Below are 49,275 nucleotides of genomic sequence, written 5' to 3' on the forward strand. Positions count from 1 at the left end.
TTGGTTCAGCATAGGTATTAAACAACTGGATGTTATCGACATAGATGGTTCCGTTGAACTGCAGTCCGCTTCCGACGATTGACAACGCGAGGCTGCTGGCAGCTGCTGCTTTTTGTGGATCATTCAAATCAACAGAGACCGGATACCTGGCAAATCGTTTGTTTTTAATGTTTACGATTTCGAGTTCAGAGAACTTCTTCTCAGTGGTACTCATACCATATTTCGTATCCCAATCAGGCAGCAGCATTGCAAGCCCCCGAACCGTTGCATCGGGATTGGATTCTCCCGCATAAGCGGGAATCAGCACATCAAACTTCACGCGCCTGACATTTTTTAAATCCGTTTGCTGAGCCACATCCGGCAGTTGAATTTTCAGCTCCTGCCACGTGTCACTTCTCTTCATTCCTTTTACATCAATAGCCAATTTTCCCTCCCCGCGCAAAACGCCGTGCTTGAATGACGTTTGAATGGAATCAGGATATGCTCCAATGTTTTCTACTGAGTGAATGGATCTGGTGAAATTGTACTCCTTCATTAACAGCTCAGGAATTTTGACAAACACCTTTATTGTTTGCTGATCAGCGACTTTGTTCCCTCTGTAGCTGGTTACAATCAATTCAGCCGATTTGCCATTTAATGAAGCATCCGGAGACCAGCGGACAGAATAATAGCCATCACGGTCCAGCTTCATTGGCACTTCCTTAGTGGAACCCGCCACTTTAAATGTAACGCTTGAAGGCTTCATGTTCAGCACCCGGCTGCGTACTTTAGTCACAGGCGTAGTAATGGCAGCGCTGTCTGTCGGACTCGCAATATGCATGAACGGCCTTTCTTTCGCTGCTTTTACTATATAATCATAGACGCCCTTCACCTCATTCAAAAAGAGGGTATACGGATCTTTGTAAAAATTAACAAAGTCTGGCAGAAGTTCGTGGCTGCCAAGGCTATTTGGCGCGTCACGGTAAGGTACAAACAGGTTGCCATTTAAACCAAAGTTGGCCCATGTCTGCATATACGCAATCCTTCTTGCGTCCGGATCTGCTTTAATCGAATTTGTGATTTTGGTAAACCAGTGAAGATCACCGTTTCCTGAAACCTTCATGCCCTGGGGGCTGTAGCCAAATTCCGAAAAGGTAGCCACTTTCCCTTTTTTATCAGCCATTTTTGAGATCATCGCCAAATCGCCAACCAAATTAGTTAAAAATTGCTGCGATCCTGGATTGCCCTGGCTGTCATACTGATCCATGCCCAGCACGTCCACATAGTCATCACCAGGGTAGGTCGTTAAATACGAGTTTTCACTTCCGCCAAATGTCCCGTTTGGAGAGTATACATAAAGGAAGTTATGTACACCTTTTTTATCGCGTAAATATTCTACCGTATAACGATAGATTTCCTTATATTGAGCGGTTGTCGTCGTTTTCGCTCCCCACCAGAACCAGCCTCCGTTCTGTTCATGAAACGGCCGGAACAGCACAGGAATAAGCTGTCCATGATCATCCTTCAATCCATTCGCAAACTTCGCAATGTTATCCAGAAACGTATTGAATTCTTTATTTTTATCACCGCCCGGCAAAATATGTTCAACCACCGAGCCGGCTGTATCATTAAAGCTGCCGCTTGTTACAAAGTTTGGCATATGGGAGCTTAAGGCAAGAATTCCTCCTTTTTTGTGAACGAGCTGCATGGACGTAATCAAATTCTTTCTGCTTTTCTTTTCATCTCCAAATACCCCTGGTTTTTCTTTTCCTTCAAGACTTAGCGTGTCCCACCCAAATACTGCTGGAAAATCACCAACGGCATTTTTAACATCGGATTCCATCTTGCCTGTTCCCGTGAGGGTCAGACCTTCATCAATGGAATGCTGATGGCCAAAAAGGACACGCTTACCTCTCGTATTTTCAAGGTACTCAAACAAAGATTTAGTATGATTTGTAGCATGCTGATCCACAAAGTTCTCAACAATCGGTTTGTGGTGCCCCGATTTTTTCATTCCTTGAACATCTTCCATATTTCCGGCCGCTGCTGAAGAAGCCGGAAATCCTGAAAACATGACAGTGGAAGCCAGAACGGTGGTTGCCAGCTTAATTGATACTTTCACTTCATCCCTCTCCTTTGATTACTTTATAGGTTAAGCGCTTTCATACTTATGATAATTATATCCCCCTTACTTTAAATCAGCATGGTTACAAAGTACTAAAATTACTTAATCGATAAGCTAACAAACCAAAATAAAAACCCCCTCTTAAAAGGGGGTCAGCTGATTAGGAACGAACTGAGCTGTTCACCATCAGGATATCATCAATTCGCTGTAATTCTTCGTCACTGAAATCAAGGTTATCCAGGGCTTTCACATTGTCTTCGATTTGGCTTACTTTGCTGGCGCCGATTAGCGCAGAAGTCACTTTGCCGCCTCGCAGCACCCAGGCGAGTGCCAGCTGCGGAAGGCTTTGTCCACGGTTCGCGGCAATATCGTTCAGCATCTTCACTTTTTCAATAACCTCTGGCGTTACGCTGTTTTCATCAAGCGCTCCAGTTGATTTAGCTGCCCTTGAATCTGCCGGCACTCCGTTCAAGTACTTTGGTGTCAGCAATCCTTGAGCCAATGGGCAGAAGGCAATGGAGCCAACACCGTTTTCCTCCAGAACATCCTGCAGGCCATCCTCGATCCAGCGGTTAAGCATGGAATAGCTCGGCTGATGGATTAATAGAGGAGTTCCAAGATCATTGAGGATTCTGATCGCTTCTTCCGTTTGTTCCGGGCTGTAGCTGGAGATTCCCACGTACAGTGCTTTCCCCTGGCGGACAACCGAATCAAGTGCTGCCATTGTTTCTTCAAGAGGGGTGTTTGGATCCGGACGGTGGGAATAGAAGATGTCCACATAATCCAGCCCCATCCGTTTCAGACTTTGATCAAGACTTGCGGTCAAATATTTCTTGGAGCCCCACTCGCCATATGGTCCTGGCCACATATAGTATCCTGCTTTGGTTGAAATAATCATTTCATCTCGGTAAGGGGCAAAGTCTGTTTTCAGGATATTGCCAAACATCTCTTCTGCCGAACCTGCTGGAGGGCCGTAGTTGTTCGCCAGATCAAAATGGGTAATACCAAGGTCAAATGCCCTTCTCAGCATGGCACGGCCGTTTTCATACGAATCGACTCCGCCAAAGTTATGCCACAGGCCCAGTGAAATGGCCGGAAGCTGAAGGCCTGAACGGCCGCTTCGGTTATATTTCATGTTTTGATAGCGATTGTTGTCTGCACTGTATACCATAAAAAAGCCTCCTATGAGTGTTAAATCTCTTCTCCGTTAGTATGGATTACATTTTTATACCAGTAATAACTCTTCTTTTTGATACGGCTGAGGTCATGTTCCCCTTCTTCATGCTGGTTCACATAAACAAGTCCATAGCGTTTTTGAAACCCGTTCAGCCAACTTAGCAGGTCTGTGAAGCTCCAGATGCAATAACCCAAAATTTTGACTCCATCCGTGACCGCCTCTTGTATGGCTTTAACATGTGACCGGATATAATCTATCCGGTAATCATCCTCGATGATACCACCTTCTTTCTCTTCATCAAACTCGCCTAAACCGTTTTCACTGATTAAGACAGGCAGCTTGTAGCGGCTTTCTATTCTGCGAAGAGCAATTCTCAAACCGTCCGGATCAATGTTCCAGTCCCAGTTGGTACGCTCCAAATAAGAATTCGCCACCGTTTTAAACATTCCTTGAATACCTGCATCTTTTGATGAACCTTTTTTTCCGGTCGTATTCATTTCAGCCTGTCCCACTCCCCCTTCCAAAGGGTTTTTCTCATAAGTGGAAGACTGGTAATAATTGAGTCCCATAAAATCCGGCCGTCCCGCTTCAAGCAGTTGGGCATCACCTTCCTCGATAATGGGGACCACTCTCTTTCGCTCCAAAGCCTTCCATGCAACCTTCGGATATTTCCCCCACGCATAGACATCCATCCACCAGTGACTGTTAAGCTCTTCAGCAATTTCGGCAGCGAGGATATCTTCCGGATTGGCTGTTAATGGATAAGCAGGTGAATAGGCAAAGCTCGGTCCGATTTTGCCATCGGGCACATGAGTGCGAAACGCCCCAATGACACTGGCATTGGCAAGACTGGCGTGATGGTTTGCCTGGTAAAAGCGCTTTTCATCCTTCACACCCGGAGGATGGGCTGCTGCCCGGTAGCCAAGCATGGTAAAAATATTTTGTTCGTTCAGGCTGACCCAGTACTTAACCCTGCTTCCGAATTGTTTAAAAAGCTCGATGCTGTAGTTCGTGAAATCCTCAATGATCTGTCTGGATTCCCAGCCGCCATATTCATCCTGCAGAGCCTGTGGCAAATCCCAGTGATAGAGCGTCAGAATCGGCTCAATTCCCGCTTTCCTCAATTCATCAATCAGGTTGCTGTAGAATTCAATACCCTTTGGATTGACCTTGCCCCTGCCATCAGGAAAAATACGGGTCCACGCCACAGAAAAGCGGTATGCCTTCAAGCCCAGCTCTGCCATTAATTGAACATCTTCCCGATAGCGGTGATAATGGTCTACAGCAATATCCCCGGTAGTTCCTTTAAATGTTTTTCCCGGAATGCGGACGAATTTGTCCCAGTTGGAAACGCCTTTACCGTCCTCATTCCATGCCCCTTCCACTTGATAAGCCGCAGAGGCAGCTCCCCATAGAAACCCCTTTGGAAGCGGAGCCAGTGTTGGATGAATCATGCCTTCCTCCTCCCCTCATTCTCTTTATGTAAAACCGCCTTAGTTCGGCAGTGACACACTTTCCACAGAGTCCAGCTCTTCCCCGTTTGTTTCTATCACTCTTTTAAACCAATGGAAACTCTTTTTCTTGTAACGCTTTAAATCCCTGAGATCGGTCTCTCCCCGGTTTACATAAATAAATCCGTAGCGTTTCTCAAACTGTCCCCCTGAACTGATCAGATCGGTGGATCCCCAGGTGAGATAGCCGAAAACATCTACTCCTTCTTCCATGGCAATCTTCATTTGCTTGATATGTTCGGAGAGATACTCAATTCGGTAATCATCTTCAACCGTATCGTTTTCATTCAATTCTTCCCGGACACCAATTCCGTTTTCGGTAATAAAAATAGGCAGGCGGTAACGCGCATACATGTCTTTAAGACAGACACGCAGCCCGATTGGATCAATGGCCCATCCCCATTCATTGGTTTTCAATCCAGGGTTCGGTGTAATGCCCGAAATCAGTGCGCTTTCATCCGTCAGATCAGCGCTTGCCGTCTGGCTTTGATAATAGCTGATGCTCAAATAATCCACTGTATTCTCTTTCAGAAGTGCCGCATCCCCCTCTTCAAAATGGGGCACAATGCCTTTTTGCTGAAGGCGGCTGGTCACATATGTTGGATACTCGCCGTGGGCAAATACGTCAAAATAGAAATCTACGAGAAGCTCCTTCGCTTTCATGTTGGCGATGGTATCTTCGGGTGCGCACGTGTGCGGGTAGGTGGCCATATAGGTTACCATTCCTGCCATCTGCCCTCCCGGCACGATCTCATGCAGAGACTTGACCGCTTTGGCATGTGCGATGAACGCATGATGTGTCACCTGGTAGCGCAGCGCCTCTTCATTTTCCGCTCCTTCAAGTGAGACTCCCCAGAACTCGGGATTGGTAAGCACCAGATTTTGTTCATTGAAAGTGAGCCAGTATTTCACTTTACTGCCATACCGCTTAAAAACCGTACGTGCATACCTGTCGAATAGTTCAATTACTTCTCTTGAAGCAAAGCCGTTGTATTTTTTCTGAAGGGCAAGCGGCAAATCGAAATGATACAGAGTGACCACGGGCTGAATGCCATTTGCGAGCATTTCATCAAACAAGTCATCATAGAACTGCAATCCTTCCTCGTTGGGTTCACCTTCTCCATCAGGAAAAATACGCGACCAGGAAATGCTTGTCCGATAGGCATTAAAGCCCATTTCCTTAAACAATGCGATATCTTCCTTGTAGCGGTGATAAAAATCAACCGCTGTTTTCCAATCCGACTGCCCTTCCTTGACCGGCCGGGCATCTACGATAGATGGTCCTTTTCCCCCCTCATTCCAGGCTCCTTCTGTTTGAAAAGAAGTAACCGCCCCTCCCCATAGAAATCCTTTTGGAATAATGTTGGTTTTACGTTTTGTCATTTTACATGTCCTCCTCGATTTGATTGTATATTTTTAGTAAAAGGTATATACATTTGTTTGATTGTTAAGAAAAGAGGGGATATCCCGAAAGTCAAAAATCGACCTTTAAGCCCCCCTTATACGTAAAATGCTTCTATGAAAAGTTGATTGTAGTGGAAGACGCGAGACTCCCACAGACGCTTGCGTCAAGAGGCTCACCGCACGCCCCGCGGAAAGCGAGCGGCCTGGAACGAAAATCAACAGCTTCCAGACTTCTTGGGCAGGCCCTTATCCTGCCTCTGAAGGAAGGCGCTGAGCGTTGCATAGCTTCCAATACCATCCCTTTTTTTCGATCAGCTCCTCATGTGTGCCTTCTTCCACAATCCGCCCGTCATCGATATAAAGGATGCGGTCCGCGTTTTGGATAGTAGAAAGACGGTGGGCGATGACAAAGGAAGTTCTTCCTGCCAGCAGCCGCTCCAATCCTTTTTGTAAGGCAAGCTCTGTTTCGGTATCAATGGATGAAGTCGCTTCATCCAAAATAAGAATTTTCGGATCCGCAAGCAGTGCTCTCGCAAATGAAATAAGCTGCCGCTGGCCGGTGGAAAGCCGTGTTCCTCTTTCATTTACTTCCGTATAATACCCGTGCTGCAACCCGCTTATGAACTCATGTGCCTGAACTGCCCTGGCTGCTTCTATTACTTCTTCATCCGTGGCATCCAGCCTTCCATACCGGATGTTTTCCATAATCGTTCCAGAAAAGATGAACGGATCCTGAAGCATTACACCCATTTGCTTGCGGAGTGACGGAAGGGTTACACCCTGAATGTCCGTTCCATCGATTTTGATTTTTCCTTGTGTGCAGTCGTAAAAACGGCTGATCAGGCTGACAATCGTCGTTTTTCCAGAACCGGTTGCGCCGACAAGCGCAATGGTTTCACCAGGTTCGGCCTTAAGCTGTATGTTTTTCAGCACCTGCTCTTTTTCTCCATAGCCAAAATCAACACTCTCAAACTCTACTTTTCCTTTGATCGTTTTCAGTACCTTTCCATCGGGATTATCCTTAACCGCCGGCTGTTCATCCATCATTTCGAATATCCGTTCCAAATACGCCATGGCGTTAATAATGGCATTGTAAAAGTTCCCGATATTCGCAAGCGGCGTCCAAAACATCCAGATGTAGCCAATAAACGCGATTAAAGCTCCTACCGTTACACCGTGGCCGATCCAGGCGATGCCAAACACATAAATAACGGATACGGTCAGCACCGATATGTTTTCAATTGAGGGCCAGAGCAGGAACTGAACATACATCGCCTTCAGCCATGATTGTTTATAACCGGTGGAAACCCGGTGGAAAATCCGTTTGTTTTCTTGTTCCCTCGTAAACGCCTGAGTTACCTTCATACCGCTTATGCTTTCATGAATATAGGCGTTCATGTTCGACTGTTTGTTGCTCAGTGTCTGCCATGCTTTTCGCTGAGCCGTTTTAATAAAGAAGATAACCGTTGCCAGAACCGGAAATCCACCCATGGTGAGAAGGGTCAGCTTTACATCAATCGCGAGCATAAAGCCGAATATGACAGCCAGGCTGAACAGATCAGTAATCAGCTGAATTAACCCATTCGATAACAGGTCACTCAATGAATTGACGTAATTGACAACACGGACAAGAATTTTCCCGTGCGGCCTGCTGTCATAAAAGGAAAACGACAGGGACTGCAGGTGCGAAAAAAGATCCTTGCGGATATTTTGGATAATACTCTGGCCGATTTCGGCCATCATCCTTATCCTCCACTTCATGCAAATGCCCGAAAGCACCAATGCGGCGAGAAAGATGCCTGAAAGCAGCATCAGACCCGAAATGCTCTTGTCCGGAATTTCTTGATCAATCGCATGCTTGATGATAAAGGGGCCGATCAGATTGGCCCCGCTGGCGATCAGCATAATCAATACCGTCAACATCATTTTCTTTTTGTACGGCCGGACATATACGGTCAAGCGCTTTAAATGTTTGAGATTGAACGGTGTTTCCAATTCTTCATCCACATCAAACGTATTGCGTGCCATCTATATCACTTCCTCGCCAAGCGGTGTCCGTTCAAAATTGCCCAACTGGTTGTTGTACACATGCCAGTAATAACCCTTTCTCTCCATCAAATCGGCGTGTTTCCCTCTTTCAATAATGCATCCTTCGTGCATAACGAGAATCAAGTCAGCATCTTTTACCGATGAAATCCTGTGAGCAATGATAAAGCATGTTTTGTCCTTCAGTATGGATCTTAGTGTTTCTTGGATCTTGAACTCTGTTTCCATATCCACACTTGACGTGGTGTCATCCAAAATCAAAAGAGAAGGATCCCTCAGCAGAGCCCGCGCGAGGGCAATTCTCTGTTTTTGGCCGCCGGATAGCCCCACGCCTCTTTCACCCACCACGGTGTCATAACCATCGGGCAGAGATTCTATGAATCTGCTGGCCTCAGCTTGTTTTGCTGCCGCATATACCGCTTCCATTGGTGCATCCGGATTCCCGTAAGCGATATTCCCCTCGATGGTATCCGAAAAAAGAAAGATATCCTGCATGACCATCGCCATTTTTTCCCGCAGCTGATGGATGTTCCAATCTTTAATGTTGATCCCGTCCACCCTGATCTCACCGTCATCCACCTCATAAAAACGGCCAAGAAGATTAACCAGAGTCGATTTGCCGGCCCCGGTAGGACCAATAATGCCGATGGTTTGACCTGCATGTGCTTCAAAGGTGATGTCACAAAGAACCGGTCCGTCTTCATAGCTGAAATCAACATGATCAAATTCAAGAATGGTTGTTGACGTCTGTACCTCCCTTTCATCTATGATCGATTTAATCTGCGGCTCTGTGACCAGCAGCTCTTCCACTTTTTCGGCCGAGGCGATAAACCGCTGTATATCATTAATCAGCCAGCCGGCGAGCCTCATCGGATTGTTCAGTGCCCAAATGAGAGAGTTAAAGGTTACAAGTTCCCCTATGGAAAGCGAGCCCCGGATGACCATGATTCCGCCGGCAAAGGTCATAATGACCGTCAATACACCTGCCAGCGAATCCAGTATGGGCAAATACTTTCCCCATACACGGGACGACATCAGGTTCTTCTCTTTAAATGCCTTATTTTCTGCAGAGAACTTTTCAATCTCATACTCTTCCTTGGCAAAAGCTTTTACCACCCGGTTGCCTGAAATATTTTCCTGGACGACGGAATTCAGACGGGCAAACTGGTTTCGGATCGCGGAAAAGGTTGGCCGTACATCTTTTGTCAGCCTGTAGGCGAAAAAACCAATGATCGGTGTAACCGCCAGCATCGCCATAGCCAGGGGCGGATGAATGTAGAACATGAAACAGAGAGCAAACAGAAGGATCGACAGATTTTCAACAACCATATAAATGGTCCATGCTGTGAAATGCCGGACGGCCTCCAGGTCACTCGTCATCCGGGCCATAATATCTCCTGTTTTCGTCCGGTCATAAAAACCTGGTTCCAACTGATTAAGATGGTCATACAGCTTTTCTCTCATCGAAAAAATAACGTTCTGGGACAGGTTTTCAAACAGCATCTGATAACCGTAGCGGACACCTGTACGAATAAGCGTAGAACCGATCATGATAACCAGCAGCTGCCAGAGCAGCCCATTTTGATGGCCATAGATGACGCGGTCCACAATTTTGCCCGCCACATAAGGATTGATCAGGTTCATACCCGCAACCGCGAGCACAAGCAGCAGCCCGAGAGCCAACCGTTTTCGGTAAGGCCGCATGTTTCCCCAAATCCAGCGCAAGCTATGCAATTTTCTCCTACCTCCTTGCTACTATAGACGGTTGTTTTTTTAACCGACCGTAACATTCTATAGAAGCAAAAAAACAAATATTACTTTTTTAAATAAATAACAATAGAATCAGACAGTCATTCTTCCAAGGATGTTTTTAGCCAGCCAGGCATAAATACCCGGCGCAAAAAACAGAAGGAAAATAAAATTAGCGTCAGAGACATAGCAGACAGCAACCAAACTTAGCAGTATCAGCAGACTCCTGAAGAACTTCTTAATCAGCAGATAAAAACCCAGGAACAGCGAAGCCTTTACTCCCCTATCACCTTTTTTAACGATATTCCAGCACATGTACGTATAAACAACCAAACCCAGCAGCAGCGCATAGATGCAGGCAAATTTGATCACCGAGGAATAAAAAGGACTTACGGCATCGGGAAAAGGCAGAACAATGAAAGCCGTAAAGTAAATAACAAATCCAATAAAGACCGCCGATGAGACTTTACTGTACCCCTTGTATTTTGGGAAAATTTCCCGAAACAGCATTTTTACCGGCTTTCCATTTCCCGAAGACACTTCTCCCACAACTTCAATCAGCGTACAAAATGAGGAGGTGAAGCCGAAAATAAAAAAGTTTTTCAAAACATACCACCAAAACAGCAAACTGGATTTGATTAAGCTAAAGCTTACGTCCATCAATGAAAAGAAGCGGCTTTCTATGAAACTGCTTTTGTTCATGCTCACGCCTCCCCTGGAAAAAAGGGTCCTGTGAATTCACAAGTCCCCTCTTCTTCCTATTTCAAGTTGTATTCACTGCGAACCTGGTCCGCTATTTTTTTCAATTCTTTATCCGCATCTTTGCCTTTCAAATTAATATTATCGATCACCGGCTGAACCTTGTTGACGATTTCGGCATACTCAGGAATGTATGGTGCATTCATAATGGTTTTTCCTTCTTTCAACGTGTTTGCCAAAGACTTGGCGTTAGAAGGCGCATTGCTCATTTCCTCAATTTGATCGGCATTTCGTTTAACAACAGGCACTGCAGATAGCGTTTTGGCCTGCATGTCCTGCCCTTTTCCTGATGATAGGAAGGTCAGCAGCTTAAAGGCTTCATCCGGATGCTCCGTCCCTTTTCCGATCCCGATCGGAAGGTAGGCCGATGCGGATACATTTCCTGCTTTTCCAGCAGGTAGAGGAACCACATCCCATTTGAATTTGGCGTTTTTCGCCGTATCCGCCCAGTCCCATGGCCCCATCATTTTCATGGCTGCCTGCCCGGCAAGGAACATGTTGGAAAGGCCTTGTGACTGTGCAGAAGTCGGCTGAACATGGTACTTATTGATTAAATCAGAACCAAATTGGACCGCTTCAATGGATTCAGGTGAATCAATAATGACTTTTTTGCCATCCTTGCTGACAATTCCTCCACCATTCTCGACGAGCAGTTCACTCGTATAGAAGTTCTCCATCCCGAATTGAACCGTTTTTCCATTCTTTACTTTGGTCAGTTTTTTCGCGGCATCCAAAAAGTCATCCCATGTCCAATTGTCTTTCGGATAAGGTACCTTTGCTGCATCAAACAGGTCTTTGTTGTAACCAAGCTGGAACGTGGACGCGTCACGGATCAAGGCGTATTGTTTGCCGTCTACCTGCCCAAGTTTCATAACGTTTGGCATGTAAGCCCCTTTATCAATCTTTTTATCGGAAAGATCCATCAACACTCCCTTGCTGACGAACTGGCCGAAAGCAGAAGGCTGGATCCATACAAGGTCCGGCTGGTCGCCGCCGGCAGACATGGTGAGAAACTTGTCATTGAACTTATCATATGGCGCAAATACTTGTTTCACTTTAATGCCTGGATTTTCTTTTTCAAAAGCTCTAAAGATTTTGCCTTCCAGCTTTGTCCCCTCCGGGTTATTGTTCCAGACCAAAATTCGAAGCGTCACATCCTTGGATCCACCGCTCGCCGATTCTGATTTCGAACCGGAACAGCCTGACAGGAAAACAGACAGCGCGAGTACAAGCGTTAAAACAATGGTTATTGCTCCTTTTTTCTTTCTCATTACGTTTGCCCCCTTATAGTATTGGAATCGGATGGCCGCACTTGCCTTCCAGTACGCCAGTCCAAATTGAAACCAAGAAGATTATCCTTTGCCTCCGGTTGTCGCAATTCCCTGGATAAAATACTTCTGTCCAAGGAAAAACAGGAGGATCAAAGGCAGGATGACCAGTACACTTGCTGCCATCATAGGTCCCCATTGAACGAGCAGGGCTCCTTTAAACTGGAGGATTCCCAGGGCAAGTGTGTACTTCGCGTCATCATTCAGGTAAATCAGCGGGTAGAGAAAATCATTCCATGTCCACATAAAACTCAGCAGGGCTACAGTGATGACTGCCGGAACCGAAAGCGGAAGAATGATTCTCCAAAAAATCCCGAAGGTACTGCAGCCGTCCAGAAAAGCCGACTCTTCCAGTTCCTTGGGTATGGTCTTAAAGAACTGCCGCAATAAAAAGATAAAGTAAGCGCTGCCAAAGAATTGTGGAACAATCAGCGGCAGGAACGTATTGGTCCATCCGAGCTTCGAAAAGATCATGTAGACCGGTATCATCGTCACCTGCGGCGGAAGCATCATCGTACCCAAAAGGATCATAAACCAGAAGTTCCGTCCTTTGCCCTTAATGCGTGCAAATCCATAGGCCACAAGGGTGGACGACAACACCGTGCCAAGAACGGCAAATATGGAAACAATAATCGAATTTACATAATATTGTCCAAAATCAACAATCGTAAAGACATCCTTATAGTTGGCAAAATCCCACTCCTTCGGCAACAAGGCCGGCGGAAACGTCATAGCTTCATTTTCAGGCTTCAAGGATGTGCCGATCAGCCATAAAAACGGGAAAATAAAAAGAGCAGATAATGTAATAAGCAAAACATACGTGATGATTCGTTCGATCCGCTTGCCTGCTTTTATCCCGCGGGCTTTCCTTGCCTTTACTGCGGGTTTGACTTTCGCTTCTGCGAGCTCCATGCTCATCCTCTTCCTCCTCCTTACTCGTCATGCTCGTAGTACACTTTGCTGCCAAACACTTTAAACTGGATCGCTGTAAAGATAAGAATGATGATAAATAAGATCCATGCCAGGGCAGAAGCATAGCCCATTTTAAAGAACTTAAATGCATCCTGGTACAAATAGAAAACATAGAACAGTGATTTGTAGTTGGGACCGCCATTTCCGCTGCTCACCACATAGGCTTGGGTGAAAATCTGAAAGGATCCAATCAATCCCATAATTAAATTGAAGAAAATAACATTGGAGGTCATCGGCACGGTTACGTTCCAAAACTTCCTGAACTTCCCTGCCCCATCAAGCTCAGCAGCTTCATAAAGCGAAGCAGGCACGCTCTGGAGTCCTGCCAAATAGATGACCATGCCTCCGCCCGCTCCCCAAAGGCTCATAATAATCAACGCTGGCTTTACCATCTGCTCACTCAGGAGCCAGTTGGATGTCGGAAGGTGGAAGAATGAAAGAACAGCATTCGCAATGCCGAAATCCGGCTGAAAGATAATAATCCATAAAAGCGAGCTGGCTACAGTCGGAACCAGGGATGGCAAGTAGAAGATCGTCCGGAAAACACCCATAAATCTCACATTCGCATTAAGCAGCACAGCGAGCAGGTACCCGACAATCAAGCCTAAAGGAACTCCGAAAACCGTGTAAAAGATGGTATTCCACAAGGACTGCCAGAACAAAGGATCACTCGAAAAAATCTTTTGATAGTTTTCAAATCCTACCCAATTTGGCACCCCGAGCCCCGAGTAATCCGTAAAGGACATATACAGGGAGTAAAGCATCGGCCCGGCAGTTAATGCTAAAAACCCAATCAGCCAAGGAAGTATAAACATGTAAAACTGAAACGTCCTGGACTTATTCATTTCCTTCCTCCTTTGACCCAATATTCTGAAATTTAAATCTACACTATGTAATCTCTTTCAGTAATAAGCTGTAGACTGCATCCCTCCCCTATCATCCATTAGGTAACTAGAAACAAAATAAAAGTTATTTATTACTTAAATTTATAAAATGTAACTTAATAAAAACATTATATACTTAGGTGCAGTTAAATGTCTATACTTTTTTTACAGGTTTTAACTTCTATAAATATCCTCAATAACACCCTTATTCCGCTATATTCGTTCTTTTTTTTATTCATTTTTTATTAAATTATGATGTTTTAATTAATCGATAAACTTAAAATTACCTAATTAATGTGTTACAATTTAACATAGCTATAAGAAGGGATTTGAGGGAGGATGAATAAATGACTAATTACCTGGTATTTGATGTGGGAGGAAGCACCGTGAAATATGCCGTGATCAACAGCAAAGGAGACTTTCTCCTAAAAGGAAGCCTGCCTTCTGTCCTGGATGATTTTCAGCGCTTTTCCGAAGAGATAATGTCCCTCATTGCTATCCATAAAGTACAGCACGAGGTTGCAGGGATCGCCTTCAGTACACCCGGAGGAGTCGACAGTGATTCAGGGATCATTGGCGGGGCAAGTTCCCTTCCTTGTATTCACGGCCCCAATTTCAAGGAAGTCTTTGGAGAATTATCCGGTTTACCTGTTGAGATCGAGAATGACGCGAACTGTGCCGCATTGGGAGAAGTATGGAAAGGTGCCGCACAATATAACCAGAACGTTTTGTTTACGGTGATTGGTTCAGGAATTGGAGGAGCTGTCATCAAAGACCGGAGGGTTCATAAGGGAGTGAACCTGCATGGCGGTGAAGTGGGCTATATGGTCATGGATATCACCAAACAAAAGGATAAGGTCGCCTTTAGAACGTGGAGTGAAATGGCAGCTACCGTCTCGCTCGTCAACCGGGTGGCGGCGATCAAACAAGTACATGCTGCGGATTTAAAGGGCGAGGATATTTTTGATGACGCTGAAAAAGGAGATCCGGTTTGCCGGGATGCAATTGATGATTTCTACCTGTCCCTTGCACAGGGCATCTACAATCTTCAATATGTGTATGACCCTGAGAAAATTATCCTTGGCGGGGCCATCAGTGTCCGGACGGATTTGATTGAACAAATTAACCGTAAGATTGATTTAATTGTAGATGCGGTAGGAATCGCAAAAATCAGGCCGGTAATTGAGACCTGCCATTTTAAAAATGATGCCAATCTTCTTGGTGCTCTGTACCATTTTCTGCAATGCCAGCAAGAACAAGCAGTGAAAAGAATTTCTTGAACAAAAGAAAAAAGCAGCAGTGAACACGTTCCCCTGTCATCCATCATTCAATGACAGGGGCGGTTCAACTTTAGCTGCCTTTTTTATGTCCTTTATACGGCTGAACAGACTCTCTGTGTATAATGTCCCCTTTTATAAAGGTGCGTCCGTATTTTTTATCAGGGTTATTTAGTTTTTCGAGAATAAATTTAACGGCCACTCTCGACATCTCTTCGGTATCTACCTCCACTGTCGTCAAAGGCGGATTGGTTAACGTGGCAAAAATGGAATTATCAAAGCCCGCCACCGAACAATCCTCTGGTACCTTGTAGCCGTTATTTTGAAGCACAGTCATCAAATTATACGCAATTTCATCGTTGTTGCAGACAAACGCTGTTGGCATTTCATCAGGAAGAACAATGTCAATGTATCTCCCGGCTTCATCTCTGTCCTTGATCACATAATCTTGATTCAGTTCAATTTTATGCTCCAGCAGCGATTTATAATAGCCAAGAAACCGGTCCTGAATGCTGCTGGTGGCGTGAACATTGCCCACAAATGCTATTTTTTGGTGACCGTTTCGGATCAGATAATTTGTCATTTCATAAACACCGAAGAAGTTATCGGTTAAAACGGAATCGATCTCGTTCTGATCGGTATAAAAATCCAAAAAAACGATAGGACAATCGATCGTTTGTAAATGCTCAACATAGCTTTTACTGATTTGCCCAAGAATGATAAAGCCATCCACTTTCCGTTCCGTATAAATTCTTGGCAGTACCAGACGTTCCTCATCTTCCTCACTTAACATATGTAAAATCCCCGAGTAATGGTAGCCATCCATCACTTTGGAAAGAAGCTGGTAGAATTGAAGATAAAAGGAATGAACCGTTCCGGCAAACCGCTCGGGTATAACGATGCCAAGATTATAGGACAATCCTTCTTTCATTGATTTGGCATGCGTGTTAAACCGATAGCCCATTTCTGCAGCAACCAGCTTGATCTTTTCTTTCAGTTCGCTGCTGACGCCTTCTTTGTCATTCAGCGCTTTCGATATGGTCACGCTGCTGACACCCAGACGGTCTGCGATGTCGCGCATTGTAACATGGCTCTTCACATTAACTCCTCCGATTTCATACGTTCCTCAGGTTATTATCTCCAACCTTCACGTTTTTTGCAATGTGCCCCCCACGGGAGGATTCTGTTTTTTCCAGCAGCGAAGCAAGAAATGAAAATGACCGGTCTCCAAAGGTTCGCAAATGTTCATGCCCATATTCGTAAAAAATCAGCATTTCCTTTTGGGACGTCAGTTTGTTATATGCCGCAAATTGAGTGGACGGCGGACAAATCTGGTCCTCCATTCCCACTGCCCATAATACATCTGCCTGGACACGGTCGGCCAAATGCTGGATATCAATGAATCCTAGGCTTTCAAACAGCTCATTCTCTTTCTCATGGACAGGGTCGATAAACCGAAAATAATAATGAATTTCCTCATAGGCGGATTGGCTGATATCCAGCTCCCATGCACGCTTGTAATCCGACAGGAATGGATAAGCCACTGCCGCTTTTTTGATCCGGGGCTCAAGTGCTGCACAAGCAATCGAAAGCGCACCGCCTTGAGAAGCACCCTGGACCCCGACTCTGTCAGCATCCACATTTTCCATGGAAAACAAAATGCGCGCGGCCTGGACTGTATCAAGAAAAACATTTCGATAATACAGTTCCTCCGGCCCTTCCTTAATCCCGCGAATGATATGCCCTTTAAGCGTGGATCCTTTCGCCTGCAGATTGTCTTCTGATTGGCCGCTCTGCCCTCTGCAGTCCATCGCTAACACAGTGAAACCTTCTGCTGCGTAGCCAATTTTTTCAACCCAATCTCCGCTGTTCCCATGATAGCCATGAAACAAAACCAGCCCCGGGCCTTTTTCGCTTTGATTCTTCGGCCGCACGAGCTGACAGTGGATTTTCGCTCCGCCTGTTCCCGTGAAAAATAAATGAAAGCACTCCGCCGACCGGGTTTGAAATTCAGCAGGAATCAGTTCGTACGCCAGTGACTGTTCCTCAAGCTCAGCAAGCCCCCGGGACCAAAATTCATCAAAATGATCCGGCTTCGGCAGGCGGCCATTGTACGTTTTCAGTTCATCCAAAGACATATCAAACTTCAAAGCTTACTCACCCTTCCTTTTGTTACTTAATAATAAACTTATCGATAACTCATTATAATCTTTCCCTTATTTTCAGTCAATTCATGCAATGATTAAAGAAAAAAGAACACAGCGTGAACCCGCTTGTTCTTTTTTCCTAAATACTACTTATTTAAATGCACGGACGTAACTTCAAATTTATCGTAACGGTGACGGGAAAAAGAGTACTCAAAAGGTACTCCATTGTTTAAATAGCCTACCTGCTCCACTTCCAATATAGGATCATCATCTTTACAAAACAAATGCTTTTGATCCAGTTCCTCTGATTTGCATGCTCTGATTTTCCGGTGCGAGCCCGCGATGGTTAATCCTAATTCGTGTGTTATGTATTTGTATACGGATCCTTGAAGGACTTCATCATTCAACCCCGGGATGAGACTGGCCGGCATGAATGTTTTTTCAATAACATATGGTTCTCCGTCAACGAGCCGGAGCCGCACCAAGTCATAAACAGGTGTGGAAATGTCGATGGCCAAGCGTGCTGCCACCTCAGGGTTTGGAAACTTCACTTCAAAGGTTATCACATTGCTGGTAATCACTTTATCCTTCAAAAGGTTGGTCAGCCCCAATGATTCGTTGCTGGCCACATTGACCCGGCTGTTTTGAAACGCTGATTTCACAATAAATGTGCCATGTCCCCTCTTACGGTAAAGCAGTCCTTCCGTAACCAAAATATCCAGTCCTCGCTTCATCGTCATACGGCTGCACTGAAACTCCTTGGCCAGCGTAATTTCATCCGGAATTGGCTGGTCCGCCGGGTACTGCCTCTCTTTTATCCTCTGTCTCATTTCTGAAGAAATGACTTCATACTTTTTCATAAAATCAAATCACCCAAGTCTATGTATATACAATCCTTTAATTTTATTCTAACCCTATTTAGTTAATTGTCTAGTCATCGTACGGAAAGACGATATTTCCAGGTTTTTTTGTTAAAAATGATCGGGTTTTCAGGTATAATTGGTCAGAACAAAAAGGTTCAGTTTATTTAACGATGGAATAAACATGCCGTCGTTGAAATTGGGATAGATGAGGGGTTGCGATGACAAACGCTATTATTCAATTTAAACAAGTTACCAAACAATATGATAATGATCCGGCAGTGCTGGACAATGTAAGCTTTGAAATTGAACGGGGAAAGTTTTACACCCTGCTGGGTCCGTCAGGCTGCGGAAAAACAACCATTCTTCGCCTGATTGCGGGATTTACAGAGGCCACTAAGGGAGATATCTTTTTTAATGGCAAAAAAATCAATGATGTTCCGGCCAATAAGCGGCAGGTTAACACGGTATTTCAGGACTATGCACTTTTTCCTCATTTAAATGTGTTTGAAAATGTGGCTTTTGGGCTGCGCATAAAAAAAATGAAAAGTGCGGATATTCAACGAAAGGTCAAGGAAGCATTGAGCTTCGTCAACCTGGACGGCTATGAAACCCGCGAGATCCGTGAAATGTCCGGAGGCCAGCGGCAGCGTGTGGCGATTGCGCGGGCCATCGTCAATGAGCCCGAAGTGATTTTGCTGGACGAGCCGCTCTCTGCCCTTGATTTAAAGCTCCGGACAGAGATGCAGTATGAGCTTCGTGAACTGCAGCGCCGGCTGGGCATCACCTTTATTTTTGTTACGCATGACCAGGAAGAAGCGCTTGCTATGTCTGACGAAATTTTTGTTTTAAATAAAGGAACCATCCAGCAAAGCGGCACGCCGATCGATATTTATGACGAACCCATCAACCGCTTTGTTGCCGATTTTATTGGTGAATCCAATATTGTTGAAGGGAAAATGATCAAGGATTACCTTGTGGAATTCGTCGGAGGACAATTTGAGTGTGTGGACCGGGGGCTCAATCCGAATGAAGCTGTGGACATCGTCATCCGTCCGGAAGACTTGGAAATCACTACGCTTGAACGCGGAAAACTTCAAGTAAAGGTAGATTCCCAGTTGTTCCGCGGCGTTCACTACGAAATCAGCTGCTATGACAAAGACGGCAACGAATGGCTTGTCCACTCCACCAGAAAAGCGGCAGTCGGCGATGAAATTGGTTTGTACTTTGATCCGGAAGCGATTCATGTCATGAGGTTCGGGGAAACAGAAGCTGATTTTGACCGGCGGTTGGAAGCCTACTCTGCAGGAGACCCTCATGAACAATAAAGTCACCCGCAATTTGTATCTGTTTCCGTACGCCCTTTGGATTGTACTGTTTGTAGTAGCTCCGCTGCTGCTTGTACTTTACTATTCGTTTTTTGATATCGAAGGGCATTTTTCACTGGTAAACTACAAAACATTCTTCACCCCGGTCTATTTAAAAATGACTCTGAGTTCTTTCTGGTATGCATTTTTGATTACCGTTATAGCGTTGATCGTATCGTACCCGACGGCCTACTTGCTGACAAAAACCAAGCATAAGCAGCTGTGGTTATTGCTGATAATTGTGCCATCCTGGATTAATCTTCTTCTGAAGGCCTATGCGTTTCTAGGCATTTTTGGCACAAAAGGCATTGCGAACAGCTTTTTGGAAGCCGTCGGCATTGGTGCGAAGCAAATTTTGTTCACCGATTTCAGCTTTGTTTTTGTATCGGTCTATATTTTTATTCCGTTTATGATTCTGCCGATTTTCAATTCGTTGAACGAGCTGAATCCGACTCTGCTGGATGCTGCCAATGACCTTGGAGCATCCAGATGGATCACGTTCCGCCGGGTCATTTTTCCGCTGACGATTGACGGTGTCAAGGCAGGCTGCCAGGTCGTCTTTATTCCGGCCTTGTCGCTGTTCATGCTGACACGCCTGATCGCGGGAAACCGTGTGATTACGCTCGGTACAGCGATTGAACAGCAGTTTCTCGTCACACGGGACTGGGGCATGGGCTCGACCATTGCTGTGTTCCTGATTCTTATTATGTTCCTGATCATCAGCCTGACCGGGAACCGAAAGCGTGGTGTATAAATTGGATCAAAGAATCACACCTTTATCACGAATATTTCTTGTGCTCATCTTTTTCATCCTTTATGCACCGATTTTCTTTCTCGTGTTTTATTCGTTTAACAGCGGCGGCACCATGTACCACTTTAAAAGCTTTACACTGGACTGGTACAAAGAGCTGTTTCAGGATTCCAGGCTGCTGATCATTGTGCTGAATACACTGGTCATCGCGCTTGTTTCTTCCCTGTTTGCGACCATTATCGGTACACTGGGGGCACTCGGCATCCACAGCATCCGCAAGCAGCAGACGAAGAATACGCTTCTCTCGCTGAACAACGTGCTGATTGTGAGCCCGGATGTTATCATTGGCGCATCCTTTCTGATTTTGTTTACGATGGCAGGCATTAAACTGGGGATGTATTCAGTACTTCTTTCCCACATCGCATTCAGCATTCCGATTGTAGTGCTTATGGTATTGCCGAAGCTGTCAGAAATGAGCCCGACCTTGATTGATGCAGCCAGAGATCTCGGCGCCAGCCAATGGAACGTGCTGACTAAGGTTGTTCTGCCTTTCATTACACCAGGAATCTTTGCCGGATTTTTCATGGCACTGACCTATTCACTCGATGATTTTGCCGTTACGTTCTTCGTCACCGGAAACGGCTTTACTACCCTTTCTGTGGAAATCTATTCTTTGGCACGCCGGGGGATTTCGCTTAATGTTAACGCCTTGTCCGCCCTTCTGTTTTTATTTACACTTGTGCTTGTTGTTGTGTATTACTTTATTTCTCAGCGCAACCGGCCAGGAAGATGGGGGGTTAAAAAATGAGCAAGCTTCTCCGCTTTTTTCTCGGGATCATTCTTGTTTCTGCCGTACTCTTCTATGCACTTGCAGAGCTTAATTCATCACAGGGCTATTCCGGCAAAAATACCCTCACAATCTATAACTGGGGAGATTATATTGATACCGATTTGATTAAACGGTTTGAAAAAGAGACCGGTATTAAAGTAATTTATGAAACGTTCGACTCCAATGAAGCGATGCTTACCAAGATTGAGCAAGGCGGTACAACCTACGATATCGCTGTTCCATCTGAATATATGATCGATAAGATGCGGAAGGAGAATCTTTTGATTCCCCTGGACCACTCCAAGCTTCCAAATCTGAAAAACATTGATCCGCGCTTTATGGATCTTCCGTTTGATGAAGACAACAAATATTCTGTTCCTTATTTCTGGGGAACTGTAGGAATTGTTTATAATCCGAAAATGCTGAACGGCAAAAAAATCACCAGCTGGAATGACTTGTGGGATCCTGATTTAAGAAATAAGATTCTCCTCGTTGATGGAGCACGTGAAATCATGGGAATGGGGCTGAACAGTCTTGGTTATTCCCTGAATGATACGAACCATGCCCATCTTCAGGAAGCCAAACGAAAGCTGGATACCTTAACGCCGAACATTAAAGCGATTGTCGGTGACGAAATCCGCCTGCTGCTTCAAAATGAGGAAGCGTCCATCGGTATCGTATGGTCAGGTGTTGCCTCGGAAATTATGAGTGAGAACGAGGATCTCGAATACGTGGTACCAAAAGAAGGTTCCAATCTCTGGTTTGACAACATGGTCATTCCAAAGACCGCAAAGAACAAAGAAGCCGCACTAAAATTCATGAACTTTATGCTTGATCCGAAAGTCGCGGCACAAAATGCGGAATACGTGAACTATTCCTCGCCAAATAAAAAAGCCCTCGCTTACATGCCGAAAAAAACGGTGAACGATGAGCGCTTTTACCCGTCGCCCAAGCTGACGGACAAGCTCGAAGTCTATGAAAATCTCGGCAAAAAGAATTTGGCCTACTACAATGAACTGTTTTTGGAATTTAAGATGCATAGGAAATAACGAAGAGAGGGAGCTGCAGCCAGGCAGCTCCCTCTTTTTATTTTGTTTTGTTAAATGATAATTTAACCTGGGCAATAATTGTAATGTAACTAGCTAAATGTATCAGCCACTATGTTACTGAATTCTCTTAGATAATGAAGATAATTATCTCCACCATAGTTATATCGCTTATTATACATTTTTGCGACTACTAGATTATGTTTAGGTATTACTAACAATGTTGGACCGGTTATTCCTAGGATTTGATACGAACCTTTAGGTACCTTTTCTCCGATTTCACTTTTAGGAGACGGTGTATCTTGTACATACCAAAACAAGCCGTTAAGTGGTGTCTCTTTGTCGCGGTAATTCGGGCTTTGTACTTTGGTAGCTAATCGTATAACTTCTTTTTGCACTATTTGTTTACCATTCAGAAATCCTTCGTTCAAATGAAGATTACCCCATAATGCAAATTCCCGGGCTGTCGTATGAAGATTTGAGCCACTTCCATCATTGGTGCTTTCTATTTTGAAGCTCGCTGCTTCGTTTGGTTTATCAATTACTTTTACCAGTTCATCATTAGGTTTTGTATACCAGGCAGTGTCAGATAAGCCTAAGGATAAAAATACTCTTTCTTTCAGTAATTCCGGAAAACTCTTTCCATATAGGCTGTTTATTAATTTCATCATCATTAATACATTAATTCCTCTGTAAGCCCATCCTGTACCTGCATCAAACTCTCTAAAAAGAGTCCCATCATCTTTTTGATGTAATCCATGAGAATGTGTTACCAGGTGCCTTATAGTTGTGTTTGTGACGAATTTTTCATCATATTCATCAAAGTAATCGACTGCATAATCGTCTAAACTTTTGATCTTTTTTTCGTACAAAGCAAAAGCAACCGCTAGTCCCAGATAGCTTTTTCTGGCAGATGCTACGTTAAACTTAGAGACTTCCGTAATTGGCTTTGATCTGATTGCATTAGAATGGTAGCCGTGATAGTGTTCTAATATGATTTTGTTATCTTTGATTACAACTAATGCAGCAGCACTGCTGTGATTACGTTCCATTATTTCTTCTACATAAGAAATTAATTTTTGTTCGTTTACTGCCATTTTCTCCAATCACCCTCAATTATTACTCAAAATCTCATCCAATTTGATGAGAATCCCTTTGGATGCGTGCTGCTTCCTGCATGATTGCCGGGGAAATCAACTACAGGTGTTCTGAGCTTGCCGACAAGCCTTTTTGCATACTGGCAGGGTATTTAGACGATTTGTTCAGGATACCGAATTGCCAAATCAAGTCCAACGACTGCCCACGACAGAACCGATAATATGAATTTTACACTGATTTATCAGATTAATATTTTTACTCATGACGGTTCCTATCCCTTATCATTTTGTTCCAACAAAGATAAGTATTTCGATTCAAAAAAGTATATTCCTTCAAAAAAATATAGCAAGCCTCTTTGTCAGAAGCTTGCTTATTCATTACTTGCTGTAAACAGCGTTGGAAAGCAGGCGGAACAGATAATCCGTATGGCTGCGGAAACCAGCTTCAATTCCCATCAGCGTCACATCTTTGGACTTGTCTTTAATAATGACCGGTTGTCCCTGTGCAGCCTGGCGATTTTTCCAATGGCCGGCCACAAAGAAATCGGTATTGTTTTTAAAGGTAGCTACGGTTTCATAGCCATCGGTGTTGGAGTACCATACCGGGCCATAGACGAAGCCGTAGTCACTGGATTTATAGCCTTGTGTCAACAGATTGTTCTTGTAGTCCACACGGACAATACCGTTTGAATCGCCGTTGCCTTTATTGATGGTTACGTTTGTCAGGCCAAGCGTTTTTGCTGCACTTGCTGCTCCGGCTCCGACTGCGACATATTTTCCGCCGCCATTCACAAAGTCGGAAATCTTCTTTTTGAAGGACTCGAATTGTGCTTCGTTTTCCAAGCCAAACTCGGCATTGGCTTTGCTATTTTTATAGGAAACCAGATTGGCTGTTCCGCTGTAGAAAAAGACATCTGCATTTCCCAATCCCTTATTGGCAAGATCACTTGGTGTTATTTCTTTTACGTTAAAGCCCAGTCGCTCAAGCGCCAGCTTTGTTCCTGAATGAGATTGTGCTTTGTTCATTCCGCCATCTTTTAATATCGTTACATTAACGGATTGCACTTTTTTTGCGCCTGCCGGAATCTTGTCACTCTTGATGGTCAGTCCGGAATAACGGACAAGTCTTACAGCATCAAGGCTGACTTTGCCATTAAGATAGAAATCACCGTTTGAATCACGCTTGACCGCATATCCATTTTGAATCAGTTTGTTGGCAAGTTCGACAGCTTTTACAGACGTGTTCGGAATCTTGTATGGGCCTGTCCCTACAAGATGTCCCTGGTTGTCAGCTTTTTTTACAGGAGCAAGAGAAAAGGTTGTGCTGCTGTCAGCCGGGACCTGAATCGCATCAAAGCCCCAAAGCTCAGGCAGGCTCCATGCTGAAATATCGTACATGGCCGGTGTATCTTCCGTGATATCTTCCCCATCCCAGAGCATGGTGTTCGCCAGTCCTGCTTTTGCCTGGCTCATGTTCACCACATACGTTCCTGCAGGATAGGTTTTTCCGCCAAATTCAAATGGTTTGACGGCCTTGCTTACGTCAATGTCATTCTTAATTAAGTGGTTCACAGCTTTTTCTGTGGCTGACGAATCCTGAGGATCTGACGGCAGAATGTATGCTTTCGGGAAAAAGCCTTGTTTATGGAACGGATGATCGAAATTAATGCCGCGCTTGAACACTTCGATCTGGTCCTTCACCATGCCCGTTTTATTTTGCGCAGCATAGCTTAGCGCACCCATAACCGCATCATAATGCCACTTTACACCATCCCAGTCATTAGTCGGTGTTTCCAGTGTATAGCCGTAAGAGCCGTGATACATGGCATACATTGGGGTGAAAATCGGCGGATAATCATCCCAGCCTGCTGTATCATCACGCTGTGGTATGTAAGCACCTGTCATCTTCTGGTAATCAACCTTTGAAGTTGAGGTATTGGTATTTTGATAGTTGCTTCTGTTATTTACAATTTCAGACTCCATAGCTTCCGCCTGATTCATGGACCATTTGGAGAACAGGTCATACTCATAGTTCGGATTATGAGGCGGCGTACATGGTTCAATCAATCCCGGATGATCCGGCCCTCCGTATGCTTTTACATAACCGTGCAGATCCAGAAACACCATCGGGTTCCATTCCGTGATGAGTGACACCATCTGCTGAGTTTCCGGCTGTGATTGGGTGATAAAATCACGGTTCAAATCGATGCCATTGCCATTAAAACGAGTTGCATCCACACGCCCATCCGGATTTGCCACCACATTAAAAATTAATATTTGTGTACTCAGGATTTGCTTTGTTTCTGCATCGTTCTGTTTCGCAAATCGTTCGATTAACTGAAGAACAGCATCAGACCCGGCAAACTCCGTTCCGTGAATGGAACCGTTGATCATGACCGGCACCTTTACATCGGGATGCTTTTCGATGAATTTCTGTGCCTTTTCTGGATTCTTAAACATTTGCTTTCTCAGTTTCTTGTAATATCCCATTTTGCCATTCGCCGACGGCTCGGCCACCGTCACGACATACATATCCTTGCCATACGCTGATTTCCCTTGCTTCTCTACCTTTACACGCGGACTTTGTTTTTGAATGTCCATCAGCTTCTGCCCGATTTTGCTGTACTTCACAAAATCATAGTTTTCACTGTTAAACAAGCTGCCATCTTTCTCGCCTTGTGTTTCAAAAACGTTGACATTATGCCACCCGACCTGTGCTTTGGCCGGTGATTCAGCCAGTGCTGCATACGGTGCAGCCAGAATGCTAAGCCCGATCAGGCCAGCTGCCGCTTTCTTTTTTAATCCCATCAGCCCATCTCCTCTTATCATCTTTGGAAAACTATTACAATATTCATAGTATCGTATGAATATTCAATTATACATCGATAAAAAGCCCTAATTTTTAGGAAAATAACAATCAAAACACCCACTATATGAGGCATTTATTACTATCATAAAAATTTACAGAAAATGAATATGCATGTATTAAGAAAAAGTTAAGGAAGCTCCTCCATCCAACTATAGGGCAATCCCAATCAGCGAGTTACAGAAGAGCCGTTTACTTTACGGCTCTTTTTTCTTTCCTTCTTTTAAAAGGGTAGCTCTATTCAATGAAGAAACACTTATTGTAGAGATTATAATAGGGAGGCACTTATGAACCGCCTGACTGACCATTTAATTGTCATTTCGTTTGATTGTCTTTCCTCACTCGATTTTCCTGTGATCAAGAACCTTCCCCACTTTCAAGAGCTTCTCGAGCGGGGATCGTATTGCGCCAATGTGGAATCCATTTATCCCACTGTCACCTACCCCTGCCACGCCACCATTGTCACTGGCAATTATCCGAAGCGCCATGGTGTCGTGAACAATACCTTTCTCCAGCCAGGAAGAGTTTCACCGGACTGGCATTGGCACCGGCGGCATATTCAGGGCACTACCCTATTTGATGAAGCAAGAAAGGCAGGAATGAAGACGGGTGCACTTCTCTGGCCGGTTACGGCAAAAGCAGATATCGACTATCACATGCCTGAGATCTTTGCGAACCGGCCGTGGCAGCATCAGATTCCTGTTTCGCTCATGAATGGCAGTTTCTTTTACCAGCTTGAGATGAACCGCCGTTTTGGCCATATCCGAAAAGGCCTGAACCAGCCCCAGCTCGATGACTTTGTGCTGGAATCCGCTCTGCATACGATCAAAACAAAGCAGCCAGGTCTCTTGCTCATTCATTTTACCGACCTGGATACTCAGCGCCATTACCACGGATTTTCTTCAGAGGAGGCCATGGATGCACTAAAGCGCCACGATCACCGTCTGGGCAGGATCCTGACTGCAGTAAGAGAAAGCGGTACAGCTGAACACACAACAATAGTGGCGTTAGGCGATCACAGCGCACTGGATGAAACAACAGGGGTGCAACTGAACGTATTGTTTAGGGAACAGGGATGGATTTCTGTTTCTCCAAAAGGAAAGGTAACGAGCTGGCAGGTCTACTGCCATAGCTGTGATGGCTCGGCATATATATACATAAGAAACAAAAACGATCAAAACCTTCAAAGCAAGGTTCATGAATTTCTTCTTCAATTGGCGAAGGAGGAAAGAAACGGTATCGAGCAAGTGCTGACCGCAGATGAAGCCGGAGCTTTGGGAGCCGATCCCCGCTGCAGCTTCATGCTCGAGGCACGTCCTGGCTATTATTTTAAAGAAATTCTGGAAGGAGACTTTCTTCACCGTGTCACGAAGGAGGATGTTCGTGACAAACGGTATACGTACGCTTGCCACGGCTATTCTCCCAAAAAGGAAAACTACTCCACATTTTTTGCTGCAGCCGGAAAAGGTATCCGGCCACATCAGGAGATTCCATATATGCGCCTGATCGATGAGGGACCGACATTTGCCAGATTGCTCGGATTGGATTTGGGTGATACGGACGGCTCGGTGATTGAAGGATTATTGAAAGGAGAAGGAGAATAACAAGCTAAGAAGTGAAGACAAAGGTAAAGGGGATAAGAGAATGAAACATTTCTCAAAGGAAGAAACCAGCTGGATGTATTACGACTGGGCAAACTCTGCCTACTCCATTATTATTACCACGGCTGTATTTCCGCTTTTTTACAAAAGTGCTGCCACGAGGGCCGGGGTAAGCGCCGCAGATTCCACTGCCTATTTGGGATACACCATTGCCATTACGACCTTTATTCTGGCCATGCTCGGGCCGATACTGGGCACCATCGCTGACTATCGGGGCATGAAGAAAAAGTTTTTCGCATTCTTTTTCGCAGTGGGCATTGCTTCAACCGCTTCCCTTGTGTTTATTCCCAGCGAACAATGGCTGCTGCTGCTGATTTTGTACACGCTGACTGCTCTCGGCTTTAGCGGCGCTCTCGTTTTTTATGATGCCTTTTTGATCGATATTACAACTGAAGAACGGATGAACAACGTTTCTGCCCGGGGATACGGCCTCGGATATATCGGCAGTACCATTCCATTTTTGATCAGCATTGCAATCATCATTCTCGCGCAAACCAAAGCACTTCCCTTTTCCACTGTTACCGCCAGCAAGGTTGCTTTTCTCATCACTGCTGTATGGTGGGGATTGTTTTCCATCCCCCTTTTCAAGCATGTTCACCAAAAATATTATATCGAGCGTGAACCACGGATCATGCGCAACAGCTTCAAAAGGCTAGGCCAGACTTTAAAACAAATCCATAGCTACCGTGCCCTGTTTTTATTCCTGCTTGCTTATTTCTTTTATATCGATGGCGTTGGGACGATTATTTCCATGTCTACTGCTTATGGTTCGGATCTTGGCATCAGTTCCACCTCCCTGCTGATCATTTTATTTGTAACCCAGGTGGTAGCCGCTCCGTTTGCCGTGCTGTATGGAAAACTGGCTGAAAAGTTTACCGGGAAGAAGATGCTCTATGCGGGGATTTTTGTTTATATCATTGTTTGCATTTATGCTTATTTTTTAAAAACCACAATGGACTTCTGGATTCTTGCCATGCTCGTTGCCACCTCCCAGGGCGGCATTCAGGCACTTTCCCGTTCCTACTTTGCCAAGCTTGTCCCAAAGCAGAACGCCAACGAGTTTTTCGGATTCTATAACATTTTCGGGAAATTTGCTTCCATTCTTGGACCGCTGCTCGTCGGAGTTACGGCCCAGGTCAGCGGGAATTCAAGCAGCGGCGTGTTCTCCCTTATTCTTTTGTTTATCATCGGCATGATTTTATTAAAGTTTGTTCCGGAAACACGTGCGGACGCCGTGGATCGGGCAAATGATAAAAATATAAACCAATCTGACATAAATATGCCGGCAATGACGCATAATAATCATGATATTCCCTGAATATCACACATGTTTCTGGATTGTTACTCTTAGCGGATGAGGTGAAAAGCCATGAGTTACAAAGATCATTTAGATCCCCACTCTAGTAAGTTTCACCACAATTGGACACGGCCGAAGCGTCAAAAGTCTCAAGTGAATGGTCATACTGAGATGTCTCAGCAGAACATTATCTTGAGAAGCAACGCCAAAGCCCACCACTGGTAAGCATGACGAAAAAGAAACAGAAAAAAGAAGGCCGCTGCGGTCTTCTTTTTTTGTTTTTTCATAAACACCATAATTTCGCATATAAAGGGATTAACACTTCCCTAAGGAGAGAAGGTATCCCATGAACGGAGACACAAAAAAGATCAGAGTTTTTATTGCCAGTCCCTTTTTTGATCAGGAACAAATCTCGCGAATCCAAAGGCTTGAGAATGCATTATCCCGCAATCCTCAGGTTGCTGAATTTTACTCCGCCCGGTTTCATCAGAACCAGCAGTATGAAGGCCCCTTAATTTAATTTCACATTCCTGTAATGTGTCCAAGCCAATTCTAGTGATTCTCCATAGAATATATGAGAGAAAAGAGATTTCCTTTTCTTATTTTTCGATTTTAGATATGGGGGATAAAGATGTCCAGAGGAAAAAAGGTAGTGAAATGCAGAGTAAGAACCCGCCGCACAAGCGGAGGGAAGGTAGTTACGATTCGCTGCAGAGTGAGAAACAACCGGCGCCGCCGTTCCAGCTCAAGCTCAAGTTCAAGCTCAAGATAACATATCAATATAGAAAGGATGCTGTCTGTATGACGGGCAGCATCCTTTCTGTGTTCTCAGGCAGGAGTATAAATTCTCCTCTCTTTACCGAAGATGATTAAAAGAGGTCGTGGAGGAGGAAGTGGCATGACGCCCGGGAAAATTACTGTTGTACTATCAGCCATACTGATTTTGCTTTTTGGTGCTATGTTTTTTACCCAATATCAGCTTTTCAATGCCGGCAGCCCTACGTTTAAGGAAAATCTTAAAAATATAGAAGAGTCCGTGAAAAAGGAAGACTGGGATGAAGCGATGCACGAAGTCAAAAACGCAGAACGTATGTGGAACAAGGGCCAGGTGCTTGTGGCGATCAAATACTCCGATACTAGTTATACGTTATTAAACCTGACGTTAAAGCAATTGAAGGGTGCCGTGATCACCCATGATAAACACGAGGCAGTCCGCAGCGTGAAGGAATCTATCTTTTTGTTTGAAAATATTACTTCGGTTTCCCCGCGGAGCACCTAGGAGGCTTTTATGGTTGATTTAATGATCTATATCGTGAGGAGCCTGATTGTCATTTTAGCTACATGGCTCATCACCAATTTTATCGGTAAAAAATCGATCGCACAGCTGACTCCCTATGACCTGGCCATTCTCTTTATCATTTCAAACGTCGGCGCACAGCCGCTGGTCAATAAAGATTCATTTAAAACAGCATTCGGTATGATCCTGCTCGGATTAAGTATTGTTCTCATTGCGCGGTTGTCATTGAACAAATTTTTTTACCAAATGGATACCTCCCCAAGCATTGTGATTGCCAACGGCCAAATTAATGAGAAAGAACTGAAGAAAAACCGGATGAGTGTCTACATGCTGCTGTCGCTGCTTCGGGTTCAGGGTTACTTCAAAATTTCGGACATCAACTATGCCATTCTCGAGACGAGCGGTGATGTTTCCGTTATTCCAAGAGCCCAGTCCAGGCCGGTCACACCAAAGGATATGCAGCTTTATCCCCAGGAGGACGGCCTCACCTATGCTGTGATCATTGACGGCCAAATGATGAAACAGGCACTCCACCATGCCAAAGTGTCAGAGGACTGGCTCGTTCAGGAGCTGAAAAAGCTCTATATGGCCTCTCCGCATGAAGTCTTTTATGCCGAGGTGGATTCGGATAAACAATTATTCGCCAACCTTTATGCTTCTTCCAAGTCAAAAAAAGCCAATTAACGAAAAAAGCTGACTTTCGCAAAATGAAAGTCAGCTTTTTTATGGGTTATACCAGCTGTGCAGCCTTCTCAAGCATGGTTCCGCTCTTTTCAAAATTGATATGCCACGAAAGAGCCTTTTCGAGCACATGAGGGGTTTGCCCCCCTCTTTTCAACGCTTCCTGGTAATATTCATTCAGCTGGTCACGGTACAGGGGATGAGCACAATTCTCGATGATCTTTTGCACACGCTCTCTTGGCGCCAGTCCTCTCAGATCTGCATATCCCTGCTCCGTTACAATCACATCCACATCATGCTCTGTATGATCCACATGCGATACGAAAGGGACAATGCTTGAAATGTTGCCGTCCTTTGCGATCGACTTAGTCACAAAAATGCCAAGACGTGCATTGCGGGCAAAGTCTCCTGAACCGCCGATGCCATTCATCATCTTCTTTCCCATCACATGGGTCGAGTTGACGTTTCCATAAATATCAAGTTCAAGAGCGGTGTTAATGGAAATGAGCCCCATCCTGCGAATCAATTCCGGATGATTGGAAATCTCCTGAGGTCTCAAAAGCAAACGGTCTCTGTACTTTTCAAAATTTGGAAATACACTTTTCATTTTTTCTGAAGAAAGGGTTATCGAACAGCATGATGCGAATTTCACCTTACCGGCATCCAGCAAATCGAATACAGCATCCTGCAGAACCTCTGAATAAACTTCCAAATCCGTAAATTCGGAATCCAGCAATCCATGAAAAACGGCATTAGCTACCGATCCGATTCCCGACTGCAGCGGAGCAAGATTTTCTGTCAGGCGGCCTGCCTTGATTTCTTCTCTTAAGAATGTAATCAAATGCTGTGCCATGATTACCGTTTCCTCGTCCGGCTCAACGATGGTGGACGGCGAATCCTCCTGATGGGTGAAAACAATTCCTCTGATCTTCTCCACATCCACCTGAATCCCCTTCACACCGATCCGGTCAGAAGGCGCAGAAAGCGGAATTGGCTGCCGTTCCCCCTGCGGTCCCGGCTCATATAAATCATGAATGCCTTCGAGCAACTCCGTCTGTGCCGTGTTGATCTCAATAATGATGTTTTGGGCATACTGTGAAAACACCATGGAGTTGCCAATTGATGTCGTCGGAATGACCATGCCATCCTCGGTAACCGCAATCGCTTCCAAAATCGCAAAGTCGATTGTGTCCAGCACATTGGAGCGGACCCATTCTGACGTATGAGACAAATGCTGATCTACAAAATGAAAATCTCCGGCATTGATGCCTTTTCTCATGGTAGCATCTGCCTGAAACGGCAGCCGCTTGTTAATCATGTTCTTTTCGGCAAACAGTTTATCTATATCTGATCCAAGGGAGGCTCCTGTGAACACATTAACTTTCAGGGGACTTTCTTCCGCCCGTTTAGCCAGGGCAAACGGCACGGCTTTTACATCTCCTGCCCGTGTAAATCCGCTTAAGCCAAGTGTCATTCCATCTTCGATCCAGGATGCTGCTTCCTCTGCAGATACAATCCGATCATGTAAGCGCTGATCTCTAATTCGTTTGTAAACGCTTTCCATTCTCTCCACTCCTTGTCTCTCTCTTTTCATAAGTGTAGCAAATGCCAGTATGATCGAGAGAGAAAGGGGATAAATCACAAAAAATTGAGATAAGACAGAACATTCAGTTCGTAAAACAGAAAATCTGATTAGAAGCCGAGCAAGGTTCTGAAATAACTCGCATAGGATTGGCTGACAGGCACCTGTTCACCATTCTTCATTTTTAATAAAAACGTCGAATGACTGTCCGGATAGATTTCCAAAATGTGATTTACATTGACGATGAACGAGCGGTGACAGCGGACAAAATTATCCTTCGGCAAGAGAAAATCAAATTCATTCAGCGTATCCTTGTGACTTCCCGTATGCTTTTCACCTATCACATAGGTTTTGCGGTCCCTGGCCTCCAGATAAAAGATATCCGAAAACGGAATGGGAACCCAGCCATCCTCGCTCTTTACCGTAACCACGGTTTTCCCGCTTGTCAGCGCCGGGAAAATCGCTGTCACACATCCTTGCAGTTTTTCCTCGTCAAATAACGGAACCGCCATGCCATAATAAGGCGTTCCAAAAATATCCCGGTTAATAAATTGAGAGACTTTTTGCTGAGACAGAAGGGCTTTATGTGTAATGGTCCCCTCTTTAATCCCATCTCCCGGTTTAATTTTTAAATTGATCCGGCGGCTGGGCTGATAATAGATATAATGCTCGGTATCTGTAACCGCAATTGAAGCTTCATTTGAAAACAATTCACTGATCACATCAAGAAGTGCTGATGTTTTAAACCGTTCCATGGCTCACACCTTTTCTTTATACCTTGTTGTTCCTTTGATATTGTAGCATGAAAAAAGGAGAACGGAACGCCCGCTCTCCTTCTGGTATTATTCTTTTTCCGTAAGCTCCAGATAAAAATCTCCCACCGCATTTTCTTCGTACAGGTTCGTAACAGAAGTAGAATAATTGCGGATCGAAGCCCTGAACGATAACTCTTTTTGAGGCACTTTTACATCAAAATCATTTTTGTACAACAGTGTGGTAATGTCATGATAGTCTTTATGTTCGACTTGAAATTGAAAAGAAATATGTCTGCGCCCGTTCACTGTTGTTTGTTGAAAATCACTGGCCGGGATGGTTGTGTCATTCAAAACAACGCTAGTCACCGCAAGTCACTCCTTTAGATGCTGCAGGAACCGTCACTGCAGTCATTTTCTTTATCTTTCTGATTTTCGTTGTTGTTCAGCAGCTGAATGGGAGATTCCTCCTGTTCCTCCTGCTTCACCTTTTCGAGGACTTCTGTGAAAACGTCCTCAGGCTGCGCGCCAGACACTCCGTATTTTTGGTTAAAAACGAAAAACGGAACGCCGGTAATGCCAAGACGGGAGCCTTCTTCTTCATCGGCACGAACATCCTCTGCGAATTTCCCATCTTTTAAAACAGCAAGCGTTTCCTGCTCATCAAGTCCCGCTTCTGACGCAAGCTTTGCAAGCGTATTGTGGTCATTGATATCAAGACCTTCTGTAAAATACCCTTTCAAAATCCGCTCTGTCACTTCTTTTAACAATCCATTCTGTTTCGCAAAATGAGAAACCCTGTGCGCATCAAATGTATTGGCGGGTATCGCCCGGTCAAAGTCATACGCCAGTCCCACGTCCTTTGCCCGCTCTGCCATCTGGTCGTTCATGCTTTTTCCCTGCTCATACGATGTACCGTATTTCTGGGCAAGCACGGCATGAATATCCTGATCCGTTCTTTGGAACGAAGGATCCAATTCAAAGCTTTTGTACACAACCTCTACCTTTTCACGCCCTTCAAACGCACTGAGGGCATTTTCAAAGCGCCTTTTTCCTATATAACAAAATGGACAAACATAATCTGACCATATTTCTACCTTCATACTGTACCTCCTCGAACCTATTCTCTCCTATTGTAAAGGGAATTCACTCATTTGGCTCCCATCCTGCTCACGAAGGGGAGGATAAACGGTTTGAAGCAGGCATGATTCTGAGCGTTACTTGCGGTTCGACACGAAATAGTTGCGGTAAATTCCAGTTTACTTGCGGTTCGACACAAAATACTTGCGGTAAATTCCAGTTTACTTGCGGTTCGACACGAAATAGTTGCATATCACGTCATTTTCATAAAAAAAGAAGCCAGAACTTATCGCCTGGCTCCTTCTTTTTACTATTTAAGATGCTTCTGCAGTTCTACCCGAATGTTCTCCGGAATGGGTTCAGAGGTTTTGCGCTCCAGATGATAATTGACATACACGGCGGTTCCCCTGGCACAGAGCCTGTCTTTCTGATGAAGTTCTTCATACAGTTCAAGGCTTGTGTTACCGATTCGCTTGACCCAGGTATATACTTTAACGTCCTGGCCGAAGTAGATTTGGTCCACAAAATCGACATTCATATTTAAAATGATCATCTTCCAGTTTTGAAAGGAACTGTCCGGCATAAACAATTTAAACAGCTGATTGCGCCCTGCCTCGAACCAGATGGGAATGGTGGTATTGTTGATATGGCCCACGCCATCTGTTTCAGACACACGCGGTTCAATGATGGTTGTATACATAAACTCCTATCCTTTCTTTAACTATAGCTCCATATCTATTTCGGTTCTTCGTTCTTATTTCCTTTTAAAGAAAAAAGAAGCAGCTTGATTAGCTGCTCCTCTCAAAGAACTTCCTTATACCTGACGTGCCCAGTGGCGGTGCTGTGCGATGGCTTGAATGAATTCATCGCTGTTTCCGCCCTGCAAAATGACTACGCCTGCTGCGTTAGAGCTGGTTTCTACTCCTGCTGCGGCTAGAAGTTCCGTTCCTTCTGCGGAGGCACCTACGGCTTTGTAGTGGCTGTAAGCTTCGTTCACAAACGTGGTCGCCTCTTTTATTCCTTTTAGCGTGCTGACGCTGTCTGCTCCGCCTGCCACATATACGGCATCATACAAAACGGAATCACTGGTCAGTAACGTCTGATCGACCTGAAGCTCCTGGCCTTCTCGGCTTGAAATGGGAGTCAGTGTTTCACTGATAATTTCAGAGGTAATACCTTGATTTTTCAAGGCAGTCTGAAGCCCGCTGACTTCCTCCCCATTAAAACCGTCTTCTGCCAAAATCGCTACTTTACGGGTAGCCGGAGCTTTTACTGTATTTTCCTGGCTTAGTGCCGGGGAAGACATCGTTTCCCTGGAAGGCTCGATTCCTTCAGGTGCGGTCACACCGATTCCTGCCGCCACCTGCTCGGCAAGAGCTGTGTCCACATGGCTGATGACCTCAACCACCTGCTGCTTCACACTCTTGCTTTTAACTTTTCCAAGCTCGAAGCGGAAAGCCTTAGTGATATGCTGTTTTTCCACATCAGACATGCTGTTCCAGAAAAGCTTGGCCTGGCTGTAGTGATCTTTAAAGCTTTCACTGCGCTGTCTGACCTTGCGTCCTTCAACTTTTTCCTGATAATGAACATAACCGCCTTCTTCTTCCGTTGCCGGTGAAGGATCATTATTGTCCAGCGAATTTTTATGATATGCAACGGGCCCCTGGTTAATGGTCATGCGGTGCATGCCTTCCCGCTGATTGTTATGGAACGGGCACACCGGACGGTTGATCGGAATCTCATGGAAGTTCGGACCGCCCAATCGTGAAAGCTGGGTGTCCGTGTACGAGAACAATCGTCCCTGAAGAAGCGGGTCGTTCGTAAAATCAATACCTGGCACCACATGGCCGGGGTGGAATGCGACCTGTTCTGTTTCCGCAAAATAATTATCCGGATTTTTGTTGAGGGTCATCTTCCCTACGATCTTCACAGGAACCTGCTCTTCCGGCCACACTTTTGTCGGGTCGAGGACATCAAAATTGAAGTTGAATTCATCTTTTTCCTCGATCATTTGGACGCCAAGCTCCCATTCTGGGTAATCGCCCTTCTCGATCGCCTCATACAGATCCTGGCGGTGAAAGTCCGGGTTTTTACCGGCAAGGCGCTGGGCTTCATCCCATACCAGTGAATGAACGCCGAGCTTCGGCTTCCAGTGGAATTTTATAAAACGCCCTTCTCCTTTGTCATTTACAAAGCGGAACGTATGCACGCCGAAGCCTTCCATCATCCGGTAGCTGCGCGGAATGGCGCGGTCGGACATTGCCCACATCATCATATGAGCCGATTCGGTATTGTTGGCGATAAAGTCCCAAAAGGTATCATGTGCCGTGGATGCCTGCGGAATTTCATTGTTCTGCTCCGGCTTGAAGGAATGAACAAGATCCGGAAACTTCAGGGCATCCTGAATAAAAAAAACCGGAATGTTGTTTCCGACAAGATCATAGTTGCCTTCCTCTGTATAGAATTTGGTGGCAAAGCCCCGCACGTCACGTACTGTATCTCCTGAGCCACGGGAACCAGCAACCGTTGAAAAACGCACAAAAACCGGTGTTTTTACAGATGGATCCTGTAAAAATCCCGCCTTGGTATATTCTTTCATGGATTCGTAGACTTCGAACTCTCCATGTGCTGCATAGCCTCTGGCATGGACAATTCGTTCCGGAATCCGCTCATGGTCGAAATGGGTCATTTTTTCACGGAAATGAAAGTCTTCCATTAAGGTTGGACCGCGCACACCTGCTTTTAACGAATGCTCGTCCTCAGAAACCTTCAGCCCCTGATTAGTGGTCAATTTCTTGCCTTTATTGTTTACACGGAATGCATTCAGCTGCTTATTTTTCTTGTTCTCTGCTCCATTTTTGCTGGAATCGTTGTTATTAATAGTGTTCTCCTCCTTTTATGTATCTACTCCTAGACGTACCCTTCACCGCTGAAATTAAACTAGTGATTTAGCTACCTGGAAAAAAAGAGGCCCGCTTACACATCTTGTTGTAAGCCAGCCCTATCTTCACGGTTCATTTTGAGCAGAGATTTTACCGCCTTTTCAATTTCCTGATATCCGGTACACCGGCAAATGTTGGAGCTTAAAAATTCTTTAATGGTGTAATCGTCTGCCTCCGGATATTTTTTCAGCAAACTGTTGATATTCATGATAAAGCCGGGTGTGCAATATCCGCACTGAAAGGCAAAATGTTCAATGAACGCATGCTGGACCGGCGAATCTTTTAATCCCTCAATGGTAAGTATCGTTTGATTCAGCCCCTCAACCGCAAGCATCAGGCAGGATTTCATGGCTGTGCCGTTCACATTGACCGTGCAGGCTCCGCAGTCACCATTCAGGCAGCCCGGCTTTGCCCCGGTTAAGCCAAGCTTTTCACGGAGCACAAAAAGAAGAGTGGCTGAAGGCCTGAACGCCACTTCTCTTTGCTCACCGTTTACAGTTAAACGGGCTGTAATCATGGATGATTCCCCTCCAGTCTACTAATAAGATCTTCAAGCATATGCTCGAGAACGAACATCCTATAGCCTGAAGAACCTTCTACATCATCAAGCACAGGCTGCGGCACATGCCGAAGAGCTTCTTGAACCCTGTCAGGAAGAGGCCCCCCCTGCCCAATGGCTTTTTCCATTTCAAATGCACGAAACGGAAAAGAACACAGACCGCTGACGGCCAGCCTTATTTCAGTTTTTGTTTTTAAAACAGCCAGCGTAATCAGGGGATAGCCTGTGTCCCATTGCTGTCTTCGTTTCACACACACATAGGGCATCGTTAAGTACCTCTGGTCTGTGTGCAGCTGAACGAGAAACTCTCCTTTTTGAAGCATCAGTTTCCGATTGAAGACCTGATGAACTGGGGCCTTCCTGAGCCCATTTTTTCCGGCAATCACAGCATCGCTGTCTGCCAGCAAAAAGGGGAGCACGGCTTCACGGTAAAAAATTTGTCCGCAAATATTTCCTCCCACCGTAATTTTATTTCTGGCTGTGTGATCTGCTACCCCGCTCGCTGCCTTGCTTAACAAAGGAAACAGGTTTCTTTCCTCTACTGCCGTTAGAGAAAGAGCCGACCCGACAATTAAACGATTATTTCTAACGGTCAGCTCCTTACATTCAGAGATCGTTTTAATATCAATGACTGCGTTCGTTTCCACCAGGTTCAGACGGCCAAGGGTAATGATTTCGGTTCCACCCGAATAATAAACCGGACTTTTCCCTTCACCTTCCAGCTGCTGAAAGAGCCGAATTCCTTCCTCCACTGTTTTGGGCAGGTAATAATCAAAATCATAGGTCTGCATGGGAGTAGCCTTCTTTTTGTTTCATTTTCCAGATCTGTTCCGGAATGAGTGGCAATTCGTTCAGTTTCACTCCTGCCGCCAGGGACAGAGCATTTCCAAGAGCCGCAGGCATCCCCATAAGCCCATGTTCTCCAGCCCCTCTTGCGCCATAGGCAGCATCAAGCTGCGGGGTGACCACAAATGATACATGATACTCCGGATGCTCCCCGTACCGGAGCGGCCGGTACGTTCTTAACTGCGGATTCAGCACCCTGCCCCATTTATCAAACACAAAGGTTTCTCTTCCTCCAAAGGCAAGCCCCATACTCATCGCCCCCATAACCTGGCCCCGTGCCGCTTTTTCATTTAAAACCGTTCCAATATCAACCGCTGAAAACGCACGGACGATTCTGTAGGTAAGATGTTTTTTGTCAAATTCAATCTCAACCGCCTGGGCACCTACCGACCATTCAGGCCCAGGCTTTCCTGCTCCTGTCTCCTTGTCCATGTACGTCAATCTTCTAAGATTGTAATGGCCTCTTCCGATGATTTGGCCGCCAATGGCATTTCCGTTCGAATACACATAGCCATAGGCCACGTCTTTAATATCTAGATGGATGTCCGGCTCATCCCGCAAAAATATTTTCCCGTATCCTACTTCCAAGTCATCGGGTTGAGCCCGCAGCACACATGAAGCAGTACTTTTCAACTGCTTGATAACATCCTCTGCTGCAGCAAGTACGGCCCGGCCTGCCATAAAGGTTCCCCGGCTGGCAACCGTTTTCCAATGCTCCGGCGTACTTTGCGTGTTTACTTTCATTTGGACATGAACCATCCGGATATCCATTTTAAGCGTTTCGGCTAAAATTTGTGCCAGAACCGTTTTTGTTCCTGTACCGATTTCGATAACACCGGAAATGAGGTTGATGCTTCCATCGCGATTGAAGGTCAGAATCACCCCGGAACCCGCATCTGATTCAATGGTCGAGGTTTTCCATATGCAGCTGACCCCTTTGACCCTGATCTTACCATTGCCAAGGTCCTGAATCATGCCCTCCTCCCAGTTGATCATTTGCTTTAAGCGGTCAATGCATCCCGGTAAATTCCCGACATTGCTGTTGTTCAGCTTCACTTGTGTCGGAGTGGTATCCCCCGGCCGGATCGCATTGATGTACCTGAGCTGCAAGCGGTCCATCCCGAGTTTGTCGGCAAGCACATCCATTGTCCGCTCCACGGCAAACAGGAGCTCTGAATGGCTGAATCCCCGAAATGGCGCGGCATACGGATGGTTCGTATACACACAAAGCGAATCACACCATACATTCTCAATGCCATAAGGACCCGTACAGTCGACCGCCGCTGCCCGGCTTAAATCGGCGCCTTTGTCTGAATACGCTCCCCCATCAAATAAAAAAAGAAGCTCTGCTGCCTGGATTTTCCCGTCCCTGGTGCTTCCTAGCTTTACAGTGGCATCAAGACCAATGTGGCATGGCGAAGTCAGCATGTCTTGTTCCCTGATATTTAACAGCCGGACTTTCCTTCCTCCCACAGCCATGGAAGCGATAAAGGCAAGAAGTTCGAGCTGGATGGATGCCTTTCCTCCATAAGCTCCACCTACAAAAGGAGTTTCAACAACGATTTTCCCAATGTCCACACCAAAATATTCATTAATTAACCGTTTCGCCATAAACGGCGCTTGCGATGAAGTCATGATGTATACTTTGCCATCGGGAAGAATTTCAGCGGTGGAACACCTTGTTTCCATGGCCGCATGATCAGATGGAGAAAATGAGAAACGTTCTTCCACCGTTACCTCTGCCAAATTCCAGCCTCTCTCCATGCTGCCTTTGCGGATTTTTGTCCGGTTGGCAACATTCGTTCCGGGTTCAGGGTACACCCGTTCCTCCCTTTTGTAGCGGCCGAGCTGTTCATGAACGAGAGGGGAATTTGGCATTAATGCCGCTGTGGGCGAATGGACAACCGGCAATGGTTCGTACTCCACCTCAATCAGCTCTGCCGCCCGTTTAGCCTGTTGCGGAGTATCGGCCACCACAAGGGCGACAGCTTCGCCATAATGTCTTACTTTATCTTTGGCCAGCACCGGCCGGTCCCGGATTTCCTCACCTGTTAACGGAAATTGCTCGCCAGTAATAATGGCACGCACGCCAAAAACCTCCTTGGCTTTTGACGTTTGAATGCCCTTGATCACGGCGTGCGCGTAAGGACTCACGACAATTTTGGCATGGAGCGAATCAGTTGCCGGGTAATCAGCGGTATACCTGGCCGTACCGGTTACTTTTTCCCATGCTTCTTTCCGAAGCACACTTTTTCCGATTAACCCCACCGCTACCCTCCCCTTTACCTTTTGCTTATCTCTGCTGGCAGATTGCTTTTGCGCAAAACATCAATCATCTCTGCCACTATACTTACTGCGATTTCCTGCGGGCCTCTCGAACCGATAGAAAGCCCAACCGGGGAATGAAAAAAATCCGGGAGTTCTTTCGTTCCCAAGAGCCTTTCGGCACGCTCCCTCGGCCCCAGCACACCAACATAGCGAAGCTGATCGGCGGGCAGCCTTGACAAAAATTCTTTGTCCTTTTGAAAATTGTGAGACATTATGATAATGTAGTCCCGTTCATTCACCATATATAACTCGCTGGACTCGGATTCCAAACAGAATGTCTCCAATGGGTACGGATAGTCCTCTTGATTACAGAGAGCCGGCCGCCAATCACACACCATAACCGACCATCCAGTTTTAAAGGCCAACTCCGCTACTGCCCTTCCATCCATACCCGCACCAAATACGATGACTCTCGGTTTGGGTTCATAAAGGTGGGTATAGACCATACCTTCATGATCCATAAATTGAACCCCGCTTGAAAACAAAGAATGCTGATCCATATCCTCCACTCTCATAAATTCATTAACGGTTGATAAATACGGCAGGAGAGATATTTCTTTCCGGTGAAGTATTGACTTCCCCTCCTCAAGCATGGATTTGGCATACAGAAGCTGGCGCCTCAATTTGTCATCCACCGCCTCCAGCCAGACATGAAGCACACCATTGCAACCCGCTCCCTGCCCCCATGAAAGGTCATCTTCCTCCCTCATGCTGTACGTCACATATTGAGGAATGCCCTCTGCCGCCACTGTGCGGGCTCTTTCCTTGAGATCGGCCTCTACGCATCCGGCACTGATCATGCCCGCCTGGTTTTCCTCCCAGAAAAGCATCATCGCGCCTTCTTTCAAATAGGACGACCCTTCCACTTTAATTAACGTGGCTGTGACACATCCTGCCTGCACTTCTTCCAACCTGCAAATCAATTCATAAAAACCAATCATTATGCCCACCCCCTGATTGGCCCTAGTCCATCACTTCTTTCCGTGAACGGAAATCGCCCATCAACACAATGTATTCACAGGCTGCACCACGTTAGAATACCGGATTTCATAAGGTCATAAAAAGTTAACAATTACTCAGGAAAAAGTGTGTTGACATCCCGAATCCATGCGTATACAATGAGTATCGAATCGATGAAGTGGTGAACAAAAACGACTATCAAATTTATATAAATTAAAACTCCAAAGGGGAGTAGCTGACAGTTACGCCGACATCCCGTGATTGATTGATCACCGGCTTAACTGGCAACATCTAGTTGTAGCGAGACCTTTGCCATCTGGTAAAGGTCTTTGTAGATGTTAAAACCTTTACCAGGATATACAGGTAAAGGTTTTTTACTTAAACAATCACTTTCTTCAATTGGCTTTTATCAACTGGAGGTATGATCACCGTGTTAAAAAAATGTATGAGCTTATTCAAACTGGGGCAAGCAAGAGTGGATTTAATCCTGGATACAAAAGAGCTTAAACCCGGTCAAAATGTAAATGGCTATTTCCACTTGAAGGGAAGATTGGTGAAGCAAATTATTAAAAGGCTCGAATGCGACCTTATTCTTCATAACACTGAAGATAAAACGGAACAAATGATTGAGTCTGTCACAACCATCTACATGTCCAAGGAGCTCGCCTCTGATGGCAGCATCGAAATCCCTTTAAGTTACCAGCTGCCTGAAAATCTCCTTTCATCCTCCTCAACGGTCTCCTACCGTTTTCAAACAAGACTCATCTGTGACAACGCCCGCTGTGTGGATCACGATGAAATTACCATATGCAGCTAAACAAAAAACCCAATCGGCAGCCGATTGGGTTTTTATTTATTTTCTTTTCATTCTCATCCCGCACTTGCAGCGGACACTGTGTTTTAGTTGTTTAATTTCACTATGGCATCGTGGACATTCAGCCGGAACAGGTATATTCATGCTAAAACCTCACTTTTTTATTTGTTTTCCTTTTTGCATTCCTGGCAAAGGCCATAAAATTCGAGTGTATGGCGATGAATTTTAAAATGTGCAAGCTGGGAAGCAGTATACTCTACTTCACTCAGTAAAGGATATTGAAAGTCTGCAATTTGCTGGCACGATTCACAAATCACGTGATAGTGCCGAATAGTGACCAGCTCATATTTACTGGATGAACTTCCAAACGAAAGTTCATTTATAAGATTGAGCTTCACAAAAAGCTTCAGATTATTATAAACGGTACTCAGTGTAATGAATGACGGAAGTTCTCTGTGAATTTCCTCTGCCGTTAAGTGGCCGTTCATTTCTATCATGTTTTTCAGGATCAGTACACGCTGAGGAGTGATCCGCACGCCGCTTTCTTTAAGCTTGGTTTTCGCTACTTGTTCCGCATCCACGATCAACATCCCTTTAAACAGATTTTCAACAGGTACGGATTAGACTTCAAATACACACTCTCAATTGAGAAAATATCATATAAATGATAATCAACGAGCTTCTTGCGGCAGTGGTAATCCTAATCCTTCAGCTACTTTTCTTCCATATTCAGGATCAGCCTTAAAAAAGTGCTGAATCTGGCGAAGCTTTATTTCTTCTTTTTCCACAGGCTTCATTGATTCAACAATATTCGTTACAAGACGTGACCGTTCTTCTTCGGTCAAAAGACGATAGAGATCGCCCGCTTGCGTGTAGTGGTCATTATGGTCATTAGCCACACTGTCGGCCACTCCGTAAACCGGATAGGCGGCCTGCTTGTGTTCTGGTGATTCCTGCGGCCCGCCAAAGCTGTTCGGCTCATAATACACAGAACCGCCACCATTATTATCAAATCGCATCTGCCCATCCCGCTGATAATTCTTTACTTCATTGCGCGGACGGTTGATCGGCAGCGCCTGATGATTGGCGCCTACACGATAGCGGTGAGCGTCAGAGTATGCAAACAGGCGGCCTTGAAGCATTTTGTCAGGAGAAACGTCAATTCCCGGGACAAGCGTGCCTGGTGAGAATGTCGCCTGCTCCACTTCAGCAAAATAGTTTTCAGGGTTTCTGTCCAGTACCATTCTGCCCACCTCAATAAGCGGATAATCTTTTTGAGACCATACTTTCGTTACGTCAAACGGATCAAAGCGATACGTGTTTGCATCTTCAAGCGGCATGATTTGGACATACAGCTTCCATGCCGGAAACTCTCCCTGTTCGATCGCGTTGAATAGATCCTCGGTATGATAATCCGGATTTTCCCCCGCCATTTTCGCAGCAGCATCAGGAGCAAGATTGGCAACGCCTTGTTCTGTTTTAAAGTGATATTTGATCCAGACCCCTTCTCCTTCCTTGTTCACCCATTTGAAGGTATGGCTTCCGAACCCGTGCATATGGCGAAGGGTGGCCGGGATTCCGCGGTCTGACATCAAAATGGTAACCTGATGAAGAGATTCAGGCGAAAGCGACCAGAAGTCCCAAACGGCAGTTGGATTTTTGAGATGTGTTTTCGGATCTCTTTTTTGTGTATGGATAAAATCAGGAAATTTGATGGCATCTCTGATAAAGAACACCGGTGTGTTGTTGCCGACAAGATCATAGTTTCCGTCTTCGGTGTAGAATTTCACGGCAAACCCACGAGGGTCACGAACGGTATCGGCCGAACCGTTTTCACCTGCTACAGTAGAAAAACGGACAAAAAGCGGTGTTCGTTTTCCGACTTCAGATAAAAAATCAGCCTTCGTGTAGTCTGAAACATCATTGGTGACTTCAAAGTATCCGTGAGCTCCTGCTCCTTTCGCATGTACAACACGCTCAGGCACCCGTTCACGGTTAAAGTGTGCAAGCTTTTCCAGCAGGTGAACATCCTGGATGAGTGTCGGCCCTCTTGAACCTGCAGTTATTGAATTTTGGTTATCCCCAACCGGAGCGCCCCAGCTTGTTGTTAAACGATTATTATTGGTCATTCGAATCACCTCGTAAGTTATTTAGAATTATTATAAATATAATGATAACAGTTGTTAATATAAAATCAATACTTTTTTATAATAATTATAAATAAATAATCTAACTAGATTAATGAATTCACTATTTGAAAAGCATAATGTTTTCTCTCTTTGCTCATAAACTGTAAGGAGTCGGTAAATTTTGAGAGGCTGGAGGAAGGAATTTATGGGCAAAAAAGTGAACTTCGACTGGGCCTCCATTCAAGAAAAGGTGGATGGCGTCCTTGGCAATGATTTCTGGCAGGATTTAAATCGGGTTGTCCCCAAACGGACCGCCTGCAGTGATTTTTATGAAACGGAAAGCGAGGGCCATATTTTCGTTGAGCTTCCCGGGTTACAGTCCCAGGAAGATCTTCAAATTGAGCTGGAGGCCAACCAGTTAATCCTGCAAGGAAATATTCCTTATATGTATCCCGTGGAAAAAGAGGAGCTTAAAATGAACGAACGGCTGTCCGGCCCCTTTAAAAAAGTCATTTCCATACCGTTTGCATACTCCCCGGATGACATTAAGGCCGAATACAAGCACGGCTTGCTTCACATCACGTTATCAAAAATAAAAAAAACGAAACCAATTTCGATTTCGTTTACGGAAGAAGCTAAGCCTGATCCATCATGATCGAGATTTCCCTTAATTGTTCCTGCAGCTCATTTTTCAACAGCGTCACTTCAATAACCGGATGGCGGTAGCGGGCGGTAACTGCATTGCTCCTTACGGGAACCGGCAGCGGAATGACCGTTTCTGTCTGATCCGCCCGGTTAAAAACAACCAAACGGCTCTGTCCATAGTATAGGGAGAGTGAAGATAAATCTATGCTGTCCGGAAGCAGGATTTTCACTACCACATACTCCATCAGATCAAAGGTTTCATGGATAAGCTTGCTTTTGGGAGCGGGGCCGCTACCTTCGCCTGCGGATTCTCCCCGGTTAAAGGCAAGTGTCTGGTCCATCACCTCTTTTACATGCTGTTCAAAAAAGCCACTGTCAACAGGCGGCATCATTTGGTTGCCCATTTGATTTTCCAGCCAGTGGAATGGATCAAATTTATCCTTTATTTGAGATTCTGACCACTTAAACGGATCAAAGCCTTTAAATATATGCCTCATAAACAGTCTCCTCCCCCTATTTTAAAAACAAAAAAGGATGAATAACATGGTCAAAATTCAATTCAATGATATGAAAATCGATAAGCTATCGCGTTCTTCCGGGGTCTTTTCCGGCGATAATTTTCATTTTCGTGCTAATGCCACAGACAAACGGAACGAAGGAACAGGACAGCTTTCCGGCGATGGAACCGTTCAAATAAACAACCGTCATCTTGTCATTGATTCCGATTTTTTTGATATCGTACACCCTGACCATCCTTCCGATAACGACTCCAAATAGTTTATGTATGGATTAAAAAAAGGTTAAGAACTGGGTGATCCGGATGCTTAATTGGCTGCTGAAACTGGCTCAATACAAACAGACTGCTCAAGATTTGGAACAAAAAGTACAACAGCTGGAAGAACTGATTAAGCAATCCGCCAACCAGGAAAACCATCCTTCCTCTGCCATTCATTATCATGTTCATATTGAAAAGCTTGAGCTTCAAAATCCGGTTCTTGAAAACCTTTCGTTTACCCTGGATAACCTCGACATTGAAGAACTGAGCGGCGCTCTCAACTTGGGAAACAACTTTGGCGTCACCGTGGGGGAAAAGCAACTGAAGGAAAAGATTTCAGCAAACCGTACAAAAAATGCTGGGGAATCAAGCAGCAAATCGCAAATGAAGCGCTCATCTTCTGGCCTGTCCTTCAAATTTGGCAGAACGGATAAGGAGGGGTAGCATGTCCGCATTAAGTCCGAATTTTTTTATTGGCAACTTCCGGATCGGTACAGTGGAAGGTGCCTCATGCATTAATATGGGAAACAACTTTCCGGTGGGATTTGAAAGCCACAAAAAACAAAATCAGGGACTTGGGACAATCAGCGGGGATAACAACCGCTTTGATGGATTAAAAACCTTGCTTGATGATTCAGATGTAATGGATATGCTCACGTCCGGAGCTGAAAAAGAGGTACCAGACTGGATTAAAGAGCTGATCATTTCCCGGCTGAAGGAACAGGAAGAAGAAGAATCAAAATAAGAGGAGACGCTTGTGAAGTGAAAAGCGGCTCCTCTTTTATTCCTTGCTGTTGTTCTGACTCTCAGGCTTATTTTTAGTTTTGTCGCTTCCATCATCCTTATCGTCGTCACCGTTTTCCAGAATTTTAGTACAGGTGTCGATCAAGTCATTGTCGTACAGCACATTGATGTTTCCTGTTGAAAAATTACCTGAACCCAATACATTCCCTGCACCGGAATTAAGTTTATTCACAGAGTTCCAATAAAGCTGCGTGTTGGATCCCACAAAAATACCAGAGTTAGCCGCAATGACGTTCACATTAATGGAATTAAACAGCACATTCATTTTGGATGATTTCCCCATGGCTCCCCCTAAATTTGTGAAGTTGGCTGAGGGTTTCCAAATTCTGGCTGAGCAACAGGAGTATCCGTTACATCATTATCAAACACGGTGTTCAAGTTTCCGGCTGTAAATGAAATGCCTATCTGTGCGCCGTTTCCATGGTTGATCTTAACAATTGCCGTCCAGTCCGGCTGATTGTTCTGACCCGCCGCCACTGCGGCATTTCCTTCCTGGTTGTTAATATTAATCTGGTTGAATACAACTGAAACAGGCATAAGCAGCCTCCGCTATCCTTGACGTTTTTTAAACTCTTCAATCTAGGATAGCTTATTCCTAAAAAATAAATCTGTGCCTTTTTAAAAAACGTATTTACGAACACATGTTCTTGTGTTATTCTTTAAAAGAAGGCGCGGATGGTAGCCGCACCTCCCCCGAATAACTCTCTTTGGCCAGTTGTTACCTAGCTGGCCGCTTTTTTTTATTTTGATGAAACAAACAGCCACATTAAGCGGACAAACATAAAAAAGCACCGCTAAGCAATGCTTTTTAATAGATAAATCATATATTTTTCTTAGACTGTATGTAACAAACAAGAGTGACTAGCGCTGAAGATTAGAAGTAACCAATTGGGATAAGTAATCATTCAAGTCAAATTTTTCACCTTTAACGAATTCAATGATTTCAACTTTTGTATTATTTAGCATCTCGTTTCATCTCCTTTAAAGGTATTGTGAATATAATATACCCGTCTATTAAATTTATAATCTACTTTTTGAAAATTAACACAATATTCTTTTTCGTCTTTTCTCAAAACTAAAAAAACGGGGCTGTCCAATAAGTCCCTAAAATGAACGCAGGACGGAAAAACGATAAGTTTTTCCGTCCTGCTTTTCTTGTTTGTTCTTTTTTTCTGAAAGTAGTCAGGCGGATGCCTGCTACTTTCAGAAGGTTGTGGGCTAATGCCACAATCCCGAACTCTACATGTACCTTGTCCAGTCCCCGTAAGGACCACCTGCGAAACGACCGATTGCCCTTGATGTGACCAAAAACGCTTTCCACTTCGACTTTGCGTCGGGCATAGATTGCGGTTTTTTCCTCACATTCAAGGGCGGCTTTTGCTTTGGCCTTCATTTCTTCATAGATCGTGTTCCAATGCACCTGGCGGTTCCCTTTCGCTTTGGTACACTTGGTTTTAAACGGGCAATCCGTACAATCTTCGCATTCATAAATTTTGAAGCTTTGTTCCAGACCGGATCGGTTCTTTTTCTTAAGGTATTTCTTGAACGGCACTCTTCTGCCATTGGGACAGATAAACCAATCATCGAGTTCCTCATAGACCCAGTTCTTTGCGTTTTTGATATCGTTTTTATAGCTTCGGCTTTGTTCCTTCAAATAGCTCCCATAGGGTATCAGAAAATGAAATCGCGGTTCTGTTTCTTCTCCGAGCGCATACAAATAGTTCTCTTCACTGCCATAACCGGCATCCGCAATGACGGTTTTCGGCATCGGTAAAGAAGACGCGGCCAGTTTCTCCAGGTGAGGAATGAAACACCGCGTGTCTGTCGGGCGTTGATGAATCGAATAAAACAAAACAAATTGGTTCTCTGTCGCCATTTGTACGTTATAACCGGGTTTTAGCTGACCGTTCTTCATATGGTCTTCTTTCATACGCATAAAGGTGGCGTCC

The 49,275-nt window shown here is 45.0% G+C and carries 47 protein-coding genes (1 of these 47 cut by a window edge); 16 read left to right on the plus strand and 31 right to left on the minus strand.

Features of this window, described 5'->3' with window-relative positions; all coding sequences use genetic code 11:
• From QYB97_RS19440 to QYB97_RS19485, 10 genes are all read right to left on the minus strand, one after another.
• On the minus strand, window positions 1–2,101 hold the 5' portion of the coding sequence (locus QYB97_RS19440; protein ID WP_301167685.1) for a glycosyl hydrolase. 518 nt of this gene lie to the left of the window's left edge; the window shows 2,101 of its 2,619 coding nt (coding positions 1–2,101); its start codon is at window positions 2,099–2,101; its stop codon lies beyond the left edge, outside the window.
• 163 nt (window positions 2,102–2,264) lie between these two features.
• Window positions 2,265–3,275, minus strand: a complete 1,011-nt coding sequence (gene mgrA, locus QYB97_RS19445) for an L-glyceraldehyde 3-phosphate reductase (protein WP_301167686.1) — start codon at window positions 3,273–3,275, stop codon at window positions 2,265–2,267.
• A gap of 20 nt (window positions 3,276–3,295) precedes the next feature.
• Window positions 3,296–4,735 carry a glycoside hydrolase family 1 protein gene (locus tag QYB97_RS19450; protein WP_301167687.1) on the minus strand — a complete coding sequence of 480 codons (1,440 nt, stop codon included), beginning with the start codon at window positions 4,733–4,735 and terminating at the stop codon, window positions 3,296–3,298.
• Window positions 4,736–4,774: 39 nt separating this feature from the next.
• On the minus strand, window positions 4,775–6,175 hold the full coding sequence (locus tag QYB97_RS19455; protein ID WP_301167688.1) for a glycoside hydrolase family 1 protein: 1,401 nt from the start codon (window positions 6,173–6,175) through the stop codon (window positions 4,775–4,777).
• Window positions 6,176–6,442: 267 nt separating this feature from the next.
• Window positions 6,443–8,224 (minus strand): ABC transporter ATP-binding protein, encoded by a 1,782-nt coding sequence (locus tag QYB97_RS19460; RefSeq protein ID WP_301167689.1) that lies wholly within the window; start codon window positions 8,222–8,224, stop codon window positions 6,443–6,445.
• Window positions 8,225–9,976 (minus strand): ABC transporter ATP-binding protein, encoded by a 1,752-nt coding sequence (locus QYB97_RS19465; RefSeq protein ID WP_301167690.1) that lies wholly within the window; start codon window positions 9,974–9,976, stop codon window positions 8,225–8,227. It abuts the gene before it with no gap.
• A 108-nt stretch (window positions 9,977–10,084) separates the two neighbouring features.
• Window positions 10,085–10,693: a YesL family protein gene (locus tag QYB97_RS19470; protein WP_301167691.1), complete on the minus strand. Its 609-nt coding sequence runs from the start codon at window positions 10,691–10,693 to the stop codon at window positions 10,085–10,087.
• Window positions 10,694–10,749: 56 nt separating this feature from the next.
• A complete protein-coding gene (locus QYB97_RS19475; RefSeq protein WP_301167692.1) occupies window positions 10,750–12,021 on the minus strand; it encodes an ABC transporter substrate-binding protein in 1,272 nt (423 codons plus the stop codon).
• Window positions 12,022–12,102: 81 nt separating this feature from the next.
• Entirely contained in the window at window positions 12,103–12,996 is an 894-nt protein-coding gene (locus tag QYB97_RS19480) for a carbohydrate ABC transporter permease (RefSeq protein ID WP_301167693.1), read from the minus strand.
• Window positions 12,997–13,010: 14 nt separating this feature from the next.
• Window positions 13,011–13,895 carry a carbohydrate ABC transporter permease gene (locus tag QYB97_RS19485; protein WP_301167694.1) on the minus strand — a complete coding sequence of 295 codons (885 nt, stop codon included), beginning with the start codon at window positions 13,893–13,895 and terminating at the stop codon, window positions 13,011–13,013.
• Window positions 13,896–14,281: 386 nt separating this feature from the next.
• On the opposite strand from QYB97_RS19485, the gene QYB97_RS19490 reads away from it, so the two are divergent.
• Complete coding sequence (locus QYB97_RS19490) at window positions 14,282–15,214, plus strand: ROK family protein (protein ID WP_301167695.1); 933 nt, start codon at window positions 14,282–14,284, stop codon at window positions 15,212–15,214.
• A gap of 70 nt (window positions 15,215–15,284) precedes the next feature.
• Here the strand turns inward: QYB97_RS19490 and QYB97_RS19495 are convergent, their stop codons facing one another.
• The 3 genes from QYB97_RS19495 to QYB97_RS19505 all read right to left on the minus strand — a co-directional run bounded on the left by QYB97_RS19495 (window position 15,285) and on the right by QYB97_RS19505 (window position 18,218).
• Window positions 15,285–16,310 (minus strand): substrate-binding domain-containing protein, encoded by a 1,026-nt coding sequence (locus QYB97_RS19495; RefSeq protein ID WP_301167696.1) that lies wholly within the window; start codon window positions 16,308–16,310, stop codon window positions 15,285–15,287.
• Window positions 16,311–16,326: 16 nt separating this feature from the next.
• Window positions 16,327–17,361, minus strand: coding sequence for an acetylxylan esterase (locus QYB97_RS19500; RefSeq protein ID WP_301167697.1), 1,035 nt, complete (start codon window positions 17,359–17,361; stop codon window positions 16,327–16,329).
• 143 nt (window positions 17,362–17,504) lie between these two features.
• The gene (locus QYB97_RS19505; RefSeq protein ID WP_301167698.1) at window positions 17,505–18,218 is read right to left on the minus strand and encodes a GntR family transcriptional regulator; all 714 of its coding nucleotides are present in this window, start codon (window positions 18,216–18,218) and stop codon (window positions 17,505–17,507) included.
• Window positions 18,219–18,439: 221 nt separating this feature from the next.
• Between QYB97_RS19505 and QYB97_RS19510 the strand changes: the two genes are divergently transcribed.
• Genes QYB97_RS19510 through QYB97_RS19525 form a run of 4 tightly spaced genes read left to right on the plus strand, consistent with a single transcriptional unit; the run spans window position 18,440 to window position 22,214 of the window.
• Window positions 18,440–19,546 (plus strand): ABC transporter ATP-binding protein, encoded by a 1,107-nt coding sequence (locus QYB97_RS19510; protein ID WP_301167699.1) that lies wholly within the window; start codon window positions 18,440–18,442, stop codon window positions 19,544–19,546.
• Window positions 19,536–20,339 carry an ABC transporter permease gene (locus tag QYB97_RS19515; protein ID WP_301167700.1) on the plus strand — a complete coding sequence of 268 codons (804 nt, stop codon included), beginning with the start codon at window positions 19,536–19,538 and terminating at the stop codon, window positions 20,337–20,339. Before QYB97_RS19510 ends, QYB97_RS19515 begins: the two co-directional genes overlap by 11 nt.
• A gap of 1 nt (window position 20,340) precedes the next feature.
• Entirely contained in the window at window positions 20,341–21,144 is an 804-nt protein-coding gene (locus QYB97_RS19520; protein WP_301167701.1) for an ABC transporter permease, read from the plus strand.
• Window positions 21,141–22,214, plus strand: coding sequence for an ABC transporter substrate-binding protein (locus tag QYB97_RS19525; protein ID WP_301167702.1), 1,074 nt, complete (start codon window positions 21,141–21,143; stop codon window positions 22,212–22,214). The genes QYB97_RS19520 and QYB97_RS19525 overlap by 4 nt, the downstream gene beginning before the upstream one ends.
• 89 nt (window positions 22,215–22,303) lie before the next feature.
• Here QYB97_RS19525 and QYB97_RS19530 read toward each other — a convergent pair whose 3' ends face one another.
• Together QYB97_RS19530 and QYB97_RS19535 are read right to left on the minus strand one after the other, a co-directional pair.
• On the minus strand, window positions 22,304–23,308 hold the full coding sequence (locus tag QYB97_RS19530) for a serine hydrolase domain-containing protein (RefSeq protein WP_301167703.1): 1,005 nt from the start codon (window positions 23,306–23,308) through the stop codon (window positions 22,304–22,306).
• 378 nt (window positions 23,309–23,686) lie between these two features.
• Window positions 23,687–26,116 carry a M14 family zinc carboxypeptidase gene (locus tag QYB97_RS19535; RefSeq protein WP_301167704.1) on the minus strand — a complete coding sequence of 810 codons (2,430 nt, stop codon included), beginning with the start codon at window positions 26,114–26,116 and terminating at the stop codon, window positions 23,687–23,689.
• A gap of 345 nt (window positions 26,117–26,461) precedes the next feature.
• Here QYB97_RS19535 and QYB97_RS19540 point away from each other — a divergent pair, with 345 nt between their 5' ends.
• The 6 genes from QYB97_RS19540 to QYB97_RS19565 all read left to right on the plus strand — a co-directional run bounded on the left by QYB97_RS19540 (window position 26,462) and on the right by QYB97_RS19565 (window position 31,113).
• The gene (locus QYB97_RS19540) at window positions 26,462–27,778 is read left to right on the plus strand and encodes an alkaline phosphatase family protein (RefSeq protein WP_301167705.1); all 1,317 of its coding nucleotides are present in this window, start codon (window positions 26,462–26,464) and stop codon (window positions 27,776–27,778) included.
• Between the two features lie 40 nt (window positions 27,779–27,818).
• On the plus strand, window positions 27,819–29,153 hold the full coding sequence (locus QYB97_RS19545) for an MFS transporter (RefSeq protein ID WP_301167706.1): 1,335 nt from the start codon (window positions 27,819–27,821) through the stop codon (window positions 29,151–29,153).
• Window positions 29,154–29,204: 51 nt separating this feature from the next.
• Entirely contained in the window at window positions 29,205–29,357 is a 153-nt protein-coding gene (locus tag QYB97_RS19550) for a YpzG family protein (protein ID WP_074440556.1), read from the plus strand.
• A gap of 121 nt (window positions 29,358–29,478) precedes the next feature.
• Complete coding sequence (locus tag QYB97_RS19555; RefSeq protein WP_356948196.1) at window positions 29,479–29,652, plus strand: hypothetical protein; 174 nt, start codon at window positions 29,479–29,481, stop codon at window positions 29,650–29,652.
• 378 nt (window positions 29,653–30,030) lie between these two features.
• Window positions 30,031–30,411 (plus strand): DUF4363 family protein, encoded by a 381-nt coding sequence (locus QYB97_RS19560; protein ID WP_301167707.1) that lies wholly within the window; start codon window positions 30,031–30,033, stop codon window positions 30,409–30,411.
• Window positions 30,412–30,420: 9 nt separating this feature from the next.
• Complete coding sequence (locus tag QYB97_RS19565) at window positions 30,421–31,113, plus strand: DUF421 domain-containing protein (protein WP_301167708.1); 693 nt, start codon at window positions 30,421–30,423, stop codon at window positions 31,111–31,113.
• Window positions 31,114–31,159: 46 nt separating this feature from the next.
• On the opposite strand, the gene scpC is transcribed toward QYB97_RS19565, so the two are convergent.
• From scpC to QYB97_RS19615, 10 genes are all read right to left on the minus strand, one after another.
• Complete coding sequence (scpC, locus tag QYB97_RS19570) at window positions 31,160–32,674, minus strand: succinyl-CoA:acetate CoA-transferase ScpC (RefSeq protein WP_301167709.1); 1,515 nt, start codon at window positions 32,672–32,674, stop codon at window positions 31,160–31,162.
• 128 nt (window positions 32,675–32,802) lie between these two features.
• Window positions 32,803–33,447: a LytTR family DNA-binding domain-containing protein gene (locus QYB97_RS19575; protein ID WP_301167710.1), complete on the minus strand. Its 645-nt coding sequence runs from the start codon at window positions 33,445–33,447 to the stop codon at window positions 32,803–32,805.
• Between the two features lie 87 nt (window positions 33,448–33,534).
• Window positions 33,535–33,813 (minus strand): DUF3219 family protein, encoded by a 279-nt coding sequence (locus tag QYB97_RS19580; protein WP_301167711.1) that lies wholly within the window; start codon window positions 33,811–33,813, stop codon window positions 33,535–33,537.
• A 14-nt stretch (window positions 33,814–33,827) separates the two neighbouring features.
• Window positions 33,828–34,568, minus strand: coding sequence for a DsbA family oxidoreductase (locus tag QYB97_RS19585; RefSeq protein ID WP_301167730.1), 741 nt, complete (start codon window positions 34,566–34,568; stop codon window positions 33,828–33,830).
• A gap of 266 nt (window positions 34,569–34,834) precedes the next feature.
• Complete coding sequence (locus QYB97_RS19590) at window positions 34,835–35,224, minus strand: acyl-CoA thioesterase (RefSeq protein WP_301167712.1); 390 nt, start codon at window positions 35,222–35,224, stop codon at window positions 34,835–34,837.
• A 114-nt stretch (window positions 35,225–35,338) separates the two neighbouring features.
• A complete protein-coding gene (locus QYB97_RS19595; protein WP_301167731.1) occupies window positions 35,339–37,405 on the minus strand; it encodes a catalase in 2,067 nt (688 codons plus the stop codon).
• Between the two features lie 95 nt (window positions 37,406–37,500).
• The gene (locus tag QYB97_RS19600) at window positions 37,501–37,983 is read right to left on the minus strand and encodes a (2Fe-2S)-binding protein (RefSeq protein ID WP_301167713.1); all 483 of its coding nucleotides are present in this window, start codon (window positions 37,981–37,983) and stop codon (window positions 37,501–37,503) included.
• Window positions 37,980–38,816, minus strand: coding sequence for an FAD binding domain-containing protein (locus QYB97_RS19605; RefSeq protein WP_301167714.1), 837 nt, complete (start codon window positions 38,814–38,816; stop codon window positions 37,980–37,982). The genes QYB97_RS19600 and QYB97_RS19605 overlap by 4 nt, the downstream gene beginning before the upstream one ends.
• Window positions 38,803–41,139, minus strand: a complete 2,337-nt coding sequence (locus QYB97_RS19610) for a xanthine dehydrogenase family protein molybdopterin-binding subunit (RefSeq protein ID WP_301167715.1) — start codon at window positions 41,137–41,139, stop codon at window positions 38,803–38,805. Before QYB97_RS19610 ends, QYB97_RS19605 begins: the two co-directional genes overlap by 14 nt.
• A 14-nt stretch (window positions 41,140–41,153) precedes the next feature.
• Entirely contained in the window at window positions 41,154–42,140 is a 987-nt protein-coding gene (locus QYB97_RS19615; protein WP_301167716.1) for an XdhC family protein, read from the minus strand.
• Window positions 42,141–42,589: 449 nt separating this feature from the next.
• Between QYB97_RS19615 and QYB97_RS19620 the strand changes: the two genes are divergently transcribed.
• Window positions 42,590–42,976: a sporulation protein gene (locus tag QYB97_RS19620; protein WP_301167717.1), complete on the plus strand. Its 387-nt coding sequence runs from the start codon at window positions 42,590–42,592 to the stop codon at window positions 42,974–42,976.
• Between the two features lie 158 nt (window positions 42,977–43,134).
• Here QYB97_RS19620 and QYB97_RS19625 read toward each other — a convergent pair whose 3' ends face one another.
• Both QYB97_RS19625 and katA read right to left on the minus strand, forming a co-directional pair.
• Complete coding sequence (locus QYB97_RS19625; protein WP_425589826.1) at window positions 43,135–43,563, minus strand: Fur family transcriptional regulator; 429 nt, start codon at window positions 43,561–43,563, stop codon at window positions 43,135–43,137.
• A gap of 81 nt (window positions 43,564–43,644) precedes the next feature.
• Window positions 43,645–45,102 carry a catalase KatA gene (gene katA, locus QYB97_RS19630; protein ID WP_301167719.1) on the minus strand — a complete coding sequence of 486 codons (1,458 nt, stop codon included), beginning with the start codon at window positions 45,100–45,102 and terminating at the stop codon, window positions 43,645–43,647.
• A 205-nt stretch (window positions 45,103–45,307) separates the two neighbouring features.
• Here katA and QYB97_RS19635 point away from each other — a divergent pair, with 205 nt between their 5' ends.
• Window positions 45,308–45,757: an Hsp20/alpha crystallin family protein gene (locus QYB97_RS19635; protein ID WP_301167720.1), complete on the plus strand. Its 450-nt coding sequence runs from the start codon at window positions 45,308–45,310 to the stop codon at window positions 45,755–45,757.
• Here the strand turns inward: QYB97_RS19635 and QYB97_RS19640 are convergent.
• Window positions 45,738–46,244, minus strand: a complete 507-nt coding sequence (locus QYB97_RS19640) for an Hsp20/alpha crystallin family protein (protein WP_301167721.1) — start codon at window positions 46,242–46,244, stop codon at window positions 45,738–45,740. The two genes, QYB97_RS19635 and QYB97_RS19640, sit on opposite strands and share 20 nt — an antisense overlap.
• Before the next feature lie 46 nt (window positions 46,245–46,290).
• On the opposite strand from QYB97_RS19640, the gene QYB97_RS19645 reads away from it, so the two are divergent.
• Genes QYB97_RS19645 through QYB97_RS19655 form a run of 3 tightly spaced genes read left to right on the plus strand, consistent with a single transcriptional unit; the run spans window position 46,291 to window position 47,267 of the window.
• Complete coding sequence (locus tag QYB97_RS19645) at window positions 46,291–46,524, plus strand: hypothetical protein (protein WP_301167722.1); 234 nt, start codon at window positions 46,291–46,293, stop codon at window positions 46,522–46,524.
• Between the two features lie 43 nt (window positions 46,525–46,567).
• Complete coding sequence (locus QYB97_RS19650; RefSeq protein WP_301167723.1) at window positions 46,568–46,966, plus strand: hypothetical protein; 399 nt, start codon at window positions 46,568–46,570, stop codon at window positions 46,964–46,966.
• A 1-nt stretch (window position 46,967) separates the two neighbouring features.
• On the plus strand, window positions 46,968–47,267 hold the full coding sequence (locus QYB97_RS19655) for a hypothetical protein (RefSeq protein ID WP_301167724.1): 300 nt from the start codon (window positions 46,968–46,970) through the stop codon (window positions 47,265–47,267).
• 36 nt (window positions 47,268–47,303) lie between these two features.
• On the opposite strand, the gene QYB97_RS19660 is transcribed toward QYB97_RS19655, so the two are convergent.
• The 3 genes from QYB97_RS19660 to QYB97_RS19670 all read right to left on the minus strand — a co-directional run.
• The gene (locus tag QYB97_RS19660; protein ID WP_301167725.1) at window positions 47,304–47,609 is read right to left on the minus strand and encodes a hypothetical protein; all 306 of its coding nucleotides are present in this window, start codon (window positions 47,607–47,609) and stop codon (window positions 47,304–47,306) included.
• Window positions 47,610–47,617: 8 nt separating this feature from the next.
• Window positions 47,618–47,863, minus strand: a complete 246-nt coding sequence (locus QYB97_RS19665) for a hypothetical protein (RefSeq protein ID WP_301167726.1) — start codon at window positions 47,861–47,863, stop codon at window positions 47,618–47,620.
• Window positions 47,864–48,401: 538 nt separating this feature from the next.
• A partial coding sequence (locus QYB97_RS19670; protein ID WP_301167727.1) for a transposase occupies window positions 48,402–49,275 on the minus strand: 874 nt, incomplete at its 5' end.

It is taken from the genome of Fictibacillus fluitans (assembly GCF_030418125.1).
GTDB classification, from domain to species: Bacteria; Bacillota; Bacilli; order Bacillales; family Fictibacillaceae; genus Fictibacillus_C; species Fictibacillus_C fluitans.

What these genes read in the sequence shown, in the direction of transcription:
- mgrA (WP_301167686.1), bottom strand. Translation starts at nt 3,275, where the DNA reads ATGGTATACAGTGCAGACAACAATCGCTATCAAAACATGAAATATAAC.
- QYB97_RS19450 (WP_301167687.1), bottom strand. Translation starts at nt 4,735, where the DNA reads ATGATTCATCCAACACTGGCTCCGCTTCCAAAGGGGTTTCTATGGGGA.
- QYB97_RS19455 (WP_301167688.1), bottom strand. Translation starts at nt 6,175, where the DNA reads ATGACAAAACGTAAAACCAACATTATTCCAAAAGGATTTCTATGGGGA.
- QYB97_RS19460 (WP_301167689.1), bottom strand. Translation starts at nt 8,224, where the DNA reads ATGGCACGCAATACGTTTGATGTGGATGAAGAATTGGAAACACCGTTC.
- QYB97_RS19470 (WP_301167691.1), bottom strand. Translation starts at nt 10,693, where the DNA reads ATGAACAAAAGCAGTTTCATAGAAAGCCGCTTCTTTTCATTGATGGAC.
- QYB97_RS19475 (WP_301167692.1), bottom strand. Translation starts at nt 12,021, where the DNA reads ATGAGAAAGAAAAAAGGAGCAATAACCATTGTTTTAACGCTTGTACTC.
- QYB97_RS19480 (WP_301167693.1), bottom strand. Translation starts at nt 12,996, where the DNA reads ATGAGCATGGAGCTCGCAGAAGCGAAAGTCAAACCCGCAGTAAAGGCA.
- QYB97_RS19485 (WP_301167694.1), bottom strand. Translation starts at nt 13,895, where the DNA reads ATGAATAAGTCCAGGACGTTTCAGTTTTACATGTTTATACTTCCTTGG.
- QYB97_RS19490 (WP_301167695.1), top strand. Translation starts at nt 14,282, where the DNA reads ATGACTAATTACCTGGTATTTGATGTGGGAGGAAGCACCGTGAAATAT.
- QYB97_RS19505 (WP_301167698.1), bottom strand. Translation starts at nt 18,218, where the DNA reads ATGAAAAAGTATGAAGTCATTTCTTCAGAAATGAGACAGAGGATAAAA.
- QYB97_RS19510 (WP_301167699.1), top strand. Translation starts at nt 18,440, where the DNA reads ATGACAAACGCTATTATTCAATTTAAACAAGTTACCAAACAATATGAT.
- QYB97_RS19515 (WP_301167700.1), top strand. Translation starts at nt 19,536, where the DNA reads ATGAACAATAAAGTCACCCGCAATTTGTATCTGTTTCCGTACGCCCTT.
- QYB97_RS19525 (WP_301167702.1), top strand. Translation starts at nt 21,141, where the DNA reads ATGAGCAAGCTTCTCCGCTTTTTTCTCGGGATCATTCTTGTTTCTGCC.
- QYB97_RS19530 (WP_301167703.1), bottom strand. Translation starts at nt 23,308, where the DNA reads ATGGCAGTAAACGAACAAAAATTAATTTCTTATGTAGAAGAAATAATG.
- QYB97_RS19535 (WP_301167704.1), bottom strand. Translation starts at nt 26,116, where the DNA reads ATGGGATTAAAAAAGAAAGCGGCAGCTGGCCTGATCGGGCTTAGCATT.
- QYB97_RS19540 (WP_301167705.1), top strand. Translation starts at nt 26,462, where the DNA reads ATGAACCGCCTGACTGACCATTTAATTGTCATTTCGTTTGATTGTCTT.
- QYB97_RS19545 (WP_301167706.1), top strand. Translation starts at nt 27,819, where the DNA reads ATGAAACATTTCTCAAAGGAAGAAACCAGCTGGATGTATTACGACTGG.
- QYB97_RS19550 (WP_074440556.1), top strand. Translation starts at nt 29,205, where the DNA reads ATGAGTTACAAAGATCATTTAGATCCCCACTCTAGTAAGTTTCACCAC.
- QYB97_RS19555 (WP_356948196.1), top strand. Translation starts at nt 29,479, where the DNA reads ATGAACGGAGACACAAAAAAGATCAGAGTTTTTATTGCCAGTCCCTTT.
- QYB97_RS19560 (WP_301167707.1), top strand. Translation starts at nt 30,031, where the DNA reads ATGACGCCCGGGAAAATTACTGTTGTACTATCAGCCATACTGATTTTG.
- QYB97_RS19565 (WP_301167708.1), top strand. Translation starts at nt 30,421, where the DNA reads ATGGTTGATTTAATGATCTATATCGTGAGGAGCCTGATTGTCATTTTA.
- scpC (WP_301167709.1), bottom strand. Translation starts at nt 32,674, where the DNA reads ATGGAAAGCGTTTACAAACGAATTAGAGATCAGCGCTTACATGATCGG.
- QYB97_RS19575 (WP_301167710.1), bottom strand. Translation starts at nt 33,447, where the DNA reads ATGGAACGGTTTAAAACATCAGCACTTCTTGATGTGATCAGTGAATTG.
- QYB97_RS19590 (WP_301167712.1), bottom strand. Translation starts at nt 35,224, where the DNA reads ATGTATACAACCATCATTGAACCGCGTGTGTCTGAAACAGATGGCGTG.
- QYB97_RS19600 (WP_301167713.1), bottom strand. Translation starts at nt 37,983, where the DNA reads ATGATTACAGCCCGTTTAACTGTAAACGGTGAGCAAAGAGAAGTGGCG.
- QYB97_RS19605 (WP_301167714.1), bottom strand. Translation starts at nt 38,816, where the DNA reads ATGCAGACCTATGATTTTGATTATTACCTGCCCAAAACAGTGGAGGAA.
- QYB97_RS19615 (WP_301167716.1), bottom strand. Translation starts at nt 42,140, where the DNA reads ATGATTGGTTTTTATGAATTGATTTGCAGGTTGGAAGAAGTGCAGGCA.
- QYB97_RS19625 (WP_425589826.1), bottom strand. Translation starts at nt 43,563, where the DNA reads ATGTTGATCGTGGATGCGGAACAAGTAGCGAAAACCAAGCTTAAAGAA.
- katA (WP_301167719.1), bottom strand. Translation starts at nt 45,102, where the DNA reads ATGACCAATAATAATCGTTTAACAACAAGCTGGGGCGCTCCGGTTGGG.
- QYB97_RS19635 (WP_301167720.1), top strand. Translation starts at nt 45,308, where the DNA reads ATGGGCAAAAAAGTGAACTTCGACTGGGCCTCCATTCAAGAAAAGGTG.
- QYB97_RS19640 (WP_301167721.1), bottom strand. Translation starts at nt 46,244, where the DNA reads ATGAGGCATATATTTAAAGGCTTTGATCCGTTTAAGTGGTCAGAATCT.
- QYB97_RS19645 (WP_301167722.1), top strand. Translation starts at nt 46,291, where the DNA reads ATGGTCAAAATTCAATTCAATGATATGAAAATCGATAAGCTATCGCGT.
- QYB97_RS19650 (WP_301167723.1), top strand. Translation starts at nt 46,568, where the DNA reads ATGCTTAATTGGCTGCTGAAACTGGCTCAATACAAACAGACTGCTCAA.
- QYB97_RS19655 (WP_301167724.1), top strand. Translation starts at nt 46,968, where the DNA reads ATGTCCGCATTAAGTCCGAATTTTTTTATTGGCAACTTCCGGATCGGT.
- QYB97_RS19660 (WP_301167725.1), bottom strand. Translation starts at nt 47,609, where the DNA reads ATGGGGAAATCATCCAAAATGAATGTGCTGTTTAATTCCATTAATGTG.
- QYB97_RS19665 (WP_301167726.1), bottom strand. Translation starts at nt 47,863, where the DNA reads ATGCCTGTTTCAGTTGTATTCAACCAGATTAATATTAACAACCAGGAA.